Annotated in this window: 57 protein-coding genes and 1 pseudogene (1 of these 58 only partly in view); 32 read left to right on the top strand and 26 right to left on the bottom strand. The window is 73.8% G+C overall.

Features of this window, described 5'->3' with window-relative positions; all coding sequences use genetic code 11:
• A protein-coding gene (locus BXA05_RS08400; protein WP_306303300.1) for an NfeD family protein crosses the window boundary here: on the bottom strand, positions 1–127 show its start. Its footprint begins 344 nt before the window's first position; the window shows 127 of its 471 coding nt (coding positions 1–127); its start codon is at positions 125–127; its stop codon lies off the left edge, out of view.
• Positions 128–200: 73 nt separating this feature from the next.
• Positions 201–989: an ABC transporter ATP-binding protein gene (locus BXA05_RS08395; RefSeq protein WP_021483599.1), complete on the bottom strand. Its 789-nt coding sequence runs from the start codon at positions 987–989 to the stop codon at positions 201–203.
• Between the two features lie 27 nt (positions 990–1016).
• On the opposite strand from BXA05_RS08395, the gene BXA05_RS08390 reads away from it, so the two are divergent.
• A complete protein-coding gene (locus tag BXA05_RS08390; RefSeq protein ID WP_228485370.1) occupies positions 1017–1853 on the top strand; it encodes an Rv1486c family protein in 837 nt (278 codons plus the stop codon).
• 50 nt (positions 1854–1903) lie between these two features.
• On the opposite strand, the gene BXA05_RS08385 is transcribed toward BXA05_RS08390, so the two are convergent.
• Both BXA05_RS08385 and glgA read right to left on the bottom strand, forming a co-directional pair.
• The gene (locus BXA05_RS08385; RefSeq protein ID WP_076404700.1) at positions 1904–2386 is read right to left on the bottom strand and encodes an SRPBCC domain-containing protein; all 483 of its coding nucleotides are present in this window, start codon (positions 2384–2386) and stop codon (positions 1904–1906) included.
• Complete coding sequence (glgA, locus tag BXA05_RS08380) at positions 2383–3594, bottom strand: glycogen synthase (protein ID WP_076404988.1); 1212 nt, start codon at positions 3592–3594, stop codon at positions 2383–2385. Before glgA ends, BXA05_RS08385 begins: the two co-directional genes overlap by 4 nt.
• A 118-nt stretch (positions 3595–3712) precedes the next feature.
• Here glgA and glgC point away from each other — a divergent pair, with 118 nt between their 5' ends.
• Positions 3713–4954: a glucose-1-phosphate adenylyltransferase gene (gene glgC, locus BXA05_RS08375; protein WP_034655614.1), complete on the top strand. Its 1242-nt coding sequence runs from the start codon at positions 3713–3715 to the stop codon at positions 4952–4954.
• 86 nt (positions 4955–5040) lie between these two features.
• Positions 5041–5709 (top strand): phosphoserine phosphatase SerB, encoded by a 669-nt coding sequence (gene serB / locus BXA05_RS08370; RefSeq protein ID WP_280174305.1) that lies wholly within the window; start codon positions 5041–5043, stop codon positions 5707–5709.
• 70 nt (positions 5710–5779) lie between these two features.
• Here the strand turns inward: serB and BXA05_RS08365 are convergent, their stop codons facing one another.
• The 3 genes from BXA05_RS08365 to fabG all read right to left on the bottom strand — a co-directional run bounded on the left by BXA05_RS08365 (position 5780) and on the right by fabG (position 7946).
• Positions 5780–6334, bottom strand: a complete 555-nt coding sequence (locus tag BXA05_RS08365) for a SixA phosphatase family protein (RefSeq protein WP_076404699.1) — start codon at positions 6332–6334, stop codon at positions 5780–5782.
• Positions 6331–7098: an enoyl-ACP reductase FabI gene (gene fabI, locus BXA05_RS08360; protein WP_021483251.1), complete on the bottom strand. Its 768-nt coding sequence runs from the start codon at positions 7096–7098 to the stop codon at positions 6331–6333. The genes BXA05_RS08365 and fabI overlap by 4 nt, the downstream gene beginning before the upstream one ends.
• 122 nt (positions 7099–7220) lie before the next feature.
• A complete protein-coding gene (fabG, locus tag BXA05_RS08355) occupies positions 7221–7946 on the bottom strand; it encodes a 3-oxoacyl-ACP reductase FabG (protein WP_076404698.1) in 726 nt (241 codons plus the stop codon).
• A 198-nt stretch (positions 7947–8144) separates the two neighbouring features.
• Between fabG and BXA05_RS08350 the strand changes: the two genes are divergently transcribed.
• From BXA05_RS08350 to BXA05_RS08320, 7 genes are all read left to right on the top strand, one after another.
• Positions 8145–8513, top strand: coding sequence for a DUF3099 domain-containing protein (locus BXA05_RS08350; protein WP_009863593.1), 369 nt, complete (start codon positions 8145–8147; stop codon positions 8511–8513).
• The gene (locus BXA05_RS08345; RefSeq protein ID WP_076404697.1) at positions 8510–8758 is read left to right on the top strand and encodes a hypothetical protein; all 249 of its coding nucleotides are present in this window, start codon (positions 8510–8512) and stop codon (positions 8756–8758) included. The genes BXA05_RS08350 and BXA05_RS08345 overlap by 4 nt, the downstream gene beginning before the upstream one ends.
• Positions 8755–9768, top strand: a complete 1014-nt coding sequence (locus BXA05_RS08340) for an SURF1 family cytochrome oxidase biogenesis protein (RefSeq protein WP_076404696.1) — start codon at positions 8755–8757, stop codon at positions 9766–9768. Before BXA05_RS08345 ends, BXA05_RS08340 begins: the two co-directional genes overlap by 4 nt.
• A gap of 119 nt (positions 9769–9887) precedes the next feature.
• Entirely contained in the window at positions 9888–10823 is a 936-nt protein-coding gene (locus tag BXA05_RS08335) for an ABC transporter ATP-binding protein (protein WP_076404695.1), read from the top strand.
• Positions 10824–10849: 26 nt separating this feature from the next.
• Complete coding sequence (locus tag BXA05_RS08330; RefSeq protein ID WP_211435846.1) at positions 10850–11587, top strand: ABC transporter permease; 738 nt, start codon at positions 10850–10852, stop codon at positions 11585–11587.
• 6 nt (positions 11588–11593) lie between these two features.
• On the top strand, positions 11594–12940 hold the full coding sequence (locus BXA05_RS08325; protein WP_211435845.1) for a sensor histidine kinase: 1347 nt from the start codon (positions 11594–11596) through the stop codon (positions 12938–12940).
• Positions 12937–13557 (top strand): response regulator, encoded by a 621-nt coding sequence (locus tag BXA05_RS08320; RefSeq protein ID WP_076404693.1) that lies wholly within the window; start codon positions 12937–12939, stop codon positions 13555–13557. Before BXA05_RS08325 ends, BXA05_RS08320 begins: the two co-directional genes overlap by 4 nt.
• 6 nt (positions 13558–13563) lie before the next feature.
• On the opposite strand, the gene BXA05_RS08315 is transcribed toward BXA05_RS08320, so the two are convergent.
• Entirely contained in the window at positions 13564–15162 is a 1599-nt protein-coding gene (locus tag BXA05_RS08315; protein ID WP_021481119.1) for an ABC-F family ATP-binding cassette domain-containing protein, read from the bottom strand.
• A 249-nt stretch (positions 15163–15411) separates the two neighbouring features.
• Between BXA05_RS08315 and BXA05_RS08310 the strand changes: the two genes are divergently transcribed.
• The 3 genes from BXA05_RS08310 to ypfJ are packed head-to-tail and all read left to right on the top strand — an operon-like array spanning position 15412 to position 17259.
• Complete coding sequence (locus BXA05_RS08310; protein WP_021481118.1) at positions 15412–15780, top strand: hypothetical protein; 369 nt, start codon at positions 15412–15414, stop codon at positions 15778–15780.
• Positions 15781–15785: 5 nt separating this feature from the next.
• Complete coding sequence (locus tag BXA05_RS08305; protein ID WP_076404692.1) at positions 15786–16319, top strand: hypothetical protein; 534 nt, start codon at positions 15786–15788, stop codon at positions 16317–16319.
• Between the two features lie 34 nt (positions 16320–16353).
• Complete coding sequence (gene ypfJ / locus BXA05_RS08300) at positions 16354–17259, top strand: KPN_02809 family neutral zinc metallopeptidase (protein ID WP_076404691.1); 906 nt, start codon at positions 16354–16356, stop codon at positions 17257–17259.
• A gap of 18 nt (positions 17260–17277) precedes the next feature.
• Here the strand turns inward: ypfJ and BXA05_RS08295 are convergent, their stop codons facing one another.
• Positions 17278–18411, bottom strand: coding sequence for a GNAT family N-acetyltransferase (locus tag BXA05_RS08295; RefSeq protein ID WP_076404690.1), 1134 nt, complete (start codon positions 18409–18411; stop codon positions 17278–17280).
• Between the two features lie 123 nt (positions 18412–18534).
• Between BXA05_RS08295 and metH the strand changes: the two genes are divergently transcribed.
• Positions 18535–22128: a methionine synthase gene (gene metH, locus BXA05_RS08290; protein ID WP_076404985.1), complete on the top strand. Its 3594-nt coding sequence runs from the start codon at positions 18535–18537 to the stop codon at positions 22126–22128.
• Positions 22129–22175: 47 nt separating this feature from the next.
• Here the strand turns inward: metH and BXA05_RS08285 are convergent, their stop codons facing one another.
• The gene (locus BXA05_RS08285; protein ID WP_076404689.1) at positions 22176–22958 is read right to left on the bottom strand and encodes a hypothetical protein; all 783 of its coding nucleotides are present in this window, start codon (positions 22956–22958) and stop codon (positions 22176–22178) included.
• Between the two features lie 270 nt (positions 22959–23228).
• Between BXA05_RS08285 and BXA05_RS08280 the strand changes: the two genes are divergently transcribed.
• The 4 genes from BXA05_RS08280 (at position 23229) to BXA05_RS08265 (ending at position 25183) form a co-directional block, all read left to right on the top strand.
• Positions 23229–23705 (top strand): DUF2975 domain-containing protein, encoded by a 477-nt coding sequence (locus BXA05_RS08280; protein ID WP_083711744.1) that lies wholly within the window; start codon positions 23229–23231, stop codon positions 23703–23705.
• Complete coding sequence (locus tag BXA05_RS08275) at positions 23706–23942, top strand: helix-turn-helix domain-containing protein (protein ID WP_034655601.1); 237 nt, start codon at positions 23706–23708, stop codon at positions 23940–23942.
• 85 nt (positions 23943–24027) lie between these two features.
• Positions 24028–24675 carry a dihydrofolate reductase family protein gene (locus BXA05_RS08270; RefSeq protein ID WP_076404687.1) on the top strand — a complete coding sequence of 216 codons (648 nt, stop codon included), beginning with the start codon at positions 24028–24030 and terminating at the stop codon, positions 24673–24675.
• A gap of 67 nt (positions 24676–24742) precedes the next feature.
• Positions 24743–25183 carry a VOC family protein gene (locus BXA05_RS08265; RefSeq protein ID WP_076404686.1) on the top strand — a complete coding sequence of 147 codons (441 nt, stop codon included), beginning with the start codon at positions 24743–24745 and terminating at the stop codon, positions 25181–25183.
• 9 nt (positions 25184–25192) lie between these two features.
• On the opposite strand, the gene BXA05_RS08260 is transcribed toward BXA05_RS08265, so the two are convergent.
• From BXA05_RS08260 to BXA05_RS08240, 5 genes are all read right to left on the bottom strand, one after another.
• Entirely contained in the window at positions 25193–25561 is a 369-nt protein-coding gene (locus BXA05_RS08260) for a DUF2200 domain-containing protein (RefSeq protein ID WP_076404685.1), read from the bottom strand.
• Positions 25562–25632: 71 nt separating this feature from the next.
• Positions 25633–26220, bottom strand: a complete 588-nt coding sequence (locus BXA05_RS08255; protein WP_076404684.1) for a DUF6580 family putative transport protein — start codon at positions 26218–26220, stop codon at positions 25633–25635.
• Positions 26217–26690, bottom strand: coding sequence for a DUF4430 domain-containing protein (locus BXA05_RS08250; RefSeq protein ID WP_076404683.1), 474 nt, complete (start codon positions 26688–26690; stop codon positions 26217–26219). The genes BXA05_RS08255 and BXA05_RS08250 overlap by 4 nt, the downstream gene beginning before the upstream one ends.
• 64 nt (positions 26691–26754) lie before the next feature.
• Positions 26755–27399: a cation efflux transmembrane domain-containing protein gene (locus BXA05_RS08245; RefSeq protein ID WP_076404682.1), complete on the bottom strand. Its 645-nt coding sequence runs from the start codon at positions 27397–27399 to the stop codon at positions 26755–26757.
• 2 nt (positions 27400–27401) lie between these two features.
• The gene (locus tag BXA05_RS08240; RefSeq protein WP_031315183.1) at positions 27402–29531 is read right to left on the bottom strand and encodes a DNA gyrase/topoisomerase IV subunit B; all 2130 of its coding nucleotides are present in this window, start codon (positions 29529–29531) and stop codon (positions 27402–27404) included.
• 230 nt (positions 29532–29761) lie between these two features.
• Here BXA05_RS08240 and BXA05_RS08235 point away from each other — a divergent pair, with 230 nt between their 5' ends.
• Positions 29762–29974, top strand: a complete 213-nt coding sequence (locus tag BXA05_RS08235) for a DUF7455 domain-containing protein (protein ID WP_021479923.1) — start codon at positions 29762–29764, stop codon at positions 29972–29974.
• A 199-nt stretch (positions 29975–30173) separates the two neighbouring features.
• Here BXA05_RS08235 and BXA05_RS08230 read toward each other — a convergent pair whose 3' ends face one another.
• From BXA05_RS08230 to BXA05_RS08220, 3 genes are all read right to left on the bottom strand, one after another.
• A complete protein-coding gene (locus BXA05_RS08230) occupies positions 30174–31727 on the bottom strand; it encodes an RNA polymerase sigma factor (RefSeq protein WP_021479922.1) in 1554 nt (517 codons plus the stop codon).
• A gap of 348 nt (positions 31728–32075) precedes the next feature.
• Positions 32076–32477 carry a universal stress protein gene (locus BXA05_RS08225; RefSeq protein ID WP_021479921.1) on the bottom strand — a complete coding sequence of 134 codons (402 nt, stop codon included), beginning with the start codon at positions 32475–32477 and terminating at the stop codon, positions 32076–32078.
• A gap of 69 nt (positions 32478–32546) precedes the next feature.
• Positions 32547–33752, bottom strand: a complete 1206-nt coding sequence (locus BXA05_RS08220) for a DUF4192 domain-containing protein (protein WP_076404681.1) — start codon at positions 33750–33752, stop codon at positions 32547–32549.
• Here BXA05_RS08220 and BXA05_RS20695 point away from each other — a divergent pair.
• The 3 genes from BXA05_RS20695 (at position 33751) to BXA05_RS08210 (ending at position 35702) form a co-directional block, all read left to right on the top strand.
• A complete protein-coding gene (locus BXA05_RS20695; RefSeq protein ID WP_255541882.1) occupies positions 33751–33879 on the top strand; it encodes a hypothetical protein in 129 nt (42 codons plus the stop codon). The genes BXA05_RS08220 and BXA05_RS20695 overlap by 2 nt on opposite strands.
• Before the next feature lie 13 nt (positions 33880–33892).
• Complete coding sequence (locus BXA05_RS08215) at positions 33893–34462, top strand: hypothetical protein (protein WP_128957491.1); 570 nt, start codon at positions 33893–33895, stop codon at positions 34460–34462.
• Positions 34463–34532: 70 nt separating this feature from the next.
• On the top strand, positions 34533–35702 hold the full coding sequence (locus BXA05_RS08210; RefSeq protein WP_244550418.1) for a polyprenyl synthetase family protein: 1170 nt from the start codon (positions 34533–34535) through the stop codon (positions 35700–35702).
• 49 nt (positions 35703–35751) lie between these two features.
• Here BXA05_RS08210 and BXA05_RS08205 read toward each other — a convergent pair whose 3' ends face one another.
• The gene (locus BXA05_RS08205) at positions 35752–36177 is read right to left on the bottom strand and encodes an Rv2175c family DNA-binding protein (protein WP_034655478.1); all 426 of its coding nucleotides are present in this window, start codon (positions 36175–36177) and stop codon (positions 35752–35754) included.
• Between the two features lie 91 nt (positions 36178–36268).
• Here BXA05_RS08205 and pknB point away from each other — a divergent pair, with 91 nt between their 5' ends.
• On the top strand, positions 36269–38293 hold the full coding sequence (gene pknB, locus BXA05_RS08200) for a Stk1 family PASTA domain-containing Ser/Thr kinase (RefSeq protein WP_076404679.1): 2025 nt from the start codon (positions 36269–36271) through the stop codon (positions 38291–38293).
• Between the two features lie 91 nt (positions 38294–38384).
• Here pknB and BXA05_RS08195 read toward each other — a convergent pair whose 3' ends face one another.
• The 3 genes from BXA05_RS08195 to BXA05_RS08185 all read right to left on the bottom strand — a co-directional run bounded on the left by BXA05_RS08195 (position 38385) and on the right by BXA05_RS08185 (position 41897).
• Positions 38385–39734 (bottom strand): class II 3-deoxy-7-phosphoheptulonate synthase, encoded by a 1350-nt coding sequence (locus tag BXA05_RS08195; RefSeq protein ID WP_061267341.1) that lies wholly within the window; start codon positions 39732–39734, stop codon positions 38385–38387.
• Positions 39735–39774: 40 nt separating this feature from the next.
• Complete coding sequence (locus BXA05_RS08190) at positions 39775–41001, bottom strand: pyrophosphate--fructose-6-phosphate 1-phosphotransferase (RefSeq protein ID WP_074807116.1); 1227 nt, start codon at positions 40999–41001, stop codon at positions 39775–39777.
• 110 nt (positions 41002–41111) lie between these two features.
• Positions 41112–41897, bottom strand: coding sequence for a lysophospholipid acyltransferase family protein (locus tag BXA05_RS08185; RefSeq protein ID WP_228075234.1), 786 nt, complete (start codon positions 41895–41897; stop codon positions 41112–41114).
• 57 nt (positions 41898–41954) lie between these two features.
• Between BXA05_RS08185 and BXA05_RS08180 the strand changes: the two genes are divergently transcribed.
• The gene (locus tag BXA05_RS08180) at positions 41955–42599 is read left to right on the top strand and encodes a hypothetical protein (RefSeq protein WP_083711743.1); all 645 of its coding nucleotides are present in this window, start codon (positions 41955–41957) and stop codon (positions 42597–42599) included.
• Positions 42600–42636: 37 nt separating this feature from the next.
• Here BXA05_RS08180 and BXA05_RS08175 read toward each other — a convergent pair whose 3' ends face one another.
• The gene (locus BXA05_RS08175; RefSeq protein ID WP_043658218.1) at positions 42637–43584 is read right to left on the bottom strand and encodes an ROK family glucokinase; all 948 of its coding nucleotides are present in this window, start codon (positions 43582–43584) and stop codon (positions 42637–42639) included.
• Positions 43585–43835: 251 nt separating this feature from the next.
• On the opposite strand from BXA05_RS08175, the gene BXA05_RS08170 reads away from it, so the two are divergent.
• Positions 43836–45653 (top strand): AMP-dependent synthetase/ligase, encoded by a 1818-nt coding sequence (locus tag BXA05_RS08170; protein WP_061267338.1) that lies wholly within the window; start codon positions 43836–43838, stop codon positions 45651–45653.
• Between the two features lie 70 nt (positions 45654–45723).
• Here the strand turns inward: BXA05_RS08170 and BXA05_RS08165 are convergent, their stop codons facing one another.
• Positions 45724–47049 (bottom strand): NYN domain-containing protein, encoded by a 1326-nt coding sequence (locus BXA05_RS08165; protein WP_076404678.1) that lies wholly within the window; start codon positions 47047–47049, stop codon positions 45724–45726.
• A 186-nt stretch (positions 47050–47235) separates the two neighbouring features.
• Here BXA05_RS08165 and BXA05_RS08160 point away from each other — a divergent pair, with 186 nt between their 5' ends.
• Positions 47236–49092 (top strand): DEDD exonuclease domain-containing protein, encoded by a 1857-nt coding sequence (locus BXA05_RS08160; RefSeq protein WP_083711741.1) that lies wholly within the window; start codon positions 47236–47238, stop codon positions 49090–49092.
• Positions 49071–49352 carry an Lrp/AsnC family transcriptional regulator gene (locus tag BXA05_RS08155; protein WP_034654744.1) on the top strand — a complete coding sequence of 94 codons (282 nt, stop codon included), beginning with the start codon at positions 49071–49073 and terminating at the stop codon, positions 49350–49352. Before BXA05_RS08160 ends, BXA05_RS08155 begins: the two co-directional genes overlap by 22 nt.
• Positions 49353–49385: 33 nt before the next feature.
• Here BXA05_RS08155 and trpD read toward each other — a convergent pair whose 3' ends face one another.
• Both trpD and BXA05_RS08145 read right to left on the bottom strand, forming a co-directional pair.
• Complete coding sequence (trpD, locus tag BXA05_RS08150; protein ID WP_061269446.1) at positions 49386–50483, bottom strand: anthranilate phosphoribosyltransferase; 1098 nt, start codon at positions 50481–50483, stop codon at positions 49386–49388.
• 34 nt (positions 50484–50517) lie between these two features.
• Positions 50518–50955, bottom strand: coding sequence for a response regulator (locus BXA05_RS08145; protein WP_021481151.1), 438 nt, complete (start codon positions 50953–50955; stop codon positions 50518–50520).
• A 317-nt stretch (positions 50956–51272) separates the two neighbouring features.
• On the opposite strand from BXA05_RS08145, the gene ctaE reads away from it, so the two are divergent.
• From ctaE to BXA05_RS08120, 5 genes and pseudogenes are all read left to right on the top strand, one after another.
• Complete coding sequence (ctaE, locus tag BXA05_RS08140; RefSeq protein ID WP_021481150.1) at positions 51273–51923, top strand: aa3-type cytochrome oxidase subunit III; 651 nt, start codon at positions 51273–51275, stop codon at positions 51921–51923.
• Between the two features lie 73 nt (positions 51924–51996).
• Positions 51997–52776: a cytochrome bc1 complex diheme cytochrome c subunit gene (qcrC, locus tag BXA05_RS08135; protein WP_021481149.1), complete on the top strand. Its 780-nt coding sequence runs from the start codon at positions 51997–51999 to the stop codon at positions 52774–52776.
• Positions 52773–53834: a cytochrome bc1 complex Rieske iron-sulfur subunit gene (gene qcrA / locus BXA05_RS08130; protein WP_076404677.1), complete on the top strand. Its 1062-nt coding sequence runs from the start codon at positions 52773–52775 to the stop codon at positions 53832–53834. Before qcrC ends, qcrA begins: the two co-directional genes overlap by 4 nt.
• On the top strand, positions 53831–55585 hold the full coding sequence (gene qcrB / locus BXA05_RS08125; protein ID WP_021481147.1) for a cytochrome bc1 complex cytochrome b subunit: 1755 nt from the start codon (positions 53831–53833) through the stop codon (positions 55583–55585). Before qcrA ends, qcrB begins: the two co-directional genes overlap by 4 nt.
• A 192-nt stretch (positions 55586–55777) precedes the next feature.
• Positions 55778–55890: pseudogene (locus BXA05_RS08120) on the top strand (superoxide dismutase); the annotation flags it as partial.

Below are 55890 nucleotides of genomic sequence, written 5' to 3'. Positions count from 1 at the left end.
CGGCCGCGGCGAGCGATCCCCCGGCGAGCATGATGAGGACGAGGTCGAGCGAGATGATCTCCACGAGACCCAGGAGCAGTGCCGCTCCGACCCACCACAGCCAGTCCATCTCGACCCCCGTTCCCACGTGCGCGCTTTACGTGTACTTTACCGAAGTTCCGCCCGCGGTGCACGCCCCGGGCGCTTGCCGCGCGCGGAGGTCACGCCCGCGCGGCGCGCGCCATCCACCGGCCGCCGCCGTGCGCGACGAGCAGCGGCACGCCGAACGCGTCGCTGAGGTTCTCCGCGGTGAGCACCTCGCGGATCGGGCCGGCGGTGTGCACGACGCCGTCCTTGAGCAGCAGGACGTGCGTGAATCCCGGCGGGATCTCCTCGACGTGGTGCGTGACGAGCACGAGGACCGGCGACGCCGGGTCTCCGGCGAGCTCCGCCAGCGCGCCCACGAGCTCCTCGCGGCCCCCGAGGTCGAGGCCCGCGGCGGGCTCGTCGAGCAGCAGGAGCTCCGGGTCCGTCATGAGGGCGCGCGCGATCTGCGTGCGCTTGCGCTCCCCCTCGGACAGCGTGCCGAAGGTGCGGTCCGCGAGGTGGTCGACGCCGAACGCGGCGAGCAGGTCGTCCGCGCGCTGCGCGTCGAACTCCTCGTACTCCTCGCGCCACCGGCCGGTGACGCCGTAGGCGGCGGTGAGCACGACGTCGCGCACGGTCTCGTCGCCGGGGATGCGGTCGGCCAGGGCCGCGGACGCGAGCCCGACGCGCGGGCGCAGCTCGAACACGTCGACGCGGCCGAGCCGCTCGCCGAGGACGTCGGCCGTGCCGGCCGTGGGGTGCATGCGTGCGGACGCGATCTGCAGGAGCGTCGTCTTGCCGGCGCCGTTGCGGCCCAGCACGACCCACCGCTCGCCCTCGTTCACCTGCCAGTCCACCGCGTCGAGGATGGTCTTGGGGTGGCGTCGGACGGTGACGCCCTTCAGGTCGAGAACCGCGCTCATGGTCACCGACCCTATAGGTTGGCCGTCGTGGTCTCACACTCGTCCGGGGGTCCGCACGACGCCCCCCAGCCCGCCCCGGGCCCCGGCTCCGCGTCGAGCGCGGGCGCCCTCCCCCGCAGCGCCCTGCTCGCGCTCTGGCTGCGCGCCGCGCGCCTCGGCGACGACGACGGGACCGCCCGCCTCGTGCGCGCCGTGGAGCGCGACGACGAGCCGCACGTGGTGTCCGGGGCGCTCGGCGACGTCCGGCTCGCGGACCTCGCGGGCGCGTGGGCCGGCGACGCGCGCGAGGTCGTCGCGCTCGCACCCGTCCCCGGCGACGTGTCGGGCGTCCCGCCCGAGGCCGCCGCGCGCGCGACGGACGCGGGCGAGTGCGTCGTGGTCACGACGTCGTCCGGGTCGTGGGCGCTCGTGCCCGAGGTCACGGAGTTCGGCAGCGACCTGGAGCCGGGCCACCTCGTCACGTGGCACGTCACGCAGGTCGGGCCGTGGAGCGCGCGCGTGCTCGGCGCCGTCGGGTCGCTCCCCGAGGCGGAGCGCGACCTGCGCACGGCGCTGCTGCTGGCCACGCGCGCCCTCGACGAGCTCGACGTCGCCCGCTGGCGCGACGACGCCGCGGGCGCCATCGCCGACCTGCGCGCGGGCGGCGCCCCGACCTGGCAGCTCCCGCCCGGCGTCCCGCCGCGCGCCGTCCAGGTCCTCGTGCAGGCCGTGCGCCTGCGCGCGATCGTCGACCTCGCGACCGCCGACGACGGCGGGGCCGTCAACCTCTGGCAGGCCGACCAGCGCTCGACGGCGCTGCGCGAGGTCGACCGCGCGTCCCGCCACGCCGTGGGCGCCGCCACGTTCTGGACCGCCACGGCCTGACCCGGACCGCGGACCGCCACCGCCTGGCCCGGTCCGCGCGGCGTCGGCCGTCAGGCGCGCGACGTCACGTACGCGTCGAGGTGGGCGAGCGAGGACGCCATCCCGGCGGCGTGGTCCGCCGGGGAGATCCCCGACGGCACGCCCGTCGCGCGGACCGTGACGCGCGCGCCGTCCCCGACCGGCTCGACGGTCCACGTCATCGTCATGGTCCCGGCGAACGCCGGGTCGTCCGCGGCGAAGGCGACCTGCTGCACGACGCTCCGGCCCGGGACGAGGTCGAGGATCGCGACGTCGACGACGTCGGTCCCCTCGCCCGTCTTCCCGGGGTCGGCCTGCGGGTCGTCGTAGGCGAGGACCATGCGGTAGCCGCCGCCGGGGCGCAGGTCGAAGCGCTCGAAGCTCCCCGTCATGCCGTCGGGCGGGAGCCAGGTCGCGAGCGCGTCCTGGTCGACGAGCGCGCGGTACACGGCGCGGGGCGCGGCGGCGACGAGGCGCGACGCCTCGTCGACCCGGTCGCTCCCCGCGGTGCTCACGACTGCCCCAGCACCGTCCGGTAGACCTCGAGCGTGCGCTCGCCGATCGCGTCCCACGCGAAGTGGTCCTCGACGCGCTGCCGCGCCGCGCGGCCCATGGCGGCGGCCCGCTCGGGGTCGCTCACGACCTGCGTGAGGGCGGCGGCGAGGTCGGCGACGAAGCGGTCGGGGTCGAGCGGCGTGCCCGTGCCGTCGTCCGCCTGGTCGATCGGCACGAGGAGGCCGGTGACGCCGTCGTCCACGACCTCGGGGATGCCGCCCGTGGCGGTCCCGACGACGGGCAGCCCGACGGCCATCGCCTCGAGGTTGACGATGCCGAGCGGCTCGTAAACGGACGGGCAGACGAAGACGGTCGACGCGGCGAGCACCGCGACGAGCTCGGCGCGCGGCAGCATCTGCTCGATCCAGACGACCCCGCTGCGCTCGGTCTGGAGCTCGGCGACGGCGCCGCTGACCTCCGCGGCGATCTCCGGGGTGTCGGGGGCGCCCGCGCACAGGACGAGCTGGACGTCGTCGGGCAGCGAGCGCGCGGCCCGCAACAGGTACGGCAGCCCCTTCTGGCGCGTGATCCGCCCGACGAACACCACGGCGGGCCGCCCGGGGTCGATCCCCAGGTCGCGCACGACGCGGTCGGCGACGTCCTGCTGCACGCCCGGCTCGGGACGGCGCCAGCCGTCGAGGTCGATCCCGTTGTGCACGACGTGCACCTTCGCCGGGTCGACCTGCGGGTAGACGCGCAGGATGTCGTCGCGCATCCCGCCGGAGACCGCGACGATCCCCGCCGCGCCCTCGTAGGCGGTGCGCTCCGCCCACGACGACAGCGCGTACCCTCCGCCGAGCTGCTCCGCCTTCCACGGCCGCAGCGGCTCGAGCGAGTGCGCGGACAGCACGTGCGGGACGCCGTGCAGCAGCCCCGCGAGGTGGCCCCCGAGGTTCGCGTACCAGGTGTGCGAGTGCACGAGGTCGGCGCCCGCGACGTCGTCGGCCATCTGCAGGTCGACGCCGAACGTGCCGAGCGCGGCGTTCGCCCCGGACAGGACGCCGGGCACGGAGTACCCGGTCACGCCGTCGTCGCCGCGCGGGCCGTCGAAGCAGCGCACGCGCACGTCGACGTGGCGCCGCAGCACCGCGGACAGCTCGGCGACGTGCACGCCGGCCCCGCCGTAGACGTGCGGCGGGTACTCACGGGTCAGGAGGTCGACTCTCACGCGCCACACCGTAGCCGAGTCGCCCGCCGCGGACCCCCGGTGGGCGGGGCCGACGCGACCCGCGCCCAGGATGCGGGTCCTGCTGCGTGGTCCCGCCCCGAGGGGCTACCGTCTGGGCATGGCCGCCGCACCCCGAGTCCTCGCCATCGTCCTCGCCGGGGGCGAGGGCAAGCGCCTCATGCCGCTCACCGCCTCGCGGGCCAAGCCCGCGGTGCCGTTCGGGGGCATCTACCGCCTGGTCGACTTCGCGCTGTCCAACCTCGTGAACTCGCACTACCTGCACATCATCGTGCTCACGCAGTACAAGTCGCACAGCCTCGACCGGCACATCACGAAGACGTGGCGCATGTCGTCGCTGCTCGGCAACTACGTCGCTCCGGTGCCCGCGCAGCAGCGCGTCGGCAAGCACTGGTACCTCGGCAGCGCGGACGCGATCTACCAGTGCCTCAACATCATCGACGACGAGCGTCCGGACATCGTCGTCGTCGTGGGCGCGGACCACGTGTACCGCATGGACTTCTCCCAGATGGTCGACGCGCACGTCGAGTCCGGCGCGCAGCTCACCGTCGCGGGCATCCGCCAGCCGATCTCGATGGCGGACCAGTTCGGCGTCATCGAGACCGACCCGAAGGACCCGACGAAGATCGCCGCGTTCCGCGAGAAGCCGTCGGACCCGGTGGGCCTCGCCGACTCCCCGGACGAGGTGCTCGCCTCGATGGGCAACTACGTCATCGACACCGACGCGCTGGTCGAGGCCGTCACGTCCGACGCCGCGAACGCGGACTCCCGCCACGACATGGGCGGCGACATCGTGCCCGCCTTCGTCGAGAAGGGCACCGCGGCGGTCTACGACTTCATCCGCAACGACGTGCCGGGCTCGACCGACCGTGACCGCGACTACTGGCGCGACGTGGGGACGATCGACTCGTACTACGACGCGAACAAGGACCTCATCGCCGTCACGCCGGTCTTTAACCTCTACAACGAGGAGTGGCCGCTGCACACCGGCTACACCGGTCTGCCGCCCGCGAAGTTCGTGCACGCCGGGCGCGGCCGCCTGGGCCACGCCGCGGACTCGATCGTCTCCCCCGGCGTGATCATCTCGGGCGCGACGGCGGTCGGCTCCGTCCTGTCGCCCGGCACCTACCTGCACTCGTGGTCGTCCGTCTCGGACTCCGTGCTCATGGACGGCGTGCAGGTGCACCGCCACGCGCAGGTGCACCGCGCGATCATCGACAAGAACGTCGTCGTCGGGGAGCAGGCCCGCATCGGCCTCGACCCGGAGCAGGACCGCGCGCGCGGCTTCACGGTCACCGAGTCCGGGATCACGGTCGTCCCCAAGGGGACGGTCGTCGAGTGACGCCTTCCCCGACCGGCGTCGTGCACGTGCCCGACGCCGCGCCGAGCCCTGCCCCGCCCGCGACCGCCAGCCCGAGGAGCCCTCGCGTGACCCCCGACCCGCCGAGCGCCCCCGTGCGGCTCCTCGTCATGGACGTCGACTCGACGCTCATCGAGCAGGAGGTCATCGAGCTCCTCGCCGACCACGCCGGCACGCGCGGGGAGGTCGCCGCGGTGACCGAGCGCGCGATGCGCGGCGAGATCGACTTCGGCGCCTCGCTGCGCGAGCGCGTCGCGACCCTCGCGGGCGTGCCCGTCGAGGCGTTCGACGAGGTCCGCGAGCGCGCGACCTTCACCCCCGGCGTCCGCGAGCTGGTCGCCGAGGCGCGGCGCCGCGGCTGGGAGGTCGCGCTCGTCTCGGGTGGCTTCGAGGAGGTCGTGGCCGGGCTCGCGGCCGAGCTCGGCATCACGCGCTTCCGCGCGAACCGGCTCGAGGTGTCCGGAGGGAGGCTCACGGGCCGCACGACCGGGCCGGTGGTCGACCGCGCGGCGAAGGAGGCCGCGCTGCGCGAGTTCGCGGCCGAGCTCGACCTGCCGATGAGCGCGACGATCGCCGTGGGAGACGGCGCGAACGACCTCGACATGATCGGCGCCGCGGGCGTCGGCATCGCCTTCGCGGCCAAGCCCGTCGTGCGCGAGCAGGCGCCCTACGGCGTCGACGGACCGCGTCTCGACGCGGTGCTCGCGGTCGTCGACCAGGTCGACGCCGCGCGCTGACGCCGGACGCACGAGAGCCCTGGCACCGTGGGGTGCCAGGGCTCTGTCGTGCGGGTGCGCCGGGACCGGGTCAGGACGGGCGGCCCACGTAGGTCAGCAGGGCGGCCTGCGGCTCCCACGCGTCCCACGACGCCCCGGACTCCAGCACCGAGTACGTCGCGGTCGGCACGCCGACGCGCACCTGGGCGAGCGCGCCGCCGTCGGACGCCGGGTCCGCCAGGTACGACGCGGTGGCCGCCATCGTGGGCTCGTGCCCCACGACGAGCAGCGTGCGGACGCGCGGGTCCGTGGTCCGCAGGAGGTCCAGGACGTCGGCGACGTCGGCCGCGTAGAGGCCGTCGCTCACGAGCACGTCGGGCGCGACGTCGCCCAGGTGCGCCGACAGGAGCTCCCACGTCTGACGCGTGCGCAGCGCCGAGGAGCACAGCACGCGCTCGGGGACGAGCCCCGTCTCGCGCAGCGCCGCGCCGACACGCACCGCCTGCCGGCGGCCGTTCAGCGCGAGGGGGCGCAGCACGTCGTCGACGCTCCCGCCGCCGGGCTCGGCCTTCGCGTGGCGCAGCAGGACGAGGCGGCGCGTGCCGCCGTCGGGGGTCTGCGCGCCGTTGCGCTCCTCCGCGGTCACTGCCCCATGGCGTGCACGCCGCCGTCGACGTGCACGATCTCGCCGGTCGTCGCCGGGAACCAGTCGGACAGGAGCGCGACGACCGCGCGCGCGGCGGGCTCCGCCGTCGTCTGGTCCCAGCCGAGGGGCGCCCGGTTCGGCCAGGCGTCCTCCATCTGCGCGAAGCCCGGGATGGACTTCGCCGCCGTGGTGCGGATCGGGCCCGCGGAGACGAGGTTGGCCCGGATGCCGTCGGGGCCGAGGTCGCGCGCGAGGTAGCGGTTCGCGGACTCGAGACCCGCCTTCGCGACGCCCATCCAGTCGTAGACCGGCCAGGCGAACTGCGCGTCGAACGTGAGGCCGACGACGGCGCCGCCGTCGGTCATGAGCGGCTTCGCCGCGACCGCGAGCGACTTGTAGGAGAACGTCGACACTTGGAGCGCGGTCGCCACGTCCTCCCAGGTGCCGGAGAGGAAGTTGCCGCCCATGACGCTCTGCGGCGCGAAGCCGATGGAGTGCACGACGCCGTCGAGCCGGTCCGTGTGCTCGCGCACCGCGTCCGCGAGGCCGGCGAGGTCGTCGTCGTTCGTGACGTCGAGCTGCACGACGGGCGCCTCGACCGGCAGGCGCTTCGCGAAGGCCTGCGTGAGCTTCATCTGGCGGCCGAACGAGGAGAGCACGACCTCGGCACCCTCCTCCTGCGCGAGCCGCGCCGCGTGGAACGCGATCGAGGAGTCGGTGAGCACTCCCGTGACGAGGAGCTTCTTGCCGTCGAGCAGACCCATCGGTTTCCTTCCGTCGTGCGCCCGCTGTGGGCGCGCTGAGGCGAGCGTACTGAAAGAGAGGTGGGGCGGGCGCGTCGGTGACGGCGCCGCGGAGCCGGCGCCGGTGGCGCCGCGGGGTGCGGTCAGTGGCCCATGCCGAGGCCGCCGTCGACGGGGACCACGGCCCCCGAGACGTACGCCGCGTCGTCGGACGCGAGGAACTGCACGACCCCGGCGACCTCGTCCGCCTGGGCGAACCGGCCCGCGGGGATGGCGGACTTGTACGCGGCCTGGCGCTCCTCGGGGAGCTCGGCGGTCATCGCGGTGTCGATGAAGCCGGGCGCCACGACGTTCGCCGTGATGTTGCGCGACCCGAGCTCGCGCGTGATCGAGCGCGCCATGCCCACGAGCGCGGCCTTCGAGGCGGCGTAGTTGACCTGGCCCGCGCCGCCGTAGAGGCCGATCACGGACGACACGAGCACGATGCGCCCGCGGCGCAGCCGGATCATGCCCTTCGTCACCCTGCGCACGCAGCGGAACGTGCCGGTGAGGTTGACGTCGATCACGGACTCGAAGTCCTCGTCGGTCATCCGCAGCAGGAGCTGGTCGTGCGTGACGCCCGCGTTCGCGACGAGCACCTCGACGGGGCCGAGCTCCTTCTCGATCTCGGAGAACGCGGCGTCGACGGCGGCGGTGTCGGTGATGTCCGCCACGGCGCCGAAGACGCCCTCGGGCAGGTCACCGCCGCGGTAGACGGTCGCGACGCGGTCGCCGTTCGCGACGAAGCGCTCGGCGATGGCACGGCCGATGCCCCGGTTCGCGCCGGTGACGACGACGGTGCGCGGGGCGGGGGCGGTGGCTTCGGACACGTGCGGCTCCTCGGGACGGTCGGGTGGGTCGGCGGCCGGGGACGGGTCCCGCACGGCCGGTGCCGGGTGGGCCCTGCCGGGCCCGGCGCGACGGCGCCGCACCGACCGTACCGTGCGCGGGCCCTGCGGTGCGCGGTGCGCCCAGGTCACACCGTTCCCCCACACTTTGTGGGGTCCCGACAAACGTAGACTGGACGGGTGACCACACGACGCGCCGCCCGGAGGTCGGCCGAGGCGGTCCCGAGCATCACCGCCGCACCGGAACCGCTCGCCGCGGACCAGGCGCGCCGGGAGCGCAAGTACCTGATCCAGATGGGCATCCGGCTCGTGTGCATCTTCGGCGCCATCCTGGCGCAGGGCAGCTGGGTGACGTGGGTCCTCGCCGTCGGCGCGGTCGTGCTGCCGTACAGCGCGGTGCTCGTCGCCAACGCGGGCCGCGACCAGGCGCACTACGACACCTCCCCCATGGAGCACCGCGCGCTGCCCACGGCGGGTGCGCCGGGGAGCCACGGCATCGGGGGCGCCGAGCCCCGCGAGCCGCACGACGACGAGGAGGACCGCCGGTGACCGACGTCCTGGGCCTCGCCGACCCTGTCGGCGAGGACGAGCTGGTGTGCAGCGCCAAGGGCTGCCGCGAGGCCGCCGCGTGGGGCCTGCTGTGGAACAACCCCAAGATCCACACGCCCGAGCGGCGCAAGGTGTGGCTCGCGTGCGACGCGCACCGGGAGCACCTGGAGACGTTCCTCGGCGCCCGCTCGTTCTGGCGCTCGACGGTGCCGGTCGACGAGCTCGAGCGCCGGGCGGCCCCGTGACGCAGGCCGCACCACCGCAGGTCCCCGCGGGCCCGACGCCGCAGCGCGCCACCGCGGACGCCCACCAGCCGCGCACCCCGCGCCAGTGGGCGACGCTCGCGGTCGGGGTCCTCGTCCTCGTCGCGCTGTGCCTCGTCGCGGGCCGCTGGCAGTGGAACCGCTACGTCTCGCGCGACGCCGAGATCGAGCGCATCGAGGCCAACTACACGTCGGACCCGGTCCCGGTGGACGACGTGCTGCCCACTCCGGGTACCGAGCTCGACGAGGCCGACCTCTGGCGGCCGGTGGTCCTCGAGGGACGCTACGAGACGGACGCCACGGTCCTGCTGCGCAACCGCCCGGTGGGCGGCAGCCCCGGCTTCCACGTGCTCGTCCCGTTCGTGACGAACCCCACGCCGTCCGCCCCGGACGGGCTCGTCGTCGTCGTGGACCGCGGGTTCGTGCCGCTCGGGACCGACGCCGTCACGCCCGGGGACGTGCCCCCGCCCCCCGCGGGCGACGTCGAGGCGACCGTGACGCTGCGCGGCGACGAGCCCCCGTCGGGCCGGGACGCGCCCACGGGGCAGGTGCAGGCCATCGCGACGGACCAGGTCCTCGCCGCCGGCCCGGACGGGGGCGGCTGGGCCGACGGCCGCACGGTCGGCGCCTACGGGCAGCTGCGCACCGAGGTGCCGCCCGCGGCGCAGACCCTGGAGGCGCTGCCGAAGCCGGACACCGACCCCGGCTCGCACCTGTCGTACGCGTTCCAGTGGGCGGTGTTCGCCCTCGGCGCGGTCGCCGGCTTCTGGCTCCTCGTGCGCCGCGACCGGCGCGACGCGCGCGGGGAGGAGACCACCCTCACCGCCGGCGACCTCCTCGCGGCCCAGGACCCGGACGCCGCGCGGGCCCGGCGGGAGCCGCGCTCACGCCGTCCGAGCGCCGAGGACGAGGAGGACGCGCTCATCGACGCGCAGCTCGGCGCCGCGCCGGGCATCGTGAGCGAGCCCGCGAGCGAGCGCCCGCCGCGCTAGGTCGCGCTCGCCTCGTCCGCACGACGCCCCGGGTCCACCGAACGGTGGAGGCGCGCGTCCACCCGAGCAGCGACGCGACGGTCGATCCCCGGGGCGGCGCGCGTCCCTAGCCTCGCAGCATGACCGCACTGGAAGTCCGTCATCTGCACAAGCGCTACGGACGGCACGTCGCCGTCGACGACGTCTCGTTCTCCGTCGACGAGGGAGAGATCTTCGGCATCATCGGGCCCAACGGCGCCGGCAAGACGACGACCGTCGAGAGCATCGCCGGGCTCCGGAGGCCCGACTCCGGCTCGGTCTCGGTGCTGGGGCTCGACCCGGTCGCGGACCGGGCCGAGGTGCGTCGGCGGCTCGGCGTCCAGCTGCAGGAGAGCAGCTTCCCCGACGCGATCACGGTCGCCGAGGCCCTGGACCTCTACGCCTCCTTCTACCGGGACCCCGCCGACCCGCGCGAGCTGGTCGAGCTCCTCGACCTCGGCGACCAGCGCGGCACCCGGTACAAGGCCTTGTCCGGCGGGCAGAAGCAGCGGCTGTCGATCGCGCTCGCCCTGGTCGGCAACCCGAGGATCGCGATCCTCGACGAGCTCACGACCGGGCTCGACCCGCAGGCGCGCCGCGACACGTGGAGCGTGGTCGAGCGGGTCCGTGACCGCGGCGTCACGGTCGTCCTCGTCACGCACTTCATGGACGAGGCGGAGCGCCTCGGCGACCGGATCGCCGTCATCAGCGACGGCAGGGTGGCGGCCGTGGACACGCCCGCAGGCCTGGTCGCGCGGGTCGACGCGCCGCAGCAGGTCCGCTTCCGCCTGCGCCAGCGCCTCGACGCGAGCGTCCTGACGGTGCTGCCCGACGTGACGGGGGTGGACGTCGTGGGCGACCGCTGGAGGGTCACCGGGCGGGCGCAGGTCCTGAGCAGCGTCGCGGGGGCCCTCGCCCGGGCGCAGGTCGTCGCGGAGGACCTCCGGGTCGACCGACGCAACCTCGACGACGCGTTCCTGGCGCTCACGGGACGTGCGCCGCGCTCCGTGGACGCCTCCGAGAGGAAGGCCGGCTGATGGGCGCTCTGCGCAGGACGGTGTCCGTGGAGACGAGGCTCTTCCTCCGCGACCCGACCACCGTCGTCTTCGGCGTGCTGTTCCCGACAGCCCTCCTGCTCGGCCTGGGCGCGGTCCCCGCGCTCCGCGAGCCGACGCCGGAGTCCGGCGGGCTGCGCGCGATCGACGTCTGGGCACCGACCGCGCTGGTGTTCGGGATGGTGATGATCGCCGTCCAGCACGTCCCGGCGGTGGTCGCGACGTACCGCGAGCGCGGCATCCTGCGCAGGCTGTCGACCACTCCCCTGCCGCCGCAGCGCGTCCTGCTCGCACAGATGCTCGTCGCGTCCGCGTCGGTGGTCGTCTCGGCCGTGCTGCTCGTCCTCGCCGCCTGGGTGGTGCTCGACGTCGCACCGCCCGAGCGGCCGCTGGAGTTCGTCGTGGCCTTCGTCGTCGGCTACGCGGCGCTGCTCGGGGTCGGCCTGGTCTCCGCGGCCGTGGTCCGCACGAGCAGCGCGGCCAACCAGGTCGGCACGGTCCTGTTCGTCGCGCTCATGTTCTTCGGCGGGGCCTTCCTGCCCCGCGCCGTCATGCCCGACGCGCTGCGTGCCGTCGGCGAGCACGTGCCGCCCGGGCTGCAGGCCCTCACCTCGGCCTGGTCCGCCGAGGCGGGCCAGGTCACCGCCACCAGCACCGGGCAGCCCTTCTGGCTGCAGGTTGCCATAATGGCGGGCATCGCGGTCGTCGCGAGCGCGGTCGCCGCGAAGCTCTTCCGCTGGGAGTAGGGGTCGATGATGCGGGAACTCGCGGCGGGGCCGGGCCCGAGCCTCGACATGCTCCCGCCGCGCGCCACGGACGAGACGGGGGCAGCCCACCGCTCCCGGCTGGCGTGGAGGGAGGAGCAGCTGCGGGTCTGGGACCTGCTGCAGCTGTTCGCGCCGTGGCTGCTGCTGACCGTCTCGACGGTCGCCTACCTCGTCCAGGCGCTGCCGCCCTCGGGGGCCGACTTCTGGCCGGAAGGCGCGTCGACGCTCGGGCTGATCGTCGCCACGGCGCTGTGGGTGCTGTTCGGGCAGACGCTGCCGCTGCGGAGAAGGGCGCTGCGACCGGTGCCGGCGGGCCTCTACCTCGTCGGGCTGCTGGCGCTGTGCGTCGCCCTCATGGCGATCTCCGACGTCTTCCTCGTGCTCACCGTCGCCGGCTTCTTCCAGGCCTACCTGCTCCGGCCGTGGCAGGTCGGCGTGCTCGGGGTGCTCGCGACCTCCATGGCCCTCAACGGGGCGGCGATGGACGTGTGGGCCGGCCCGAGCACGGACGTGCTCGCGGAGTTCCTCGTGATCGTCACCGTCCAGACCGCGGCGATCGGCGCCGGCATCCTCCTCACGGCGCGGAGCGAGCCGGAGGAGCGCAGGCGGGAGGAGCTCGTCGACCGGCTCGAGGCGGCCCTGCACGAGAACGCCGGGCTCCACGCGCAGCTCGTCGTCCAGGCTCGCGAGTCGGGGGCGCAGGACGAGCGGCAGCGGCTGGCCGGCGAGATCCACGACACCCTCGCGCAGGGCCTCGCCGGGATCATCACGCAGCTCCAGCTCGCGGAGCGCTCCGCGAGCGCCCGGGGCGAGCCGGACGAGCACGTCACGCGGGCGCTCCGGCTCGCACGGAGCAGCCTGACGGAAGCGCGACGCTCCGTCCGGGCGCTCGCGCCGCAAGAGCTCGGGCAGGCGCACCTGCCCGACGCGCTGCGCACCCTGGCCGAGCGCTGGTCGCGCGACCAGGGGGTCGGCACCCAGGTCGAGATCACCGGCACGCGGGAGCCGTTGAGCCCGGCGATCGAGGTGTCGCTCTTCCGGGTCGCCCAGGAGTCGCTCACCAACGTGGCGAAGCACGCCGACGCGTCGCGCGTCGGTGTCACGCTGTCGTACACGGGCACCGAGGTGCTGCTCGACGTGCGGGACGACGGACGCGGCTTCGCCGACGGGGCCGGCTCCGGTTTCGGGCTCACGAGCATGCGCCAGCGCATCCGCGGGGTCGGGGGCCAGGTGGTGGTGCAGAGCACGCCGGGCGAGGGCACCTCCGTCAGCGCACGCGTCCCGGCGATCGCCCTCGGGGGCGTGAGCGAGAGGGGGTGGACGGACCGATGATCCGGCTCGTCGTCGTCGACGACCACCCGGTCGTGCGGGGCGGTCTGCGCGACACCTTCGCCGGGGCACAGGACGTCGTCGTGGTCGGAGAGGCCGGGGACGGCGCCGAGGGCGTCGAGCGCGCGCGAGCACTGGCGGCGGACGTCGTGCTGATGGACCTGCGCATGCCCGGGATGGACGGGGTCGCCGCCACGGCCGCCCTGCGCGCGCAGGTCCCCGACGCCCGGGTGCTGGTCCTGACCACCTTCGACGGTGAGAGCGACGTCCTCCCCGCGATCGAGGCGGGGGCGATCGGCTACCTCCTCAAGGACGCCCTGCCGGACGACCTGCTCCGCGCCGTGCGCGCGGCCGCCCGCGGAGAGCCGGTGCTCGCGCCGTCCGTGACCCACCACCTCATGGGTCAGGTGCGCCGCCCCGGTGCCGGCACGCTCACCGACCGAGAGAGGCAGGTGCTGCAGCTCGTCGCGAACGGCAGCTCGAACCGGGAGGCCGCGGCGACGCTGTTCATCGGTGAGGCGAGCATCAAGACCCACCTCCAGCACATCTACGACAAGCTCGGCGTGCGGGACCGCGCCGCCGCGGTGGCCGAGGGCTACCGCCGCCGCCTCCTGACCTGACGCCTGTCAGGCCAGCGAGACGAGCTCCGCGTACTCGTCGCTCCAGAGGTCCTCGTCGCCGTCGGGCAGCAGCAGGACGCGCTCGGGCTCGAGCGCCTCGACCGCGCCGTCGTCGTGCGTGACCATGACGACCGCGCCCTCGTACGTCTTGAGCGCCCCGAGGATCTCGGCGCGTGACGCGGGGTCGAGGTTGTTCGTCGGCTCGTCGAGCAGCAGCACGTTCGCCGCCGAGACGACGAGCGTCGCGAGCGCGAGCCGCGTCTTCTCCCCGCCGGACAGTACGTTCGTCGGCTTGTCCGCGTCGTCGCCGGAGAACAGGAACGACCCGAGCACCGAGCGCACCTGCGTGTCCGTGAGGTCGGGCGCCGCGTGGCGCAGGTTCTCGACGACGGTCGCGTCCATGTCGAGCGTGTCGTGCTCCTGGGCGTAGTAGCCGATCTTCAGGCCGTGGCCCGGGTGCACCTCGCCCGTGTCCGGCTGCTCGACGCCGCCGAGGATGCGCAGGAGCGTCGTCTTGCCGGCGCCGTTGAGGCCGAGCACGACGACGCGGCTGCCGCGATCGATCGCGAGGTCGACGCCCGCGAAGACCTCCTGCGAGCCGTAGGCCTTGGACAGCCCGCTCGCGGTGAGCGGCGTGCGGCCGCACGGCGCGGGCTTCGGGAAGCGCAGCTTCGCGACCTTGTCGCTCTGGCGCTCGCCCTCGATGCCCGCGAGCATCTTCTCGGCGCGGCGCATCATCTGCTGCGCGGCCACGGCCTTGGTGGCCTTGGCGCGCATCTTCTCGCCCTGCGCGAGGAGCGCGCCCGCCTTCTTCTCGGCGTTCTGCCGCTCGCGACGACGACGGCGCTCGTCGGACTCTCGCTGCGCGAGGTAGGCGTCCCAGCCGAGGTTGTACTGGTCGAGCTCGCCGCGGTTGGCGTCCAGGTGGAACACCTTGTTCACCGTCGCGCGCAGCAGCTCGACGTCGTGCGAGATCACGACGAAGCCGCCGCTGTACGACTTGAGGTAGTCGCGCAGCCAGACGATCGAGTCGGCGTCGAGGTGGTTCGTCGGCTCGTCGAGGAGCAGCGTCTCGACACCGGAGAAAAGGATGCGCGCGAGTTCGATGCGGCGGCGCTGCCCGCCGGACAGCGTGCTCAGCGGCTGGCCGAGCACGCGGTCGTCGAGACCGAGGTTGCTCGTGATGCGGTGCGCCTCGCTCTCGGCCGCGTATCCGCCGGCCGCGAGGAACCGCGCCTCGAGCTTGGGGTAGCGCTCCATCGCGGCCTCGTGCGTCTCCGCGTCCGCGCTCGCCATCGCGCCCTCGGTCTCGCGCATCTGGCGCACGATCCTGTCGAGGTTGCGTGCCGAGAGGACCCGGTCGAGCGCGATGACCTCGAGGTCGCCCGTGCGCGGGTCCTGGGGCAGGTAGCCGATGTCGTTGCCGCGCGTGATCTTCCCCGCCGTGGGCTGGGTCTCGCCCGCGAGGGTCTTGGTCAGGGTCGTCTTGCCGGCGCCGTTGCGGCCGACGAGGCCGATCCGGTCGCCCGCGGCGATCTGGAACGTCGCCTCGTGCAGCAGGACGCGGGCGCCGACGCGCAGCTCGACGCCGTGGGCGGTGATCACGTGCAGGTCCTCTCCGAAGGGTGACCCCGGTGGATCCAGCCTGGTGGGGCGATCCGATCGACGGGGCCCGACGATTCTACGGGCCGCGGGCCCGCGCCCGCGCGGTCTTTCTCTCGACTTCCTCCCGGACCGTCCCACGGTCGTCCCACGCACAGGGAACAGAACGGGACAATCAGCCCATCGTGCTAGCCTCCGGACGTCCCGGACCGTCGAGGAGATGGCGGGGGGGACCCGAGCAAGGAGAGCACGTTGAGCAACGCCGAAGCAGCACTGAGCAAGGTCCTCGAGCTGGACGGGGCGATCGCGATCGCGGTCGTCGACTACAGCAGCGGCCTGGCCCTGGTCCAGAAGCAGGCCGCCCCGTTCGACCTCGAGCTCGCCGCGGCGGCGAACACCGAGGTCATCCGCGCGAAGCTCCGGGCGATCGAGCAGCTCGGGCTCGAGGACGGCATCGAGGACATCCTCATCACGCTCGGCCGCCAGTACCACCTCATCCGCCTGTCGCAGCGCGAGAGCCTGCGGGGCACCTTCTCCTACCTCGTGCTCGAGCGCGGACGGGCGAACCTCGCGCTCGCGCGCCGCGGCCTCGCCCAGCTCGACGAGTCGCTGTCGCTCTGACGCCCGTGGTCGCGGACGCCCTCGACCAGCGCGGGCGGGTCGCCCCCCGCAGCGTGGTGGACGTGCTGCGGGGCATCGACGACGCCCTCGACCACGAGGCGCACGTGCTCGCGCTCGGTCCCGGTGGCCGGATCCTCGGCAGCGCCGGCCCCTCCCCCGGCCCGGTCGTCGAGGTGGCGCGGGCCGTCGCCGCAGCCCTCACCCAGGGCCCGGCCGTCCCGGGCAGCTCCGCGCGCTGCATCCTCAACACCGCCGAGGCGTGCGTCTTCGTCTACCTGCTGGGGCAGGACCTGTCGGTCATCCTCGTGGGCCCGACGGACTGGAACATCGCCCTCACGGGCCGTCGCGTCGAGCGGTTCCTCGTCGACTTCGTCGACACCTACCTGGCCGAGACCGTCGCCGAGGCACCCGGTGACGACCCCGGGACGCTGCCGCGTCGCGAGCCGCCGGCGCCCGTCGTCGGGCCCGCCGAGCGGCACGAGCACCGCGGCGACCACGACCTGCTCGCGCGGGTGCTGCGCGCGCTGGTCCGCTTCTGAGGCCTGCGACCGCGCCCGGGGGTAGCGTTCCCCTGTGACATTCCAGGAAGGCGGCTCGTTCGAGGGCGGACGCGTCCGCAAGGGTGGCGGCCGCGGGCGCGGCCCGTTGATCGCGGGCGGCGGGATCGGCGCGGTGCTCGTCGCGCTGCTCATCGCGTTCGTCGGCAACCAGACGGGCGTCGACCTCAGCGCGCTGACCGGCGGCGACGGGTCGGACTCCGGCGCGTACGGCGACGGCCAGCAGGAGTACATCGACACGTGCACCGCCGAGCAGGCGAACACGACGCGCGAGTGCCGGCTCAACGGCACCGTCCAGTCGCTCGACGCCTACTGGACCGAGGCCCTCCCTCAGCAGGCCGGCGTCGAGTACGCGCTGCCCGAGGTCGTGAGCTTCACCGGGCAGGTCTCGACGGGGTGCGGCGCGGCGACGAGCGCCGTCGGGCCGTTCTACTGCCCGCCCGACCAGACGGTGTACATCGACCTCGGCTTCTACGACGACCTGACGAACCGCTTCGGCGCGAACGACGGCGGGCTCGCGGAGATGTACGTCGTCGCGCACGAGTTCGGGCACCACATCGAGCAGCTGACCGGCGCCATGGACTCGGCGGACCGGCAGGGCACGGGCCCGGAGTCCGACTCCGTGCGCATCGAGCTCATGGCCGACTGCCTCGCCGGCATGTGGGCGGGCCACGCCGCGACCACCGTCGACCCGGACACCGGTGTGACCTTTCTGGCACCGATCACCGAGCAGGAGCTGAACGACGCGCTGTCGGCGGCGTCCGCCGTCGGCGACGACCGCATCCAGGAGGCCGCGACCGGCCAGGTGAACCCCGAGGGCTGGACCCACGGGTCGAGCGAGCAGCGCCAGCGCTGGTTCACGACCGGCTACGAGGGCGGCACCCTCCAGGACTGCGACGCGCTCTCCGCCTCGTCGCTGTGACGCTCCCGCCGAGGTCGCTCAGAGCTCGATCGAGTACATGCGCGAGCCGGTGACCTTCTCGTAGCCGAGGCTCGCGTAGAGGCCGTGCGCGCCGGACGGGTTCTCCGTGTCGACGTCGAGCGCGGCGTACTGCATGCCGTCCGCCGCGAACGCGCGCATCGCGGCCGCGAGCGCCGCGACGGCGACGCGGCGGCCGCGGTACGCGCGCCGGACGCCGAGGAGCTCGGTGTACCCGAAGGTGTACCCCCGCACGGGGAAGTCCTCGTCGTACCGGCCCGCCATCTCGTAGCCGACGACGAGCGGCTCGCCGGCGCGCAGCGCGGCGGCGGTCTCGGGGTCGGTGGCCGGGTCGGCGAGGAGCGCGTCGACGTCGGGCGCGTCGTCGACCACGAGGAACGACCACTGGGGCGCGAACTCGCTGCGCCCGTGCGTCCACGCCTCGGCGGTGCGGGGCTCGCTCCCCCAGTGGTCGCGGAAGGCGTCGTTGTGCGCGAGGCGCGTCGCCTCGTCGAGCTCGGCGGACCACGGGACGACGCGCAGGGAACCGTCGAGCGGGACGTCGGGCACCGGGGCCGCGAGGTCGCGACGCAGGTCGGAGTAGAAGCGGCGGGCGACGAACCCGACCCGCGCGTAGAGCCGCGCCTTCTCGGGCGGGTCGGTGTCCTCCCCGAAGACGGCGAGCCGCGCGGGCAGCTCCTTGCCGCTCGCGGCGAGCACCTGCCGGGCGCGTGCCACCTGCCAGGCGAGCACCTCGCGTCCGATCCCGCGCCCCCGATGGGTCGGGTGGACGCCGCCGCCGAGGAACGCCCGCACGGTGCGCGCGTCCCCCGGGTTGGTGTCGACCATCCCGTAGGCGCGCAGCGTCCCGTCGGTGTCGACGCCGACGATCGAGTCGGCCGCGACGTCGCGCCACGGCGCGGTGAAGATCTCCTCGATCTCCGCGAGCGTCTCGCGGTACGGCTCGTCGTCCACCTCCGCGATGTCGTTGCGCAGGGTGAGCAGGGCCGGCGCGTCGGCGGGCGTGGCGGGGCGCCACGTGAGCCCGCCCGCGGTCACCGGCGGCAGGGTTGAGGGGGCGGCGGCGCGCTCGGCGATCGGGGCGAGCGTCGAGGGCGCCGCCTCGGCGCGGTCGGTCGTCGAGGGAGAGGACATGGCGACCACGGTAGGGGGGCCCGCGCCGTCGGGCACGTGCTTTTCCCGTTCAGTCCGCGCGCGGCGCGTCGGCCCGCTGAGACGGCTCCCCGTGCCGTGCCGCACGCGATCTACGCTGCGAGCATGCCGACCGTCGTTCCTCAGGACCTCGCCGACGCCCGCTCCCGGGCCCTCGCGGAGGCGCTGCGCACGCGCGTCGTCGTCGCGGACGGCGCGATGGGCACGATGATCCAGGAGCAGGACCCGACGCTCGAGGACTACCAGGGGCTCGAGGGCTGCAACGAGATCCTCAACGTCTCGCGACCCGACATCATCGCCGCGGTGCACGACGCGTACCTCGAGGTCGGGGTGGACGCGATCGAGACGAACACGTTCGGCGCCAACTGGTCCAACCTGTCGGACTACGACATCGACGACCGGATCCGCGAGCTCGCCGCGGCCGGGGCGCGGATCGCGCGCGAGCGCGCGGACGCCCACGCGACCGCCGACCACCCGCGCTGGGTGCTCGGCTCGATGGGTCCCGGGACCAAGCTGCCGAGCCTCGGGCACACGACGTACGCGCACCTGCGCGACACGTTCGCCGAGCAGGCCGCGGGCCTGCTGGAGGGCGGGGTCGACGCGATCCTCGTCGAGACGAGCCAGGACCTGCTCCAGGCGAAGGCCGCGGTGACGGGGTCGCGGAACGCGATGCGCGACGTCGGGCGCGAGGTGCCCGTGATCGTCCAGGTGACGGTCGAGACCACGGGCACGATGCTCATGGGCTCCGAGATCGGGGCCGCGCTGACCACGCTCCAGGCGCTCGGCGTCGACGCGATCGGCCTCAACTGCGCGACCGGCCCGGCCGAGATGAGCGAGCACCTGCGGCACCTGTCGCGGCACGCGGAGATCCCCGTGACGTGCATGCCCAACGCGGGCCTGCCGGTGCTCGGCCCGAACGGGGCGACGTACCCGCTGACGCCGGACGAGCTCGCGGCGGCGCACACCCAGTTCGTCACCGAGTTCGGCCTGGGCCTCGTGGGCGGCTGCTGCGGCACGACGCCCGAGCACCTGCGCCGCGTCGTCGAGGCGGTGCGCGCACGGCCCATCGTCGAGCGCCACCCGGAGCGCGAGAACGGCGTCGCGAGCCTGTACTCGCACACGGACCTGCACCAGGACGCGTCGTTCCTCGCCATCGGCGAGCGCACGAACGCGAACGGGTCGAAGGCGTTCCGCGAGGCGATGCTCGCGGAGAACTGGGACGAGTGCGTCGAGATCGCGCGGGCGCAGACGCGCGACGGCGCGCACCTGCTCGACGTGTGCATCGACTACGTGGGGCGCGACGGCGTCGCGGACGTGCAGCAGGTCGTCTCGCGCCTCGCGAGCGCGTCGACGCTCCCGCTCGTCATCGACTCGACGGAGCCCGAGGTCATCGCGGCGGGCCTCGAGCTCGTGGGCGGGCGCGCCGTCGTGAACTCGGTGAACTTCGAGGACGGCGACGGGCCGACGTCGCGGTTCGCGCGGATCATGCCGCACGTCGTCGAGCACGGGGCGGCCGTGGTCGCGCTGACGATCGACGAAGAGGGCCAGGCGCGCACCGCGTCGGGCAAGGTGGGGATCGCCACGCGGCTCGTCGAGACGCTCACGCGCGACTGGGGCCTGCGGGTCGACGACATCATCGTCGACGCCTTGACCTTCCCCATCGCCACCGGCCAGGAGGAGACGCGGCGCGACGCGATCGAGACGATCGAGGCGATCCGCGAGATCACGCGTCGCTACCCCGGCATCCACACGACGCTCGGGGTGTCGAACGTGTCGTTCGGCCTCAACCCCGCCGCGCGCACCGTGCTCAACTCGGTCTTCCTCCACGAGGCGGTCGAGGCGGGGCTGGACTCCGCGATCGTGCACGCCGCGAAGATCCTCCCCCTCGCGCAGATCCCCGCCGAGCAGCGCGAGGCCGCGCTCGACCTCGTGTGGGACCGGCGGCGGTACGACGACGAGGGGAACCTCGTGCACGACCCGCTCGCCCGGCTGCTCGAGCTGTTCGACGGCGTGGACTCGGCGGCGCTCAAGGACCAGCGCGCGGCGGAGCTCGCGGCGCTGCCCGTCGGCGAGCGGCTCGAGCGGCGGATCGTCGACGGCGCGCGCAAGGGTCTCGAGGAGGACCTCGACGCGGCGATGGCGTCCGGGATCAAGGCGCTCGAGATCGTCAACGACCACCTGCTCGAGGGCATGAAGGTCGTGGGCGACCTGTTCGGCCGCGGCGAGATGCAGCTCCCGTTCGTGCTGCAGTCCGCCGAGGTCATGAAGACGGCGGTCGCCTACCTCGAGCCGCACATGGAGAAGATCGAGGGCTCGAGCGGGTCCAAGGGCACGATCGTGCTCGCGACCGTGCGCGGCGACGTGCACGACATCGGCAAGAACCTCGTCGACATCATCCTCACCAACAACGGCTACACGGTCGTCAACATCGGTATCAAGCAGCCGATCTCCGCGATGATCGAGGCCGCCGAGGAGCACGACGCCGACGTCATCGGCATGTCCGGGCTGCTCGTGAAGTCCACCGTCGTGATGAAGGAGAACCTCGCGGAGCTCACGTCGCGGGGGCTCGCCGGCCGCTGGCCGGTCCTGCTCGGTGGCGCGGCGCTCACGCGCACCTACGTCGAGGACGACCTCGCGGGCCAGTTCCCGGGCGTCGTCCGGTACGCGCGCGACGCGTTCGAGGGCCTGCGTCTCATGGAGCCGCTCGTGCGCGTCGCGCGCGGCGAGTCGCCCGACGCCGTCGGGCTGCCCGCGCTGAAGAAGCGCCGGCACGCCGTGGTCACCGTGACCGAGACGCCCGTCGAGGACCTGCCCGCGCGGTCCGACGTCGCGGCCGACAACCCGGTCCCCGCTCCCCCGTTCTGGGGCACACGCCTCGTCAAGGGCGTCCAGCTCGCCGAGTACGCGGCGTTCCTCGACGAGCGCGCGACGTTCATGGGCCAGTGGGGGCTCAAGCCCGGCCGAGGCGACGACGGTGCGTCGTACGAGGAGCTCGTCGAGACCGAGGGGCGCCCGCGCCTCAACGCCTGGTACGAGCGGATCCGCACCGAGGGCGTCGTCGACCCGTCGGTCGTGTACGGGTACTTCCCGGTGTGGTCGGAGGGCGACGACGTGGTCGTCGCACACCACGGCGCCGGGCTCGCGGGCATCGGCGCGCCCGACGGCGGGTCGGGCGGCGAGCCGGGGACCGAGCGGCTGCGCTTCACGTTCCCGCGTCAGCGCCGCGACCGGCACCTGTGCCTCGCCGACTTCGTCAAGCCGAGGTCGTGGGTCGAGGAGACGGGCCGGTACGACGTGCTGCCCGTCCAGCTCGTCACCATGGGCGCGAGCGTCGACCAGCACACCGCGAAGCTGTTCGCCGGGAACCACTACCGCGAGTACATGGAGCTCCACGGACTGTCGGTGCAGCTCACCGAAGCGCTGGCCGAGATGTGGCACTCGCGCGTGCGCGCCGAGCTCGGGTTCGCCGACGAGGACCCGACCGAGGTCGAGGGCATGTTCAAGCTCGAGTACCGCGGCGCCCGCTTCTCGCTCGGCTACCCGGCGTGCCCGGACATGGAGGACCGCACGAAGGTCGTCGAGCTCCTGCGGCCCGAGCGGGTGGGTGTCGAGCTCTCCGCGGAGCTCCAGCTCCACCCGGAGCAGTCGACCGATTGCTTCGTGTTCCATCACCCCGAGGCCAAGTACTTCAGCGTCTGACGATCGCCAGCCGCGGGGCGTCCTGCCGGGGCGAGCGGGGAGCAGCGTCAGGACCACGTCCACGTGCCCGTGACCTGCTCGATGAGCTCGTCGCCGTTGTCGTACGGGGTGACGATCGCGATCACGAAGAACTGGACCTCGTCCGTGCCCGACGCGAACCGCTCGGGTGCGAAGGCGGTGATGAAGGCCTTCGTCCGCGTCTCCTCGAAGCTCCCCTCGACCCGGGTGATGTTCGCCGGAACGCCGTCGAGGGTGGTCGCCTCGTGCAGGCTGAGGATGCTGCCGTTCTCCGCGAAGTACGAGTCCGCGAGGAGGTCGACCGCTCCCCCGAGATCGGTCCCGACCCCCCACGCCTCGGACGTCGCGACCCGCACCGGTTCGACCGACACCTGCCCGTAGACCGCCCCGACACCCGTGGGCACCACCACCCCGTCGACGACCTCGCCCCAGAGCTCGAGGGCACCGTGACAGTGTTCCTCCTGGTCCGAGGCGACGTTGTTCACGAACGCCTCCGGGCCCTCGTAGGACCAGCAGGGCGTCCGCACCGGCTGGCCCGACACGATCGCGTACTCGGCCCCGGAGGGGGTCGCCGGCTCGCCCTCGCTCCGGGACGTCGCCGCCGCCGCAGGAGTCGCGCCGTCGTCGGTCTCGGCGAAGGGCAGCGCGCAGCCGGGGACGACCGTGAGGACGACGGCGACCCCAAGTCCCGAGAGCAGGCGACCGACGGCGGCTCTCCGACGGGTGGCGAGGCGAGCACGGGGACGGTGCCCCGTGCGAGGGACCGCGGTCGTTCGCTCGTGCTGGCTCGTGCGCTCGTGCTGGTCGCGCATGATGATCCTCCTGGTCGTGGTCTCCTGGACCGGACGCTAGACGCCACGACGGCAAGGGCCCCGGTTATCTACAGGCCAGGATCCGCAACATCTCGGGACGCCACGCTGTGGCTCGGCTCATCGACCGTTTCGCGGACGAGAGAGCCTCCGCGGCCGACGCCGCCGGCGGACGGGTACAGCGGATACCGCCCGGCCGCGCGCTTCCCCCTTCGCGCCACGGGTCGTGCCTCGTTCGTTGACAGAGCCGTTGCATCTATCGACAATCGATAGATGAGACCTGCCCTCGTCGCGTGCACACGAGCACTCCTCGTCCTCGTGGCCCTCGGCACCGCGCTGTCGATGTTCCTCGCCCCCCTCCTCGCGGCCGAGGTCGGGGCGCAGCACCCGGAGGTCCGCGGCCTCGTGGTCCCGTACTCCGTGCTGGCCGTGCTGGCGTTGCTCGCGGTCGAGGTCGCCCTCGTGGCGGTGTGGCGCCTGCTCGGCCTCGCCGCCCGCGACGAGGTGTTCGACCCGCGCGCGCTGCGCTCGGTCACCGTGGTGATCGGGTGCGTGGTCACGGTCGCGACCCTCGCCGCGACGGTGTTCGGTCACCTGACCTTCGGGGCGCAGCTCGGTGGGCCGCTCGTGCTCCTCGGCCTCCTCGGCTCGCTCGTGGGCGGGGGCGCGCTGGCCCTGCTCGTCGTGGTGCTGCGCGCGCTGCTCCGCACCGCGACCGCCGACCGGCGCGAGCTGGCCGCGGTGATCTAGGTGCCGATCGTCATCGACCTCGACGTCCTCCTGGCGCGGAGGCAGATGTCCGTCGGCGACTTCGCCGCCGCGGTCGGCATCACGCCGGCGAACGTCGCCGTCCTGAAGAACGGGCGCGCGAAGGCCGTGCGCTTCTCGACGCTCGACGCGGTCTGCCGCGTCCTCGGGTGCCAGCCCGGAGACGTCCTGCGGTGGGTCCCGGACGAGCCCGACGACGCGGGACCGCCCGCCACCTGACCCGCCCGGTCGCCGCGTCGATGAGTTCGGCGACCGGACGACGTCTTACCCGTGACCGAGACCACGACGCCGCGGGAGCCGAGCCATGGGTAGCATCGAGATCGAGCTGTTCACGACCCTCGACCTCGTCGGGCAGGCGCCCGGCGGGCCGGAGGAGGACCCGGAGGGCGGGTTCGCGTTCGGCGGCTGGCAGGCGCCGCTGCTCGACGACGTCGCGGGCGAGCAGATCGCCGCGGCGTACGAGGGCACGGACGCGCTGCTGCTCGGGCGCCGCACGTACGACATCTTCGCGGCGTACTGGCCGCTCCAGGAGGGCGGGCAGGACGACGACTTCGCGGCCCTGTTCAACCGCATCCCCAAGTACGTCGCGTCGCGCGGCACACCGGACCTGCCGTGGGCCGGGTCGACGCTGCTCGGCCCGGACCTGCCCGCCGCGGTGCGCGAGGTGCGCGACCGGCACGAGCACGTCAAGGTCGTGGGCAGCCTCGACCTGGTGCAGACGCTGCTGCGCGAGAGGCTGTTCGACCGGCTCGACCTGTGGGTGCACCCGATCGTGCTCGGCACGGGCAAGACCGTGTTCGACGGCGGCGCCGTCCCCACCAACCTCACCCTCCTCGAGCCTCCCGCACCGAGCCCGGCGGGCACGGTCCTGCTGCGCTACGGCCTCGGCGACGGCACGCCGGGCACGGGCGACATGAGCGAGCCGGGACGCGGCGTCGGGCAGGACGCCTGACGCCCTGCTCGGCGCCGGACCAGCACCCCGGACGACCCACCGACCCCCAGCACCTCAGGAGGCACCCGTGGCGATCCAGCGCCTCGACAACGTGGCCGTCGTCGTCGACGACCTCGACGCGGCCGTCGCGTTCTTCATCGAGCTCGGGATGGAGCTCGAGAACCGGATGACGATCGAGGGGCGGTGGGCGGAGCGCGTCGTCGGCCTCGACGACATGCGCTCGGAGATCGCGATGATGCGCGTCCCCGGCGGCCCCGGGCGGCTGGAGCTCACGCGGTACCACGCGCCGGCGCCGCTCGACCTGGGGCTCGGCACCGCCCCGCCGAACGTGCTCGGCCTGCACCGGGTGATGTTCGCCGTGGACGACCTCGACGACACGGTCGAGCGCCTCGCCCGCCACGGCGGAGCGGTGCTGCGGGAGATCGTGCGCTTCGAGGACGCGTACCGGCTCTGCTATCTGCGGGGGCCCGGCGGCATCATCGTCGGGCTCGCGGAAGAGCTCGGGTGAGGCGCGCCGCTAGGAGGCGGTAGCCGCCTCGCCGCGCAGGATCGACGACATCTTCTTGCCGCGCGCGACCTCGTCGACGAGCTTGTCGAGGTAGCGGACCTTCTGCATGAGCGGGTCCTCGATGTCCTCGACGCGGACGCCGCAGATCACCCCGGTGATGAGCGAGGCGTTCGGGTTCCACGCAGGCGCCCGGTCGAAGAACTCCTCGAGCGTGATCTCGTCGGTGATCGCCTGCGTGAGGCCGGCGTCGTCGTAGCCGGTGAGCCAGCCGACGACCTGGTCGAGCTCGTCCTTCGTGCGTCCCTTGCGCTCCACCTTGGTGACGTAGAGCGGGTAGATGCTCGCGAAGCTCGTCCCGAAGATCCGGTGTCCCGCCATGGATGGCTTCCTCCTGCCCCGGCTGCGCCCGTCATCGGCTCGGCGCGTGCGGCCGTCCGGCACGAACCACGCTACCGGGCGGCGGGGACGGCGCGGGCGCCGACCATCACGTGCGACGCCTCGAGCCGGTCCACGAGCAGCGTCCCGGCCGCGACCAGCGGCACGAGCACGAGGTTGCCGAGCAGCATGGTGCGCAGGAACGGCAGACCTGCGACGTAGCTCGCAACGAGCCCGTCCGCTCCCGCCGGGTACCAGACGCCACGACCCTGCAGCCAGACGCCGAAGTTCGTCCACGCGAAGAACCACAGCGAGCCCGCGACGCCGAACGCCGCGCCCGCGCCGACGCGGCGCCAGCCGGTCGTGTCCCGCGCGAGCAGCGAGCCCAGCCCGACGACGAGCCACGCGCTCCACGTGAACAGCGCGATCGTCGTGTTGCCGAGCACGACGTCGGACACGACCGTCACGGCGAGCGGCACGACGAACGCCCACCGCGAGCGCAGCAGGATGGTCGCCGCGAACGTCGCCGCGGTGACGAGCTCGAGGTTCGGGGGCGCACCGAGGTCGGCGCGCACGAGCCGCCACACGACGGCGAGCGCCGCGAGCGTGACGACGAGCGCCGGCCGCCACCAGCGCAGCGCCGTGCTCTCCGAGCGCGTCACGAGGTGAACGTCTCGAGCTTCCACGTGATCTCGTCCCCGTCCTTCGTCTCGAGCGAGCCTGCTCCCACGGTAGCCATCTCGCCGTTCACGTACAGGGCCCAGAACTCGCTGTCCGGATCGGCGGCGACGCCGTCGATCGCCGTGACGAACGCGTTCTCGCCCTCACCGGTCACCTGGGCGGACGGGTCCGCCTCGAGGAGCAGGTCGAGGGCCGTCGCGCCCGCGCGCCCCTCGTAGGAGAGCTCGGGCGCGTCCTCGCCGTCGCCGGACTCGTCGTCGGGCGCCTCGTCCGTCGCGTCGTCGGCCGGGGCGCTCGACTCCTCGCCCGCGGTCGCCGTGGAGGTCGACGTGGTGTCGGCGGCGGGCTCGTCGGCGGACGAGCACCCGGCCAGCAGGCCCGCGGTGAGCAGGACGGCGGTCAGGGCGGTGAGCGGGCGCGCGGACGTGGCGCGGAGCGTTCGGAGGGTCACGGCGCCAGCGTACGGAGCGCCGCCCGGCTCGCGCCGGGTCGCCCGCCTGTCGGACGACGGCCCCTCACCCGATCTCCTCGCCCGCGACGGCCTTGGCCGCCAGCCGCTCCTCCTCGCTGACCTCCCACACCTCGTACGCGGAGTGGCCCGCGAGGAGGATGATCCCGCACCCCAGCACGAGGTCCGGCCAGCCGGACCCGGTCCACGCGGTCACGAGCCCCATCGCGATGACGGCGACGTTGACGAGCACGTCGTTGCGGGCCGACAGGAACGCGGCCCGGCTCAGCGACCCGCCGTGATGGCGGACGCGGACGAGGAGCCACGCGCACACGCCGTTGACCACGACCGCGCCGAGCGAGGCGAGGACGATCGGCAGCACCTCGGGTGCGGGCGGGTCGCCGAACCGGCGCACGACCTCCCACGCCGCGAACAGCGCGGGGACGAGGATGAGCAGCGCCAGCGCCTTGCCCAGGACCGCACGCCGCGCGAGCGGGAAGCCCAGCGCGACGGCGATGAGCAGGTTGATCGCGGTGTCCTCGAGGAAGTCCACGCTGTCGGCGAGCAGCGAGACCGAACCCGCCGCGAGCGCGACGGTGAGCTCGACGACGAAGTACGCGAGGTTGAGCCCCGCGACCAGCAGGACGGTGCGCCGCAGCTGGCGGACCAGGTCGGGGTGGCCCGCCCGTGGCGCGTCCTGCCCGGCGGGCATCGTCAGACGTCGATGCGGGCGTGGTCCAGCTCGGCTGCGCCGGCGACGATGAACTCCTTGCGCGGCGCGACGTCGCTGCCCATGAGCAGCTCGAACACGCGCTCCGCCGCCTCGGCGTGCTCGGCCGTGACGCGCCGCAGGGTGCGGTGGCGCGGGTCCATCGTCGTCTCGGCGAGCTGGTCGGCGTCCATCTCCCCCAGGCCCTTGTACCGCTGGATGTCGTCCTTGTAGCGGCGGCCCGCCTTGTCGAGCTTCTTGAGCGTCGCGGCGAGCTCGGCCTCGGAGTACGTGTAGATGTACTCGTTCTTGCGGCGCCCGGCACCGATGACCTCGATGCGGTGCAGCGGCGGCACGGCCGCGAAGACGCGCCCCGCCTCGACGAGCGGCTTCATGTACCGGTAGAAGAGCGTGAGCAGGAGGGTGCGGATGTGGGCGCCGTCGACGTCGGCGTCCGTCATGAGCACGATCTTGCCGTAGCGCGCGGCCTCGAGGTCGAACGACCGCCCCGACCCGGCGCCGAGCACCTGGATGATCGCGGTGCACTCGGCGTTGCGCAGCATGTCGCTCACGGACGCCTTCTGCACGTTGAGGATCTTGCCGCGGATGGGCAGCAGCGCCTGGAAGTCGGAGCTGCGCGCGAGGCGCGCGGTGCCGAGCGCGCTGTCGCCCTCGACGATGAACAGCTCGCTGCGCTCGACGTCGTCGCTGCGGCAGTCGACGAGCTTGGCCGGCAGCGACGACGTCTCGAGCGCGTTCTTGCGCCGCGAGATCTCCTTCTGCTTGCGCGCGGTGATGCGCGCGCGCATCTCGGCGACGACCTTGTCGAGCAGCAGCGCGGCCTGCGTCTTCTCGTCGCGCTTGGTCGAGGTGAGGAGGGCGTTCAGCTCCTTCTCGACGACGCGCGCCACGATGCCCCGCACCGGCGCCGTGCCGAGGACCTCCTTCGTCTGGCCCTCGAACTGCGGCTCGGCGAGGCGCACGGTGACGACGGCCGTCAGGCCGGCGAGCACGTCGTCCTTCTCGATGCGCTCGGACGCGTCCTTCGTCGACACCTTGAGGCGGCGCGCGTTCGTCTCGACCGCCTTGCGCAGCACCTTGAGCAGGCCCTGCTCGAAGCCACCGAGGTGGGAACCGCCCTTGGGCGTGGCGATGATGTTGACGAAGCTGCGGACCTCGGTCTCGTAGCCGGTGCCCCAGCGCAGCGCGACGTCGACCTCGCAGTCGCGCTGCACCGCCTGCGGGGTCATGTGACCGCGGTCGTCGAGCACCGGGACGGTCTCCGTGAACGAGCCCGAGCCCGTGAGGCGCCACGTCGCGGTGACGGGGGTGTCCGGCGCGAGGAAGTCGACGAAGTCGACCGACCCGCCCGTGTGCACGAACGTCTCCTCGTGCGGCCCGGACTCCCCCGGCGTCCCGGGCACGCCGCGCTCGTCGCGCACCGTGATCTCGAGACCGGGGACGAGGAACGTCGTCTGGCGCACGCGCGTGACGAGCTCGTCGTAGGAGAAGACGGCCGTCTTGAGGAAGATCTGGCGGTCCGCCCAGTAGCGGACGCGCGTGCCGGTGACGCCGCGCTTCGTCTTCCCGACGACCGCGAGCTCGGACCCGGACACGAACGGCTCGAACGGGGCGTCCGGCGTCGGGCCGGTCTTCGGGTCGCTGAACACGCCCGGCTCGCCGCGGTGGAAGGTCATGCGGTGCGTCTTGCCGCCGCGGTCGACCTCGACGTCGAGACGCGAGGACAGCGCGTTGACGACGGACGCGCCGACACCGTGCAGGCCGCCCGACGCGGTGTACGACCCGCCGCCGAACTTGCCGCCCGCGTGGAGCTTGGTGAAGACGACCTCGACGCCGGACAGGCCCGTCTTCGGCTCGATGTCGACGGGGATGCCGCGGCCGTCGTCCTCGACCGTCACGGAGGTGTCGGCGTGCAGCACGACCCGGATCTTCGAGCAGTTGCCCGCGAGCGCCTCGTCGACCGAGTTGTCGATGATCTCCCAGAGGCAGTGCATGAGACCGCGCGAGTCGGTCGTGCCGATGTACATGCCCGGGCGCTTGCGCACGGCCTCGAGGCCCTCGAGCACGGACAGGTGCCGAGCGGTGTAGCTGGACTCAGCGGAGGTGGTCGTCACGGCGGCAAGCCTAGACGAGGGCGCCCACAGCGCGGTGCTGCCCCGCCGCGCTGCCGCGGACGCCGCGCGATCCGGCGGGATGCGGCGGGATGCGGCGGGATGCGGCGGGATGCGGCGGGATGCGGCGAGATGCCGGCGGGAGGCCACGGCGCGGGTGAGCGCGCTTCGCGGGTAGCGAACCCGGCGCTCCCCCGGGACGAAACCTCAGGAGGGGATGGTTTGATGTTCATGTGACTGCTACGACGACCACCACCGAACCGCTGACCGCGGCCGACCGCTGCGACCGCTGCGGGGCCCAGGCGTACGTCCGTGTGGTCCTGCCGAGCGGCGAGCTGCTGTTCTGCGGCCACCACGCGCGGGCGCACGCGGATGCCTACACCGACCTCGCGACGTCCATCCAGGACGAGACCGACAAGCTGCTCGCGGAGCACGGCGCGCGCTGACGCGCCGGTCCGCCGAGCACCGTCCCGCGCCAGGAGCGCACGACCGCGGGGACCGGCTCCACCGCCCGGTCACCCGCGACGACCACCTCAGAGACAGACCTCAGACACGACGAAGGCCCCGAGGAGATCTCCTCGGGGCCTTCGTCGTGCGACGACGGCGGGCGGCCGGTGGCGTGCACCGGCCGCCCGCCGCGACGCGTCAGTCGAGGTAGTCGCGCAGGACCTGCGAGCGGCTCGGGTGGCGCAGCTTCGACATGGTCTTCGACTCGATCTGGCGGATGCGCTCACGCGTCACGCCGTAGACCTTGCCGATCTCGTCGAGCGTCTTGGGCTGCCCGTCCGAGAGGCCGAACCGCATCGAGACGACGCCCGCCTCGCGCTCGCTCAGCGTGTCGAGCACCTGGTGCAGCTGCTCCTGCAGGAGCGTGAAGCTCACCGCGTCCGCCGGGACGATGGCCTCGGAGTCCTCGATGAGGTCGCCGAACTCGGAGTCGCCGTCCTCGCCGAGCGGCGTGTGCAGCGAGATGGGCTCGCGGCCGTACTTCTGGACCTCGACGACCTTCTCCGGGGTCATGTCGAGCTCCTTGGCGAGCTCCTCGGGCGTGGGCTCCCGGCCCAGGTCCTGCAGCATCTGACGCTGCACGCGCGCGAGCTTGTTGATGACCTCGACCATGTGCACCGGGATACGGATGGTGCGCGCCTGGTCCGCCATCGCGCGCGTGATCGCCTGGCGGATCCACCACGTCGCGTACGTCGAGAACTTGTAGCCCTTGGTGTAGTCGAACTTCTCGACCGCACGGATCAGACCGAGGTTGCCCTCCTGGATCAGGTCCAGGAACAGCATGCCGCGACCCGTGTACCGCTTGGCCAGCGACACCACCAGACGCAGGTTCGCCTCCAGCAGGTGGTTCTTCGCCCGCTTGCCGTCGTGCGCGATCCACTGCAGCTCACGCTTGAGCTTGCGGTCCAGGTCGTCGCCCTCGGCCGCGAGCTTCTCCTCCGCGAACAGACCGGCCTCGATCCGCTTCGCGAGCTCGACCTCCTGCTCCGCGTTCAGCAGCGCGACCTTGCCGATCTGCTTGAGGTAGTCCTTGACCGGGTCGGCCGTCGCACCCGCGGTCACGACCTGCTGGACCGGGGCGTCGTCCTCGTCCGCGTCGGAGACGACGAAGCCGGTCTCCTCGGGCTCGTCGCTCGGCGCGGCGGCGGCAGCCTTCTTGGCGCCCGGCTCCGCAGCCTCCTCGTCCTCGGTCACGTCGATCTCGAGGTCCTCGATCTCGACCTCGGCGTCGTCCTCGTCGTCGTCCTTCTTCTTGGCGCGCGCGGGCGTCGCCTTGGACTTGGCGGGGGCCTTGGCCGCGGTCTTGCGGGCGGCGGGCTTGGCGGGGCCGGTCGACGAGGTCTCCGCACCCTCGGCGTCGGCAGCCGGGGCGGCCTTCGTCGTGGTCGTGCGCTTGGTCGCCGACGCGGACTTCGTCGCGGCGGGCTTGGTGCGCGCCGTCGTCGTGCTGCGCGGGGAAGCCGCCGCGGCCACCTTCGTCGTGGTCGGGATGTCGACCTCGACGCCGGCGCCCGCGAGCGCGCGGAAGACCGCCTTCAGCCGCTTGGCGTCGTTGACGGCAGCCTGCTCGCACGCGGTGCGGAAGCTCTCGGCGTCGACGCGACCGTTCGCGCTGCCGCGCCGCAGGAGCTCCTGCAGGGCGGGGTGCTCGAACTCTCGCGGGAGTGCGGAAATCGGGGTTGAGGGCGCCACAAACCGACCTTTCGGCAATCATGGGGGGCGGTAGGGCCGCCGGAGCGGGGACGTGAACCGTGAAGTGCGGGCTGCTCTGGACTCTCACGGTGAGTCGTCGGGCTCTGGCGGACTACCTATATTGTACCGGCGATCCGTGCGCCGGACGCCGCGACACGGGGTGATGTCGGACCTGGCCGTCTCCCGACGGCCCGGCGCACCACGCCGTCACGACGTTCGTCACCCGGATTCGTGACGTGTACAACGGGCCGGGGCCCCGGAAGATTCCCCCGCCCGCGCTGCCCTCACCCTGCGCGCTCCGCGCGCCGGACCGCAGGGATCCCCGTCCGCGCCGACGCGCGGGCCGGGTCAGACGCCGGCGGGCCGCTCGGGCTTCACGGCCAGCACGGGGCAGGGCGCGTCGAGCAGGATGCGCTGGGCGTTCGAGCCGAGGATGAGCTTGCCCACGGGGCTGCGCCGACGCAGCCCGATGACGATGAGTTCCGCCGACGACCGCTCCGCGGCGCCCACGAGGTCGTCCGCGAGGTCCGCCGAGCCCTGCTCGCGGCGCAGCGTCGTGCCCGTCCCCTCGAGGCGCGCCTCCACGCGTCGCAGGTCGTCCTCGTGCGCGGCGACGAGCTCGGGAGTCGACATGGAAGCCTCGGTCACGACGACGACGAGGTCGGTGCCGCGCCGGACGGCCTCGGTGGCCGCGCTGTCGAGAGCCTCGCGACCCTCGGGCGTGCTCAGGTGCGCGACGACGACGCTCATGTGTCCTCCGGAGACGGCTCGTGGGTGCGGCCGGCCGCGGGGGCGACCGCAGGTCGTGTTGCCTCGAACCTACCCGACGTCGTGCGTGTCGGCGCACGCGTCGGCGCGGACCCAGCCCGGCGGGACCCCGGCGTCGAGCGCGCTCGCGAGCAGCAGCGCGAGCCGGTACGTCGGGTCCTCCGCGAGCGCCTCGGCCAGCCGCCGACGGGCCCGGCCGCCGTCGCCGTGCCACCAGGCCACGAGCGCCAGGAGCGTCAGCGCGGGCGCGGTGCTCCCGCGCGGGGCGTGGGCGACGACGGCCTCGAGCACGGCCCTCGCCGGCCCGGTGACCGCCGGGTCGGGCGCGAGGCCTGCGCCCGGGTCCACGACGGCCGCGATGGCACGGCCCGTCCCGGCGTCCACGTCCCCGCCCCGCACGGTGCGGTCCGGCAGGTCGTCGGTCCCCGGCACGAGGGACAGGAGCACGGCGTCGCGCACGGGGACCGACTCGAGGCCCGCGGCCAGGCGCCCGAGGACCGTCGCGGCGGGCACCGCGGCACCGGCGCCGTCGCCGACCGGCCCGCCGTCGGTACGCCCGCCGTCCCGCGCCCGGTCGCGCGCGACGACCTGCGCGACCGCGGTCCGCCACAGCGCGAGGGCGGACACCCGGGCTGCGACCCGGGACGCGACGTCGTCGCCGGCCGCCACGGACCGGGCGCGGTCGCGCGCCCGCCGTGCCGCGCGCGCGGCACGGCGCCGCGCGTCCGCCCCCGCGGGCGGGATCCGCAGCGCTTCCTCGCGCGAGTCCGCGAGCGCCGCCCCGGACAGCACCATGTGCGCGCCGACCTCGCTCGACTCGAGCTCGCGCAGCGACCTTCCCTCCGGCGGGCAGCAGTCGTCCTCGGCGCAGTCGAGCGCGTACCAGCCCGTCGACGACACGACCCACGCCTCGACGGGCCCGTGGTGCGGCTCGGCGGCCTCGCGGCAGTGCTCGACGGCGGCCCGCACCCGCGCGGCCGCGACGCCCGACGCGCGCAGCGGCGCGTCGGAGTAGACGACGAGCACGACGCGGCGTGCGCCGTCGGCCGCGAGGTGCCCCACGACGGACCGCGCGAGCTGCGGCCCGTGCTCGACGTCCGCCGCGTCGGCGACGTCGACGCGCACGACGAGACCGATGCGGCCGCGCGGTGGCCGCAGCCCCACGAGGACGACGCTGTCCTGCGGTCGGTAGCCGAGCCGGAAGGGGACGTAGGCGAGGAGCTCGCGCGGGCCCTGGGCCCGGATGAGGGTCGTCATGCGCCCATCCCAGCCGGTCGGGACGGCGTGCGGGGCGCCCGCCGCCCGGCTGTGGACGATGCGGGGCGCGTACCTGGGGCTGTGGTCGGCCCCCGACCTCGGTGGTGGCTCGCGCACGCGCGGGTGACTACGGTGTGCGCGTGCCACCACGAACCCGCGCCGCCGCGCACCCGGCGCTCTCCCCTGCCGGCCGGGCCGCCGTCGTCCTCGTCGCTGCCGTGCTGGGCTCGACGCTGGCGGGGTGCCAGGCGGACCTGGCCGACGTGCAAGGCGCCGCGGCACCCCGGGAGGAGCAGCCGGCGCCGGACGCCGACTCCGGCGCGCCGGGCACGCCGCTGCCCGACTACGACGCCGCCTCGGCGGTCGGGGACCTGGTGGAGGGTTTCCCCGCCGCGCTGGTCCCGGTGGCGCCGGGCGCCGAGGTGCTCGCGAGCTCGGCGCGGCCGTCGCAGGACGGCGCGCTCGTGGACGTCACGCTGAACCTGCGCTCGACGGACACGGTCGAGGCGCTCACCGCCTACTACACCGACACGCTGGGCCCGGCCGGGTTCGAGGTGTCGCCGTCGACCGTGCCGAGCGCGCTCACCTCGCTCACCACGTTCGTCCGCACGACCGCGCCCGAGGCCCCGACCGAGTCGGTCGCCGTCGGCGTCTTCGACGACGAGACCGAACGCCTCGTGACGATCAGCGGCCAGGTCGTCCCCGGCTGAGGCGCCGCGCCGCCCGCCCGCGACGAGACCGGGCGGGCAGGGTGTCGCCCGCTCCGCATAGGCTGCCCCCGTGCCGAACCCGTCGCTGCCGACCTCGCCCTCCGTCCCTCCCCAGGCGTCCGAGGACCTCACCGACCCGAGCCCCGCCGCGCTCGTCGACCGCGAGGGGGTGCGCGCAGGCGTCGACGACGCCCTGCACGCCTCGACCGCGGCGATGCGCGCCGAGCTCGCCGGGACCCACCCGGACACGGACGTGCTCGCCGACGCGACGCAGGAGCTGCTCGCGGGCGGCAAGCGCCTGCGCGCCGCGTTCTGCTACTGGTCGTGGCGCGCGCACGGCGGTGACGCAGCGGGCCCGCACCGACCCGCGGTGCTGCGCGCCGGCGCGGCGCTCGAGCTCTTCCAGGCGGCGGCGCTCTTCCACGACGACGTCATGGACTCCTCGGACACCCGCCGCGGGCGCCCGACGGCGCACCGCGCCTTCGCGGCGCGCCACCGCGACCTCGGCTGGTCCGGCGACGGCGCGCGGTACGGCGAGAACGCCGCGATCCTGCTCGGCGACCTCGCGCTCATCGCGAGCCACCGGGAGCTCGGCGACGCGCTCGACGCCCTCGCACCTGCGGTCGCCACGCGGTCGCGACGCGTGTTCGGCCGCATGCAGACGGAGGTCACGGCCGGCCAGTACCTCGACGTGCACGCGCAGGTCCTGCCGTGGGGCGAGGACCCGGCGGCCGACGAGGAGCGGGCCCGGGCCGTCATCCGCTCGAAGTCCGCGCGCTACAGCGTCGAGCACCCCATCGCGCTCGGCGCCGCGCTCGCCGGGGCCGACGACGACGCGGTCGCCGCGACGAGCGCGTTCGGCCTGCCCGTGGGCGAGGCGTTCCAGCTCCGCGACGACGTGCTCGGCGTCTTCGGCGACGCGCAGGTCACCGGCAAGCCGGCCGGCGACGACCTGCGCGAGGGCAAGCGGACGGTGCTCGTCGTGCGCGCGCTGGCCGCGGCGACGCCCGCTCAGCGCGAGCTGCTGCTCACGCACCTGGGCGACCCGGACCTCGACCCGGCCACGGTGGAGGACCTGCGCGCCGTCCTCGTCGAGACGGGCGCGCGCGACGCCGTCGAGTCGCTCATCGCGGAGCTCACCGAGCGCGCCGCAGCCGCCCTCGACGGGGCCGGGCTCGCGGAGCCGGGCGCGAGGATGCTCGCGCTGCTCGCGCGCGCCGCCGTCGAGCGCACGGCCTGACCGCACCGCCGCCCGTCGGCCCGGACGATCGGGCCGACGGCGGAACGCGTCAGAGCTCGGACTGCGCCACGCGGCGCACGCGCGCCTTGTGCCCGCTGAGGAGGGTGTCGAACGGGGCCTCGCCGAGCTCGTCGTGCGGCGTGAAGAGCCACTCGAGGATCTCGGCGTCGTCGAAGCCGGCGTCGGTGAGCACGACGATGGTGCCCTGCAGGCTCGACAGGACACCCACGCGGCCGCTCTCGTCCGGGCGGCCGGCGTTCGCCGGGTCGACCAGGTGCAGCGGCACGAGGAAGCGCGCCGGGACCTGGAACGTCGTGCGCTCGCCGCGCTTCACGCCCACGACGCGCCGCTCCTGCACGAGGCGGCGCACCTTGCCGACGTCGGTGCCGAGCGCCTCGGCGACGTCGGGGAGGGTCAGCCACTCGCCGACGAGGTCGTCGAGCGTGGGGCGGGGGCTGGTGTCGCGATCGGTCACCGGGCAAGCCTACGGCGTGCCTCCACACGACACCCACGCCGTGCGCGCCGCGCTCACCGGATCGTGACACCCGGCCACCTAGACTCTCCCCGTGGCCACCGTGACGACCGATCCCCTCGTCGGCCGCCTGGTCGACGGGCGGTACGAGGTCGTCTCGCGCATCGCGCGAGGCGGCATGGCGACGGTGTACCTCGCGATCGACCGTCGGCTCGAGCGCGAGGTCGCGCTCAAGGTCATGCACCCCCACCTCGCCGAGGGCGCGTCCGGCGCCGACTTCGTCTCCCGCTTCCGCCGTGAGGCGCGCGCCGCGGCCCGCCTCACCCACCCGGGCCTCGTCGCCGTGTACGACCAGGGCCTCGACGGCGACACGAGCTACCTGACGATGGAGTACGTGGCGGGGTCGAACCTGCGCCGCACCATGCTCACCGAGCGCACCCTGACGCTGGGTCGCACGCTCGACGTGCTCGACCACGTGCTCGACGCGCTCGCCGCCGCCCACCGTGCGGGGCTCGTGCACCGCGACATCAAGCCCGAGAACGTCCTGCTCGACACCGAGGGCCGGCTCAAGGTCACCGACTTCGGTCTCGCGCGCGCCGTGAACGAGGTGACCGCGACGACGACGGGCACGATCCTCGGGACCGTCGCCTACCTCTCCCCCGAGCTCATCGCGACCGGCACGTGCGACGCCCGCACCGACGTCTACGCGGCGGGCATCCTCGCGTACGAGATGCTGCTCGGCACCGTCCCGCACACCGGCACGACGCCGATCCAGGTCGCGTTCCAGCACGTGAACAACGACGTGCCGCCGCCGTCGGACGTCGCCCCGTGGATCCCGCCCGAGGTCGACGACCTGCTGTGCGCGCTCGCCGCGCGCGACCCCGCCGACCGTCCGGCCGACGCCGGCGCCGCGCTCGCGCTCGTGCGCTCGACCCGGGCCGCGCTCGACCCGGCCGACCTCGAACGGCGCGTCGACCCGCCCGCCGGGGGGTCCGCCGTCGTGCCGCCCCCGCCGGGTCCGGGCCCGCGGACCGAGCCCGACGACCCGTCCGCCGCCGTGACCGCGTCCCTCGCGGCGCTCAGCCTGCGCGACCGCGAGGCCGCGGGCCTCACCGAGCCGCTCGCCGTCGGGCACGTCGTCGCGCCGACCACGCGGCCCGGCCCGCCGCCCCCTGCTGCCCCGGCGCGGCGACGTGGCCACGGCCGCGTGGTCGTCTGGTCGCTCGTCGTCCTCCTCGTCCTCGCGGGCGTCGGCGGCGGCGCCGCGTGGTGGTTCTCGTCCGGGCCGGGCGCCTACACCCAGGTCCCGGACGGCCTCGTCGAGGCGTCACGCCCGGAGGCCGTCGCGATCCTCGACGACGCGGGCCTCTCCCACACGGTCGAGGAGCGCTACGACGACGCCGTGCCCGAGGGCGCCGTCGTGGCGACCGACCCGGCGTCCGGCGAGGACGTGCGCAAGGACGGCAGCGTGCAGCTCGTCGTGTCGAAGGGCGTGCGGATGCTCACGGTGCCGACCGGCCTCGTGGGCGCGACGCAGGAGGAAGCGGCCGCCGCGATCGAGGGCGCCGACCTGACGCTCGGCGACCCCGTCGCCACGCCGCACGACGAGGTGCCGTCGGGCCAGGTCATGGCGGTGAAGGACCCCGACGGCAACGTCATCGAGGAGGGCGCCACGATCCGGCACGACGTGCCGGTGGTGCTCACCGTCTCGTCCGGGCCCGCGCCCGTCGTCGTGCCGCAGGTCACGGGCGCCGCGAAGGACGCCGCGGTCGCCGCGCTCGAGGAGCAGGGCCTCGTCCCCGCCGTCACGGAGGAGTACTCCGAGACCGTCGGCGCAGGGCTCGTGATCCGCCAGGACCCCGAGCAGGGCTCCGACGCCCACCGGAAGGACACCGTGAACGTCGTGGTGTCGCTCGGCCCCCCGCTCGTCGATGTCCCGAACGTCAGCACCCGCAACGTCGCCGACGCCGAGAAGGCCCTGAAGGACTCGGGCTTCCAGGTGGAGATCCGCTACCCGCAGGGCATCCACCCACTCAACATCGTCTACGCCCAGGACCCCCCGGGCGGTGACGGGCGCACCGCGCCCAAGGGCTCGACCATCGTCCTCAACGTCTTCTGACCTCACGACCCGCGCAGACGGCTGTGGCCCGCCCCGACCACGGGACGGGCCACAGCCCTGCGCTCGACGGGAGACGGCAGTCCCCGCGCCCTCAGCCGCGCAGCATCTCCGCGACCTGGAACGCCATCTCCAGCGACTGCTGGTGGTTGAGGCGCGGGTCGACGAGGGTCTCGTAGCGCAGGGCGAGCCCCGCGTCGTCGATCTCCTCGCTCCCGCCCAGCACCTCGGTCACGTCGTCGCCCGTGAGCTCGACGTGCAGCCCGCCCGGCACGGTCCCCGCGGCGCGGTGCACCTCGAAGAAGCCGCGCACCTCGTCGAGGACGTCGTCGAACCGGCGCGTCTTGTAGCCGCTCGCGGACGTGATGGTGTTGCCGTGCATGGGGTCCGTGACCCACGTGACGGGCACGCCCGCGCGCGCCACGGCCTCGACGAGCGGCGGGAGCGCGCCGCGCACGTTGCCCGCGCCCATGCGCGTGACGAAGGTCAGGCGGCCCTCGACGTCGTCGGGGTTGAGACGGCGGGCGAGCTCGAGCGCGACGTCGGGCGTCGTCGTCGGGCCGAGCTTGACCCCGATCGGGTTCGCGACGCGCGAGAGGAAGTCGACGTGCGCGCCGTCGAGCTGGCGCGTGCGCTCCCCGATCCACAGGAAGTGGGCCGACGTGTCGTACGCGTCCCCCGTGCGCGCGTCCCGGCGCGTGAGCGCGCGCTCGTAGTCCAGCACGAGCGCCTCGTGGCTGACGAAGAACTCGACGGTGCGCAGCGCGTCGAAGTCGGCGCCGCACGCGTCCATGAAGCGGATCGCGCGGTCGATCTCGGACGCGGTCCGCTCGTACCGCGCGTAGGCGGGGTTGCGCATGAAGCCGCGGTTCCACTCGTGGACCTGGCGCAGGTCGGCGAAGCCACCGGTCGTGAACGCGCGCACGACGTTCCACGTCGCCGCGGAGATCTGGTACGCCTGGACGAGGCGCTCCGGGTCGGGGATGCGCGCCTCGGGCGTGAAGGCGTGCCCGTTGATCATGTCGCCGCGGTACGCGGGCAGGGTCACGCCGTCGCGCGTCTCCGAGTCGGAGCTGCGCGGCTTGGCGTACTGCCCCGCCATGCGGCCCATCTTGACGACGGGCATGCTCGCGCCGTGCGTGAGGATGACCGCCATCTGGAGGATGGTGCGGATCTTGTTGCGGATCCGGTCGGCGTTCGCCTCCGCGAACGTCTCGGCGCAGTCGCCCCCCTGCAGGAGGAACGCCTCGCCCCGCCCGGCCGCGGCCAGGCGGGAGCGCAGCGTGTCGGCAGCCGCCGGCACCACGAGCGGCGCGGAGGCCGCCAGCCGGTCACGGACGGCGTCGAGCGCCGCCTCGTCCGGCCACGTCGGCTGCTGGAGCGCGACGAGCGTGCGGAAGTGGTCGAGCCCGGAGTCGGTCCCCGGCTCGCTCGTGGTGGTCATACGGCGTCCCCTGACGAGGTTCCTGGTGCGGTGGTGCCGGTCAGTGGGCCGCGGGCGCCGCGGGCACGAGCGGCTGGCCGATGCCCTCGAGGAGCTCGCCGAACCACTGCTGCGACACGTCGAACGCCTTGCCGCCGGCGATGCGCGGGAACTCGATGGCGCGCAGGCGGTCGCCGTTCTCCTCGTCGTGGCCGATGACGCCCGACTCGCCGCGCAGCGCGCACTCGACCGCGAGGTCGGTCATCGACTTGATGAGGCGCAGGTCCTCGGCGTTCGCGGCGGCCGCGCGCGAGAAGTAGCCGGACTTCTGGACCATGACCTTCTCGGCGCCCAGCTTCTCGGCGAACTGCTTGGCGAACCACTGGCCGGGGTTGACCGTGTCGAGCTTGACGTGGCCGAACGGGTCGCGCTGGACCTCCTCGCCCGCCGCCTCGAGCTGCGCCACGATCTCGTGCATGCCGGCGCCCTCGGACAGGAAGATGTTGACGTTGCCCTGCTCGTCCATGATCGCCTTGAGGCGCTCGGCCTCGGCGTCGATGTCGAGCGCGAGCTCCGGCAGGAAGACCGCGTGGACGTCCCAGCGCTCGCGCGTCAGGCCGAGGGCCGGAGCCCACTCCTGGGCGTCGAGCCACTTGCGGTACTCGGCGGCGGACGCCGCGGTGAGCCAGCCGCAGTGCCGGCCCATGACCTCGTGCACGATGAGCATGCGCGGGCCCGAGCGGTGCTCGCCGATGACGTTGGCGGCGAAGCCCGCGGCCTCCTCGGCGGCGGTCCACGCACCGAGCGACTGACGGATCGGGATCACGTCGTTGTCGATCGTCTTCGGCAGGCCCACGACCGTGAGCTCGTAGCCGTTCTCGTGGAGGTACGCGGCGAGGTCGGCCGCGGTCGTGTTCGTGTCGTCGCCGCCGATCGTGTGCAGCACGTCGACGCCGTCCGCCTTGAGCTGCTCCGCGGCGACCTGCAGCGGGTCCTGGCCCTCCTGGACGAGGCCGCGCTTGACGCAGTCGGCCGCGTTGGTGAGCTTGACGCGCGAGTTGCCGATCGGCGAGCCGCCGAAGCGGTGCAGGATCCCCGCCTGCTTGCGCCCCTCGGAGTCCACGACGATCTTCGTGCCGGTCAGCAGGCCGTGGTAGCCGTACTGGTAGGCGATGATCTCGATCTCCGGGTCGAGCTCCGTGTACCGCTCGATGAGACCCCCGACCGCGGAGGACAGGCACGGGGCGAAACCGCCCGCGGTGAGGAGGGCGACGCGACGAACCGACATGTGAACTCAGAACCTCTCGTAGGACGGATCCTGGCCGGACGGACGCGGTCCGGCGGGGTGGCGGCGACGGGGCTCGGGCCCTGCACGGGCCCGGCGCGACCGGCCGTCGCTCAGTCTACTGACGCCGCGCCGGGCTCCGGCGGCGGTTCCGGGACCTGGACGTCCGGGGCGGGACGCCCGCCGGGGGCTCCGCCCGCCACCTCGGACTCGGTGTGGCCGGCCGCGAGGCGCGCCTTGGCCGTGGCCGCGTAGATGTCGACGTACTCCTGGCCGGACAGCCGCATGATCGCGTACTGGATCTCGTCGGCGACGGCGCGCAGGATGAAGCGGTCGTTCTCCATGCCGCGGTAGCGCGAGAAGTCGAGGGGCTCGCCGATGACGACCCCGATGCGCATCGGCGTGGGGATGACCTTGCCGATCGGCTGCGCGATGTTCGTCCCGACCATCGCGACCGGGACCACCGGGGCGCCCGACTCGAGCGCGAGGCGCGCGACGCCCGTCTTGCCGCGGTACAGCCGTCCGTCCGGGCTGCGCGTGCCCTCCGGGTAGATGCCGAACAGGTCGCCCTCGCGCAGGACGCGCAGGCCCGTCTCGAGCGCGGCCTCGCTCGCCTTGCCGCCCGCGCGGTCCACGGGGATCGTCCCGACGCCGCGCATGAAGCCCGCGGTCAGGCGGCCTTTGACGCCCGTGCCCGTGAAGTAGTCGGACTTGCCGAGGAACTGGACCTTGCGGTCGAGGACGAGCGGCAGGATGAACGAGTCGATCACCGCGAGGTGGTTGCTCGCGAGGATGGCACCGCCCTCGTCCGGCACGTGCTCGACGCCCCGCGTCCAGGGACGGTACAGGAGCCGCAGGATCGGGCCGACCATCACCTGCTTCATGAACCAGTAGAACAACGTTCCTCCTCGCGGGGTCCCGGCGCGGGACGTGCATCCGACTCTAGAGTGATTCCCATGGCCGCACCGAACGCCCAGCCGGACTCCCCGCAGCCCGACGACGTCCCCGACCCCACGCCCGACGACGCGGCGCCGGGTGCGGACCACCCTGCCGCCGACGACGGGGAGGCGACGGCGCCGCGCGACGAGGCGCCCGAGCCCGCGCTCGACGTCGACGCCCGGTGGGCCGGCATCGTGGCTGAGCTCGCGGACCTGTCCGAGCTCGACCGGTCCGAGCCGGGCGCCCGCCCGGGCGACGACCCCCGGGCCGCGCAGGACCCGGCGGCCGGGGCGCCCGAGGGCGCCCCGCGCAGCGGCCGCGACGTGCTCGGGTCCGTGCCCGTGGCGCCCTGGGTGCGCCCGACGGGGCCGCGCGACTGGCCCACGACGCCCGAGGTCGAGGACCTCGAGGAGGCCGAGAGCCACTTCGTGCCCCCGGACCCGCCGCTCGTCCTCGGGCGCGACCCGCTCCTGACGATGGCGTGGGCGCTCGTCGTCGGCGTGCCGATCCTGCTGCTCGTCGTGCTGGTCGTGGCACGCCCGTACCCCGTGCTCGTCGCGCAGGTGGGCGGCGGCGCCTTCCTCGTGGGGCTCGCGATCCTGCTCTGGCGCATGCCGCACCGGCGGGACGACGACGACCGGGGGCCGGGCGCCGTCGTCTGACGCCCGCGCCTCCCCCGCACCGCGCCCGCGCCGCCCGTCAGCGGCGCGCGAGGTCCGCGGCGCCGACGATGCCCGCCTCGTTGCCGTGCTCGGCGAGCTCGATCCGCGCCTCCGGGCGGTGCCCGCGCGCGGAGAGCTGGTCGGCGAACGCGCGCCGCACCGGCTGGAGCAGGAGGTCGCCCGCCGCACCGACGCCGCCGCCGATGACGATGAGCTCCGGGTCGAGCAGCGCCGTGACCGACGCCGCGCCCTCGCCGATCCAGCGGCCGAGGTTCGCGAGCAGCTCGACCGCGAGGTCGTCGCCCTCCTGCGCGGCCTGGGTGATCTGGGGACCGTTGAGCTTGTCCGGGTCGCCGCCGCAGATCTCGAGCAGGCGCGTCGCGCGGTCCGGCTGGGCGATGAGGGCGTTCTGCCCGTCACGCACGAGGGCGCGCCCGGACGCGTACTGCTCCCAGCAGCCCTCGTGGCCGCAGCCGCAGTAGTGCCCGCCGGGGACGACGCGCATGTGGCCGACCTCCGCCGCGACGCCCCACTTGCCGCGCACGAGCTCGCGGTCGACGACGATCGCGCCCCCGAGCCCCGTGCCGACCGTGAGCATGAGCATGTCGGTCGCGTCGCGCGCGACGCCGAACTGGAACTCCGCCCAGCCGGCCGCGTTCGCGTCGTTCTCCACGACGATCGGGACGTCGACGTCGCCGATGAGCTCGCGCACGTTGCGCGCCAGCGGGTACTCGCGCCACGCGATGTTCGGCGCGAAGAGCACCGAGGTGCGGTCCGGGCTGACGAAGCCGGCCGCCGCGAGGCCCATCGCGCCGACCTCGTGGTCGGCGGTGAGCTCGGCATAGACGTCGGCGATGGCGCGGTCGATGCTCGCGACGTCGTCGGGCTCGGTGTCGCGGCGCGTCTGGACGAGGATCTCGCCCTTCTCGTCGACGACCCCGGCCGCGATCTTCGTCCCGCCGATGTCCACCCCGATGGCGTGCATGTCCCGTCCTCTACTCGCTCGGTTCCGCTGACTGCAAGGTCTCGCTGCGGGTGCTCGCCCGCTCACGGACCACGCACGACGACGGGGCCTCGACCCCGCGCCACGGGTCGGGCCACCGGAACTCCGCGCCCGCGCGAAACGTTGCGCAAGCAGCGCACAGCACCTGAAGCCTACCGACAACGGCAGGTCTCGGGCACACGCCGCCACTGGGTAGGGTTCTCCCACCGTCGACTACTGCCACTGGAGCCAGAATGGACGAGATCAGCGCCCCACGGATCGTCGAAGTCGATCCCTCGAAGAACCTCAACGACCTCCTCGCGAGCCGCGTCGCGGCCGACCCGGCCGCGCCGATGGTCGAGCGCCGCACGGGTGCCGACGGTGCGTGGCAGGCGCTCAGCGCGCGCGAGTTCGACGCCGAGGTCGTCGCCGTCGCGAAGGGGCTCGTCGCCCGCGGCATCCAGCCGGGCGACCACGTGGGCATCATGTCGCGCACGCGCTACGAGTGGACCCTGCTCGACTGGGCGACGTGGGCGGCGGGCGCCGTGCCCGTGCCGCTCTACGAGACGTCGAGCCCGGAGCAGGTGCAGTGGATCCTCTCGGACGCGGACGTGCGCCTGCTCGTCGTGGAGACCGAGGCGCACGCGGCGACGGTCGAGGAGGTGCGCGACCAGGCCCCGGCCCTGCAGGACGTGCTGGCGATCGACGCGGGCGCGATCGCCACGCTCACGGCCGACGGCGCCGGCGTGGACGACGCCGAGATCGTGCGCCGGCGCGGCCTGGCCGACCTCGCGGACGTCGCGACGATCATCTACACCTCCGGCACGACCGGCCGCCCCAAGGGCGCGGAGCTCACGCACCAGAACTTCTACTCCCTCACGGTCAACGCCGTGGCCGCCGTGCCCGAGGTCTTCGGGGAGCCGGGCGGGCGCACGCTGCTGTTCATGCCGCTCGCCCACGTGTTCGCGCGGTTCATCGGCGTGCTCGTCGTGGCCGGCGGCACGGTGCTGGGCCACACGCCGGACACCAAGACGCTGCTCGAGGACCTCGGCACGTTCAAGCCGACGTACATCCTCTCGGTGCCGCGCGTCTTCGAGAAGGTCTACAACTCCTCGGAGCAGAAGGCGGCCGCGGGCGGCAAGCTGAAGATCTTCCACTGGGCCGCCGCGACCGCGATCGCGTACTCGCGCGCGCTCGACGAGCCGTCGGGGCCGGGCATCGGGCTGCGCCTGCAGCACAAGGTCGCGGACGCGCTCGTCTTCAAGAAGCTCCGGCACGCGCTCGGCGGTCGCGCGAAGTACGCCGTCTCGGGCGGCGCGCCGCTGGGCGAGCGGCTCGGCCACTTCTACCGCGGCATCGGCGTGCGGATCCTCGAGGGCTACGGCCTCACCGAGTCGACGGCACCGACGAGCGTCAACCGCCCCGGGAACACGAAGATCGGGACCGTCGGCGAGCAGCTCCCCGGCTGCGGCGCCCGGATCGCCGAGGACGGCGAGATCCTCCTGCGCGGGGACCACATCTTCCGCGGCTACCACAACAACGAGCAGGCGACCGCGGACGCGTTCGTCGACGGCTGGTTCCGCACCGGCGACCTCGGCTCGCTCGACGAGGACGGCTTCCTGCGCATCACCGGGCGCAAGAAGGAGATCATCGTCACCGCGGGCGGCAAGAACGTCGCACCCGCCGTCCTCGAGGACCGGATCCGCGCGCACGCGCTCGTCTCGCAGTGCGTCGTCGTGGGCGACCAGAAGCCGTTCATCGGCGCCCTGGTGACGCTCGACCCGGAGGGCCTGCCCGGCTGGGCGAGCATGCACGGCAAGGAGCCGCTGACCGTCGAGCAGGCGGCCAAGGACCCGGACGTCCTCGCCGCCCTCGACGCCGCGGTCACGCGCGCGAACCAGGCGGTGTCCCGCGCCGAGTCGATCCGCAAGTTCACGGTCCTCACGACGGACTTCACGGTCGAGAACGGCTACCTCACGCCGTCGCTCAAGGTGAAGCGCAGCGAGGTGCTCAAGGACTTCGCGGCCGACGTCGAGGCGATCTACGTCGACGGGCCCGCGCCCGTCCGCTGACACGGCCCCGGGGCCCTCGTCCCCGCGCACCACGGCCCTCCCCGGCAGCACGCCGGGGAGGGCCGCGTCGTCAGCGGCGGGCGAGCCGCGCCAGGAGCGCGTGGGCCGGGACGCACGCCGCGCCCATCGCCTGCACGTCGTCGGCGACGGCGCGGTCGCTCGTCACGACGACGACCGGGCGCCCGGGCGGCTCGGCGGCGACCAGGCGCCGGATGAGGTCGTCCGCGATCTCCCCCGACGAGAACAGCACGCGCACGCCGCGCGGGGCGTGCACCGGCCGGGGGCCGCCGTCGGCGCCGTCGAAGCACACGGTGACCTCCGTGCCGGCGGCGGCCACGCGGAGCAGGCCGGAGAGGAGGCGGTCGCGCTGGTCCGCGAGCGACAGCTCGCCGTAGCCCGTCTTCGTCACGTTGTAGCCGTCGACGACCAGGTGCGTCCGCGGGACCGACAGCAGGTCGTCGACGAGCGCCGGGTCGTCCGCCGCGCGGCCGCGCGACCCCGGCCGGGGACGCGCCGCGTCCGGCAGCCCGGCGGCGACGTCGTCGGCGGGCGTCGTGGTCGACGGGCCGAGCGCGAGCTCGCGCCGGAGCCCCGCCGCCGCGTCGACCACCGTGTCCAGCAGGAGCCGCGCGCGGGCCGTCGCGAGGTCGGCCGACGACGTCCGCGCCCGGCGTGCCACGTCCCGCTCCGCGCGCGCCCGGGCCAGCTCGACGGTGGCCGCGCGACGTTCCTCGCGCGCGTCCCGCAGCGCGACCTCGGCGGCGTCCCGCTCCCCCTGCGCCGCCCGCTCGGCGGCCCGCGCCTCGGCCCGCGCCCGGTCCGCGTCCGCGCGCAGCCGCCGCTCGGTCCGGCGTACCGCGGCGAGCTCGGCCGTCGCGGCCTCGGCGCGCGCGTCGGCGTCACGGGCACGCGCCTGGAGCTCCTCGACCTGGCGGGCGAGCCGGTCGCGCTCGCCGCGGAGGCGGGCCGCCTCGTCCCGGGCCGACCGGTCCGCCCGGAGGGTGTCGTCGAGCGAGCGGGCCTGCTCCACCTCTGCCTGCCAGCCGTCGGGCCGCAGGAGGAACGCACCCGCAGCCCGCTCGCGCACCTGCGCCGGGGACAGGTCGTCCGCGGGCCTGGCGTCGGGCTCCGGCTCGCTGTCGTGCTCGCGGGACCAGGCCGCGGCGACCGCGTGCCGGAACCCCGCGTCGTCGACCAGGGCCCGCCACAGGGGCGCCGCACCGGCCGTCGCCCGCCGCCGGGGCGCGAAGGCCCGCACCCGCTGGAGCGCGACCGGGACCAGGGCCGTGTCGAGCGCTCCGAGCGCGTCCGCCGCGGCGGCCACGAGGAGGCTGCGGACCGACGGCGGCACGTCCGGCTCCGCGGGCAGGGCGTCCTCCGGTCCGTCGGCCACCATGCGCCGCGCCTCCTCCGCACCTCGTCCGCGGGTCATCGCGGGCGCTTCGTCCCTGATCGTCCTGATTCTCTCGGTCCCACCCTATGCCGCCCGGGGACGCGCGCCCCGGCTCCCGGACTTCGTGTCGGCGGGCGGCCGACGGACCTCGCGGCGGCGGTGTCGGTGGCCCTCGCTAGCCTCGCCGCCATGTCGTCCGGACCCGCCCTCGCCGCCCCCCGCGCCGGGTCCGCACCGCAGGGCGTCCCCGTCCAGCCCACGCTCGAGGACCTGGGCACGCCGCTGCACGAGGTGACGTTCGTCGTCGTCGACCTCGAGACGACCGGCGGCTCCCCCGCGGGCGCCGGGATCACGGAGATCGGCGCGGTGAAGGTGCGCGGCGGCGAGGTGCTCGGTGAGTTCCAGACGCTCGTCGACCCCGGGGTGCCCGTGCCCGCCTTCGTCGCCCGGCTCACCGGCATCACGTCGTCCATGGTCGCCACCGCGCCCCGCATCGAGGCCGTGCTGCCCAGCTTCCTCGAGTTCGCGCGCGGCGCCGTGCTCGTCGCGCACAACGCGCCGTTCGACATCTCGTTCCTCAAGGCCGCGTGCCGCTCCGCGGGCTACGACTGGCCCGGGAACCAGGTGCTCGACACCGTGCCCCTCGCGCGGCGGGTCGTCACGCGCGACGAGGCACCGAACCACAAGCTCGCGACGCTCGCGGCCCTCTTCCGCGCCACCGTCACGCCGGACCACCGCGCGCTCGCCGACGCACGCGCCACCGTCGACGTGCTGCACGCGCTCCTCGGCCGCCTCGGCCCGCTCGGCGTGACGCACCTGGAGGACCTCGCCGGGGCGACGGACCCCGTGCCGCAGGACGTGCGCCGCAAGCGCCACCTCGCCGACGGCCTGCCGGACGCGCCCGGCGTCTACCTCTTCCGCGGCCCCGGCGACGAGGTGCTGTACGTCGGCACGTCGACGTCGATCCGGCGCCGCGTGCGGTCGTACTTCACGCGCTCGGAGAAGCGCGGGCGCATCACCGAGATGGTGCGCATCGCGCACGCCGTCACGCCCGTCGTGTGCGCGACGCCGCTCGAGGCGCAGGTCCGCGAGCTGCGCCTCATCGCCGAGCACGCGCCGCGGTACAACCGCCGGTCGCGGCACCCGGAGCGCATGACGTGGGTCCGGCTCACCGACGAGGCGTACCCGCGCCTCTCGCTGGTCCGCGACGTCCGCGCACCGGCGGCGCACATCGGCCCGTTCGCCTCGCGGCACCAGGCCCAGGCCGCCGTGGACGCCCTGCACGACGCCTTCGCGCTGCGCCAGTGCACCCGGCGCCTCCCCGTCGTCGCCTCGCCGGGCGCGACGGCGTGCGTGCTCGCCGAGATGGGCCGCTGCTCCGCCCCGTGCACGGCGACCGAGCGCGACGCGGGCTACGGCGACGTCGCGGCGGGCGCGCGCGAGGCCTTCGAGGGCGACCCGTCGCGCGTGGTCGCCGAGCTCGGGCGCCGCATCGTGGCGCTCTCGCGCGACGAGCGCTTCGAGCAGGCCGGCGAGCTCACCCAGCGCCTGCGCGCCTTCCTCACGGGCGCGGCGCGTGCGCAGCGGCTCGCCCCGCTCGCCGCGTGCGCCGAGCTCGTCGCCGCGCGCCCGACGGACGCCGGCGGGTGGGAGGTCGTCGTCGTGCGGCACGCGCGGCTCGCCGCGACGGGCGTCAGCGACCCGGGCACCGACCCGTGGCCGCTCGTGCACGCGCTCGTCGCGACGGCCGAGACGGTGGCACCGCCCGTGCCGCCGGCCCCCGCGAGCCATCCGCACGAGGCCGAGATCCTGCTGTCGTGGCTCCAGGAACCCGGGGTGCGGATCGTCGACGTCACGGGTCCCTGGGCGTGCCCGGTCCGCTCGGCCGGGTCGCACGTGGACCTCGCGGTCACGGCCCGCCACGTCGCGCGCCACGCGGAAGCCGACGGCCCCGAACTGGCCCACGCGTCGGCCGGGCCGACCGTAGAGTGGTCGCCTGACGACGACCCGTCCCCGGAGGAACCATGCTCACCGCCATCGTCCTGATCGACACCGACCCCGCACGCATCCCCGAGGTGGCGTCGGAGGTCGCGGACCTGCGCGGGGTCAGCGAGGTCTACTCGGTGACGGGCAAGGCGGACCTCGTCGCGATGGTGCGGGTCCAGGAGCACGACCAGCTCGCCGACGTCATCGCGGACCGCATCAGCAAGGTCCAGGGCGTCGTGCGCACCGAGACGTTCATCGCGTTCCGCGCCTACTCGAACGTGGACCTCGAGCAGGCGTTCGCCCTCGGCCTCGACGACTGACCGGCGGTCAGTCGCGCGCCCGCTGACTGGCCGTCAGTCGCGCGCCGCGGCCTCCGCCCAGCGGGCGAGCGCCGCGCGCGCGGCACCGGAGTCGACGCTGCGGGCCGCGACGTCGTAGGCCGCGCGCAGCCGCTCGACGAGCGAGCCCTCCGCGGTACCGGGCAGCGTGCCGTCGGCGACGAGGCCCGCGGCCGCGTTGAGCAGCACGGTCTCGCGCACCGCGCCCGGCTCGCCCGCGAGGAACCGCCGCGCGACGTCGGCGTTGTGCGCCGCGTTCCCGCCCCGCAGGTCCTCGACGGTGACGGGCGTCAGCGCGAGGTCGGCGACGGGGTCGAGGCGGTGCTCCGTCACGGCGCCGTCGCGCACCTCCCACACCGTGGCGCCGCCGGTGGCCGCGAGCTCGTCGAGACCGTCGTCTCCGCGGAACACGAGCGCCGACGTGCCGCGCCCGGCGAGCACGCCGGCGATGAGCGGCGCCATCCGGGCGTCGGCCACGCCGATCGCGGCCGCGCGCGGCTGCGCGGGGTTCGTCAGGGGGCCGAGCACGTTGAACGCCGTCGGGATGCCGAGCTCCTTGCGCGCGACGCCCGCGTGCCGCATCGACGGGTGGAACACCATGGCGAAGCAGAAGGTGATCCCCGCCTCCTGCACGATGCGCGCCACGCGGTCGGGACCGTGGTCGAGCCGGATCCCGAGCTCCTCGAGCACGTCCGCGGCCCCCGACGACGACGTCGCGGCGCGGTTGCCGTGCTTGACGACGCGCACGCCCGCGCCCGCGATGACGAGCGACGCCATCGTCGAGATGTTCACGGTGTGGGCGCGGTCGCCGCCCGTGCCGACGATGTCCACGGCGGGCCCGTCCACGGAGAAACGGCTCGCGTGCGCGAGCATCGCGTCGGCGAGGCCGGTGAGCTCGGCGACCGTCTCGCCCTTCGCGCGCAGCGCGACGAGGAAGCTCGCGAGCCTCACGGGCGAGACCTCGCCCGACATGACCTGGTCCATGGCCCACGCGGTGCGCTCGGCGTCGAGGTCGTTCCCCGCGACGAGCTCGGTGAGCAGACCGGGCCAGGTGAGCCCCGCACCCGTCGAGTCGCTCGTGGTCGAGGCGGCAGGGTGCGGGGTGGCGGTCACGGGTGGCCCTTCGGCTGGTCGGTCTCCTGGTCGGCTACCGCGTGCCGGAGGCGCGCAGCAGGTCGGCGACGGCGCGCTGGAGGGCGACCGCGTCGAACGGCCGGGGCACCGCGTCGTCGGCGAGCGACCACGATGCTAGCCAACCGTCCTGCGGCCTGCCGGTGAGGACCAGGACCGGCGGGCACGCGTAGATCTCGTTCTTGAGCTGGCGGCACAGACCCATGCCCCCGGCCTTGTCGGCCTCGCCGTCCAGGACCAGCAGGTCCCACCCGCCGGCGTCCGCCGACGCCACGACCGCCGCCGGGGTGGCCACCTCGTGCCACTCGATCTCCGGCTGCCCCGCGCCCAGCCGCCGCCCGACGGCGAGCAGCACCTGCTCGCGCACGGTCACGTCGTCGCTGTAGAGCAGGATGCGCGGCGCGCGCGGGGTCACGTCCGTGTCCCCGTGCGTCGTCGTCACGGTCGTCGTCATCGTCGTCACCGTCGCCTTCGTCGTTCCCTCGGGTGGGCCCGGGAGCGCGCGGCGCCGCGTGTGGCGGACGCACGTCCCGACTGGCATCTTGGCACGTCGGAGCGTTCCGCAGCACCCCTGCGGCGGGTCGTGCGCCGACCGGCGGCGGACCGGGGACCAAGGGCCCTGGCCCGCGCCCCGGACGCCCGGGTTTCATGGCACTCGGACGGTTTCCGTCACCAAGTGCAGGTCTCCGTGGGAAGTTCTGGAGACATTGTGAGATTCACCGCCTCCGGGCTGCCGTCTGCGTGCCGCGAAGCTGAGGTTCGTCGGCCATAATGGCTCCTGTGTCGACCGCAACGGCTGCCCCCCACGCCCATCAGCACGTGAGCGTCAACCGACCGAACCCCGTCTCGGTCGGGACGATCGTGTGGCTGGCCAGCGAGCTCATGTTCTTCGCCGGCCTCTTCGCCATGTACTTCACGGTCCGCGCCGTGATGCCCGCCGACGAGTGGGCCCTCGAGGCGGACAAGCTCAACCTGACCTTCGCGGCGATCAACACGACCGTCCTGGTGCTGTCGTCGGTGACGTGCCAGATGGGCGTGTGGGCCGCCGAGCGCTTCCAGCCCGTCCGCACCGGCTCGATCTTCCAGGTGAACCGCTGGGGGATGAACGAGTGGATGACGCTGACGTTCCTCATGGGCGCGTTCTTCATCGGTGGTCAGATCTTCGAGTACGCCGAGCTCGTCGAGCACGGCGTGTCGATCTCCTCCACGCCCTACGGCTCCGTCTTCTACATCACGACCGGGTTCCACGGCCTCCACGTCGTCGGCGGCCTGATCGCCTTCCTGTTCCTTCTCGGCCGCTCGTTCTCGGCCAAGAACTTCGGGCACCACGAGGCCACGACGGCCATCGTGACGTCCTACTACTGGCACTTCGTCGACGTCGTGTGGATCGCGCTCTTCTTCGTGATCTACATCTTGCGCTGACGTCGCGCCCGGGTTCCGCCCCGGACCGCCCACCCGCCCCCTGCTCCCCCACCTGCGAGACGAGGATCATTTCGTGAAGGCACTCGCCGCCCGCAGACACCACCGCTTCGCGCCGGTCGTGCTGCTGCTGCTGGCGCTGCTGGTCACCGGTGGCGTCTACGCCGCCTTTGCCCCGACTTCGGCCAACGCCGAGACCGCCAGCACCGAGGACATCGAGACCGGCCAGAAGCTGTTCCAGGCCAACTGCGCCACGTGCCACGGGCCGAACGCCGAGGGCACGGCCACCGCGCCCTCGCTCGTCGGTGTCGGCGCCGCGTCGGTCGACTTCCAGGTGTCCACCGGCCGCATGCCCATGCAGATGGACGGTCCGCAGGCCATCCAGAAGCCGCGCCAGTTCGACGAGGAGCAGACGGCGCAGCTCGCCGCCTACGTCGCGTCGCTCGGCGCCGGCCCCGCGATCCCCACGGACGAGCAGGTCGACGCAGCGCTGGGCGACCCGGCCAACGGTGCCGCGGTCTTCCGCACCAACTGCGCGATGTGCCACAACGCGATCGGTGCGGGTGGCGCCCTCTCCGAGGGCAAGTTCGCTCCCCCGCTGTGGGACACCTCGGAGCGCAACATCTACCAGGCGATGCTCACCGGCCCGCAGTCGATGCCGGTCTTCAACGACGCCACCGTGACGCCCGAGGAGAAGCGGGACGTCATCGCGTTCCTCGCCGAGCAGCGCGACGGCTCTGCCGGCGGCCTGTCGCTCGGGTCGCTCGGTCCGGTCAGCGAGGGCCTGTGGGCCTGGATCGTCGGAATGGGCCTCCTCATCGGGGCCGCAGTGTGGATCGGAGCGAAGTCCTCGTGAGCGACTACCAGAGCCCCCGCTCGTCCGAGTCCTCGCACCGCGAGGTCGGGCACCGCGAGGAGCACGGCACCCTCGACACGTTCCCGGACCCCGGTCTGCCGGAGCACAAGAGCCGCATGGCCGACCGCGACCCGAAGGCGTCGAAGCGCGCCGAGCGTCAGGTCGCCGCCCTCTTCGGGATCTCCGTCATCGGCACCATCGCGGCCCTCGTCGTCTACTTCGTGATCCCGCCGGACGGGACCACGGCGGGCGTCCGCCTCTCGACGGTGGCGCTCGGCGTCGCCATCGCGTTCGCCCTGCTCGGCATCGGCTTCGGCGCGGTGCACTGGGCCAAGGTCCTCATGTCCGACCACGAGAAGGTGGACGAGCGCCACCCCATCGCGAGCGACCGCGAGACGCGCACCGCCGCGCTCGCCGAGCTCGACGCGGGCGTCAAGGACTCGGGCATTGCCCGCCGCGGCGTGCTCAAGGGCGCGGTCATCTCCGCCCTCGCGCTCTTCCCGCTCACCATCGCGGTCCCGCTCGTCGGGAGCGTCGGTGGCGACTGGAACGTCTCCAAGTTCAAGCACACCCTCTGGCAGCGGGGCACGCGCCTCGCGATCGATCCCTCGGGCCGGCCCATCAAGGCCGCCGACGTCACCATCGGCTCGGTGGTCCACGTCATCCCCGAGGCCTCGCAGGAGGAGATGCAGTCCCACGAGTGGATCACGGAGAAGGCCAAGGCCGTCGTCCTCCTGGTCCGTCTCGACCCGCGCGACATCGTGTCCGAGCAGTCCCCCGCCGGGGAGAGCTGGTCGTACGACGGCATCGTCGCGTTCTCCAAGATCTGCACGCACGTCGGCTGCCCCGTCGCTCTCTACGAGCAGCAGACGCACCACCTGCTGTGCCCGTGCCACCAGTCGACGTTCGACGTGGCCGACAGCGCCAAGGTGGTCTTCGGCCCCGCGAAGCGGCCCCTGCCGCAGCTGCCGATCACCGTTGATGACGAGGGCTACCTGGTTGCGCAGAGCGACTTCCACGAGCCCATCGGCCCGAGCTTCTGGGAGCGTCTGAAGTGACCACCAGCACCGGAACCGCCGCACCTCGGGCGGCCGCACCGAAGTCAGCCGCGCCGACGACCCCCGCCGGGAAGGCCGCGGACTACCTCGACCAGCGCACCGGCATCGGTGTCGCCGTCAAGGAGTTCGCGCGCAAGGTCTTCCCCGACCACTGGTCGTTCCTCCTGGGCGAGATCGCGCTCTACTCGTTCGTCGTCCTGATCCTCACCGGCATCTTCCTGACGATGTTCTTCGTCCCGAGCATGTCCCTGGTGACCTACCACGGCGAGCCCGCCTCCATGGACGGCGTGCTCATGTCCGACGCGTTCGCGTCGACGCTGCACATGTCGTTCGAGGTCCGCGGCGGTCTGCTCATGCGGCAGATCCACCACTGGGCCGCGCTGATCTTCATGGCGTCGATCGTCACGCATATGATGCGCGTGTTCTTCACGGGCGCGTTCCGCAAGCCCCGCGAGGTCAACTGGCTCGTCGGCATGCTGCTCATGATCATGGGCCTCGCCGCCGGCTTCTCCGGCTACTCGCTGCCCGACGACGTCCTGTCGGGCAACGGCCTGCGCATCACCGACGGCGTCGTCAAGGCGATCCCGCTCATCGGCTCGTACATGTCGTACTTCATCTTCGGCGGCGAGTTCCCGGGCGAGCACATCATCCCGAGACTGTTCACGGTCCACATCCTCCTGGTGCCGGGCCTGATCCTCGCGCTGGTCGCGCTCCACCTGTTCTTCGTCGTGCTCCACAAGCACACGCAGTACCCGGGTGGCGGCCGCACGGACACCAACGTGGTCGGCTTCCCGCTGTTCCCCGTGTACGTCGCGAAGGCCGGCGGCTTCTTCTTCGTCGTGTTCGGCATCCTCGCCCTCATGGGCGGCACGATGGCGATCAACAACGTCTGGAACTACGGCCCCTACGATCCGTCACCGGTCTCCGCGGGAGCACAGCCCGACTGGTACATGCTGTTCCTCGAAGGGTCCTTGCGACTCATGCCGGGGCAGACGGAGTTCGTCATCGGCGGGTACACGCTGTCGCTGAACGTCCTCATCCCCGCGGTCGTCGTGCCGGGCCTGCTGTTCACGTTCCTCTTCGTCTACCCGTTCCTCGAGTCCGCGGTGACGAAGGACAAGCGCGAGCACCACGTCCTCGACCGCCCGCGCAACGTGCCGGTTCGCACCGGCCTGGGCGTCGCGTTCCTCACGGCGTTCATCATCCTGGCGCTCGCCGGGTCGAACGACCTCATCGCGACGCACTTCCACATGTCGATCAACACGATCACCTGGGCCTTCCGGATCCTGATCTTCGTGGGCCCCTGGTTCGCGTTCTGGGTCACCAAGCGCATCTGCCTCGGGCTGCAGCGCAAGGACCGCGAGCTCGTGCTGCACGGCCACGAGACCGGCCGGATCGTCCGGTTCGCGCACGGCGAGTACATCGAGGTCCACCGCCCGCTCGACGAGCAGGAGCGCTGGCTGCGGGTCAACTACTCCGCCCACGCCCCGCTCGAGATCGAGCCGGCGACGGACTCCCGCGGCGTGCGTCGCAAGGGCTACAAGAAGGACAAGCGTCTCCAGCGCCTGTCGCGGTTCTTCTACGAGGACCGCATCGAGCCCGTGACGCCGGCCGAGCTCGCCGCCGCCCACTCGCACGGTGAGCACGACGCCCTCGAGAGCACGAGCCACGAGCAGATCGAGGCCGGGACCGCCCCCGTCGGCGGCGGTCGGGACCTCGTGGAGCCGGAGAAGGGCGCCGACGAGCGCTGACCTCCGGGTTCCTGCACAGTAGGACGATGACCCGCGACCAACCCCCTCTTCCAGGCGGGCAGGTCGCGGGTCATCGTCGTCTCTGCCCCCGGGGCGCGGCAGCGCCCGCTTAAGGCGGCAGGGACACCGTCAGTTCACTGCCCAGGGACCGTCGGACCACCTCCGGCGGTCCGTACCAGGAGGTACATCCGGATGCCCGCTTACACCCTGCCCGAGCTGTCCTACGACTACGGTGCGCTCGAGCCGCACATCTCCGGGCGGATCATGGAGCTGCACCACTCCAAGCACCACCAGGCCTACGTCAC

Origin of the sequence: Cellulosimicrobium funkei (genome assembly GCF_900155925.1) — a bacterium.
Classification (GTDB): Bacteria; Actinomycetota; Actinomycetes; order Actinomycetales; family Cellulomonadaceae; genus Cellulosimicrobium; species Cellulosimicrobium funkei.
This window is presented reverse-complemented; position numbering and strand designations above follow the sequence as displayed.

Excerpts from the sequence above, each read along its gene's own strand:
- BXA05_RS08190 (WP_074807116.1), bottom strand. The coding sequence starts at position 41,001 with ATGTCGGTTCGTCGCGTCGCCCTCCTCACCGCGGGCGGTTTCGCCCCG.
- metH (WP_076404985.1), top strand. The coding sequence starts at position 18,535 with ATGCCGACCGTCGTTCCTCAGGACCTCGCCGACGCCCGCTCCCGGGCC.
- BXA05_RS08295 (WP_076404690.1), bottom strand. The coding sequence starts at position 18,411 with ATGTCCTCTCCCTCGACGACCGACCGCGCCGAGGCGGCGCCCTCGACG.
- BXA05_RS20695 (WP_255541882.1), top strand. The coding sequence starts at position 33,751 with ATGCGCCCATCCCAGCCGGTCGGGACGGCGTGCGGGGCGCCCGCCGCC.
- BXA05_RS08260 (WP_076404685.1), bottom strand. The coding sequence starts at position 25,561 with ATGGCGGGACACCGGATCTTCGGGACGAGCTTCGCGAGCATCTACCCG.
- BXA05_RS08395 (WP_021483599.1), bottom strand. The coding sequence starts at position 989 with ATGAGCGCGGTTCTCGACCTGAAGGGCGTCACCGTCCGACGCCACCCC.
- BXA05_RS08245 (WP_076404682.1), bottom strand. The coding sequence starts at position 27,399 with ATGCCCGCCGGGCAGGACGCGCCACGGGCGGGCCACCCCGACCTGGTC.
- BXA05_RS08270 (WP_076404687.1), top strand. The coding sequence starts at position 24,028 with ATGGGTAGCATCGAGATCGAGCTGTTCACGACCCTCGACCTCGTCGGG.
- BXA05_RS08145 (WP_021481151.1), bottom strand. The coding sequence starts at position 50,955 with ATGACGACGACCGTGACGACGACGCACGGGGACACGGACGTGACCCCG.
- BXA05_RS08175 (WP_043658218.1), bottom strand. The coding sequence starts at position 43,584 with ATGCACGCCATCGGGGTGGACATCGGCGGGACGAAGATCGCGGCCGGG.
- BXA05_RS08280 (WP_083711744.1), top strand. The coding sequence starts at position 23,229 with ATGAGACCTGCCCTCGTCGCGTGCACACGAGCACTCCTCGTCCTCGTG.
- BXA05_RS08285 (WP_076404689.1), bottom strand. The coding sequence starts at position 22,958 with ATGCGCGACCAGCACGAGCGCACGAGCCAGCACGAGCGAACGACCGCG.
- BXA05_RS08195 (WP_061267341.1), bottom strand. The coding sequence starts at position 39,734 with ATGACCACCACGAGCGAGCCGGGGACCGACTCCGGGCTCGACCACTTC.
- BXA05_RS08155 (WP_034654744.1), top strand. The coding sequence starts at position 49,071 with ATGCTCACCGCCATCGTCCTGATCGACACCGACCCCGCACGCATCCCC.
- BXA05_RS08225 (WP_021479921.1), bottom strand. The coding sequence starts at position 32,477 with ATGAGCGTCGTCGTCGCGCACCTGAGCACGCCCGAGGGTCGCGAGGCT.
- glgC (WP_034655614.1), top strand. The coding sequence starts at position 3,713 with ATGGCCGCCGCACCCCGAGTCCTCGCCATCGTCCTCGCCGGGGGCGAG.
- BXA05_RS08320 (WP_076404693.1), top strand. The coding sequence starts at position 12,937 with ATGATCCGGCTCGTCGTCGTCGACGACCACCCGGTCGTGCGGGGCGGT.
- ctaE (WP_021481150.1), top strand. The coding sequence starts at position 51,273 with ATGGCTCCTGTGTCGACCGCAACGGCTGCCCCCCACGCCCATCAGCAC.
- BXA05_RS08325 (WP_211435845.1), top strand. The coding sequence starts at position 11,594 with ATGATGCGGGAACTCGCGGCGGGGCCGGGCCCGAGCCTCGACATGCTC.
- BXA05_RS08165 (WP_076404678.1), bottom strand. The coding sequence starts at position 47,049 with ATGGTGGCCGACGGACCGGAGGACGCCCTGCCCGCGGAGCCGGACGTG.
- BXA05_RS08160 (WP_083711741.1), top strand. The coding sequence starts at position 47,236 with ATGTCGTCCGGACCCGCCCTCGCCGCCCCCCGCGCCGGGTCCGCACCG.
- BXA05_RS08180 (WP_083711743.1), top strand. The coding sequence starts at position 41,955 with ATGGCCGCACCGAACGCCCAGCCGGACTCCCCGCAGCCCGACGACGTC.
- BXA05_RS08335 (WP_076404695.1), top strand. The coding sequence starts at position 9,888 with ATGACCGCACTGGAAGTCCGTCATCTGCACAAGCGCTACGGACGGCAC.
- BXA05_RS08220 (WP_076404681.1), bottom strand. The coding sequence starts at position 33,752 with ATGACGACCCTCATCCGGGCCCAGGGCCCGCGCGAGCTCCTCGCCTAC.
- fabI (WP_021483251.1), bottom strand. The coding sequence starts at position 7,098 with ATGGGTCTGCTCGACGGCAAGAAGCTCCTCGTCACGGGAGTGCTCACC.
- BXA05_RS08170 (WP_061267338.1), top strand. The coding sequence starts at position 43,836 with ATGGACGAGATCAGCGCCCCACGGATCGTCGAAGTCGATCCCTCGAAG.